This is a genomic window from Streptomyces sp. M92, from assembly GCF_028473745.1.
Taxonomy (GTDB): domain Bacteria; phylum Actinomycetota; class Actinomycetes; order Streptomycetales; family Streptomycetaceae; genus Streptomyces.
Genome location: NZ_CP101137.1, coordinates 6,192,963 through 6,248,218, shown reverse-complemented (window position 1 = coordinate 6,248,218; position 55,256 = coordinate 6,192,963). Strand labels below are relative to the sequence as shown.

At 73.1% G+C, this 55,256-nt stretch carries 50 protein-coding genes and 3 pseudogenes; 19 read left to right on the top strand and 34 right to left on the bottom strand.

Annotation, left to right across the window (positions count from 1 at the left end):
• Nucleotides 1-4: 4 nt before the first annotated feature.
• Entirely contained in the window at nt 5-370 is a 366-nt protein-coding gene (locus M6G08_RS28575; RefSeq protein ID WP_272589994.1) for a VOC family protein, read from the bottom strand.
• Between the two features lie 63 nt (nt 371-433).
• Here M6G08_RS28575 and M6G08_RS28570 point away from each other — a divergent pair, with 63 nt between their 5' ends.
• Nucleotides 434-1,303: a universal stress protein gene (locus M6G08_RS28570; RefSeq protein ID WP_272589993.1), complete on the top strand. Its 870-nt coding sequence runs from the start codon at nt 434-436 to the stop codon at nt 1,301-1,303.
• A 27-nt stretch (nt 1,304-1,330) separates the two neighbouring features.
• Here M6G08_RS28570 and M6G08_RS28565 read toward each other — a convergent pair whose 3' ends face one another.
• The 3 genes from M6G08_RS28565 to M6G08_RS28555 all read right to left on the bottom strand — a co-directional run bounded on the left by M6G08_RS28565 (nt 1,331) and on the right by M6G08_RS28555 (nt 4,039).
• Entirely contained in the window at nt 1,331-2,563 is a 1,233-nt protein-coding gene (locus M6G08_RS28565) for a DUF4032 domain-containing protein (RefSeq protein ID WP_272589992.1), read from the bottom strand.
• A gap of 9 nt (nt 2,564-2,572) precedes the next feature.
• Nucleotides 2,573-3,319 carry an MBL fold metallo-hydrolase gene (locus M6G08_RS28560; RefSeq protein ID WP_272589991.1) on the bottom strand — a complete coding sequence of 249 codons (747 nt, stop codon included), beginning with the start codon at nt 3,317-3,319 and terminating at the stop codon, nt 2,573-2,575.
• 90 nt (nt 3,320-3,409) lie between these two features.
• Nucleotides 3,410-4,039 (bottom strand): alpha-ketoglutarate-dependent dioxygenase AlkB, encoded by a 630-nt coding sequence (locus tag M6G08_RS28555; RefSeq protein WP_272589990.1) that lies wholly within the window; start codon nt 4,037-4,039, stop codon nt 3,410-3,412.
• Nucleotides 4,040-4,158: 119 nt separating this feature from the next.
• Here M6G08_RS28555 and M6G08_RS28550 point away from each other — a divergent pair, with 119 nt between their 5' ends.
• Both M6G08_RS28550 and M6G08_RS28545 read left to right on the top strand, forming a co-directional pair.
• Complete coding sequence (locus M6G08_RS28550; protein WP_272589989.1) at nt 4,159-4,782, top strand: TetR/AcrR family transcriptional regulator; 624 nt, start codon at nt 4,159-4,161, stop codon at nt 4,780-4,782.
• 23 nt (nt 4,783-4,805) lie between these two features.
• Nucleotides 4,806-6,479 carry an FAD-binding dehydrogenase gene (locus tag M6G08_RS28545; RefSeq protein WP_272591459.1) on the top strand — a complete coding sequence of 558 codons (1,674 nt, stop codon included), beginning with the start codon at nt 4,806-4,808 and terminating at the stop codon, nt 6,477-6,479.
• 36 nt (nt 6,480-6,515) lie between these two features.
• Here the strand turns inward: M6G08_RS28545 and M6G08_RS28540 are convergent, their stop codons facing one another.
• The gene (locus M6G08_RS28540; RefSeq protein ID WP_272589988.1) at nt 6,516-6,869 is read right to left on the bottom strand and encodes a DUF488 domain-containing protein; all 354 of its coding nucleotides are present in this window, start codon (nt 6,867-6,869) and stop codon (nt 6,516-6,518) included.
• Nucleotides 6,870-7,062: 193 nt separating this feature from the next.
• On the opposite strand from M6G08_RS28540, the pseudogene M6G08_RS28535 reads away from it, so the two are divergent.
• Nucleotides 7,063-7,469, top strand: a pseudogene (locus M6G08_RS28535) (DUF6098 family protein).
• 26 nt (nt 7,470-7,495) lie between these two features.
• Here the strand turns inward: M6G08_RS28535 and M6G08_RS28530 are convergent.
• Nucleotides 7,496-7,747: a WhiB family transcriptional regulator gene (locus M6G08_RS28530; protein ID WP_272589987.1), complete on the bottom strand. Its 252-nt coding sequence runs from the start codon at nt 7,745-7,747 to the stop codon at nt 7,496-7,498.
• A 111-nt stretch (nt 7,748-7,858) separates the two neighbouring features.
• Entirely contained in the window at nt 7,859-8,758 is a 900-nt protein-coding gene (locus M6G08_RS28525) for a LysR family transcriptional regulator ArgP (protein ID WP_272589986.1), read from the bottom strand.
• Nucleotides 8,759-8,841: 83 nt separating this feature from the next.
• Here M6G08_RS28525 and M6G08_RS28520 point away from each other — a divergent pair, with 83 nt between their 5' ends.
• A complete protein-coding gene (locus tag M6G08_RS28520) occupies nt 8,842-9,456 on the top strand; it encodes a LysE/ArgO family amino acid transporter (protein ID WP_272589985.1) in 615 nt (204 codons plus the stop codon).
• Between the two features lie 73 nt (nt 9,457-9,529).
• Nucleotides 9,530-10,954: an MFS transporter gene (locus tag M6G08_RS28515; RefSeq protein WP_272589984.1), complete on the top strand. Its 1,425-nt coding sequence runs from the start codon at nt 9,530-9,532 to the stop codon at nt 10,952-10,954.
• Between the two features lie 15 nt (nt 10,955-10,969).
• Here M6G08_RS28515 and M6G08_RS28510 read toward each other — a convergent pair whose 3' ends face one another.
• The 3 genes from M6G08_RS28510 to M6G08_RS28500 form a co-directional block, all read right to left on the bottom strand.
• Complete coding sequence (locus tag M6G08_RS28510; protein ID WP_272589983.1) at nt 10,970-11,425, bottom strand: cyclic nucleotide-binding domain-containing protein; 456 nt, start codon at nt 11,423-11,425, stop codon at nt 10,970-10,972.
• Nucleotides 11,426-11,765: 340 nt separating this feature from the next.
• A complete protein-coding gene (locus M6G08_RS28505) occupies nt 11,766-13,247 on the bottom strand; it encodes an aminotransferase class I/II-fold pyridoxal phosphate-dependent enzyme (protein ID WP_272589982.1) in 1,482 nt (493 codons plus the stop codon).
• A gap of 49 nt (nt 13,248-13,296) precedes the next feature.
• Nucleotides 13,297-13,512 carry a hypothetical protein gene (locus tag M6G08_RS28500; protein ID WP_073732110.1) on the bottom strand — a complete coding sequence of 72 codons (216 nt, stop codon included), beginning with the start codon at nt 13,510-13,512 and terminating at the stop codon, nt 13,297-13,299.
• Nucleotides 13,513-13,638: 126 nt separating this feature from the next.
• Here M6G08_RS28500 and M6G08_RS28495 point away from each other — a divergent pair, with 126 nt between their 5' ends.
• The 5 genes from M6G08_RS28495 (at nt 13,639) to M6G08_RS28475 (ending at nt 16,878) form a co-directional block, all read left to right on the top strand.
• Entirely contained in the window at nt 13,639-14,076 is a 438-nt protein-coding gene (locus tag M6G08_RS28495) for an ATP-binding protein (protein WP_272589981.1), read from the top strand.
• Between the two features lie 178 nt (nt 14,077-14,254).
• On the top strand, nt 14,255-15,127 hold the full coding sequence (locus M6G08_RS28490) for a SigB/SigF/SigG family RNA polymerase sigma factor (RefSeq protein WP_272589980.1): 873 nt from the start codon (nt 14,255-14,257) through the stop codon (nt 15,125-15,127).
• Nucleotides 15,128-15,158: 31 nt separating this feature from the next.
• Complete coding sequence (locus M6G08_RS28485) at nt 15,159-15,392, top strand: DUF5133 domain-containing protein (protein ID WP_272589979.1); 234 nt, start codon at nt 15,159-15,161, stop codon at nt 15,390-15,392.
• Between the two features lie 189 nt (nt 15,393-15,581).
• On the top strand, nt 15,582-16,415 hold the full coding sequence (locus tag M6G08_RS28480) for a DUF1206 domain-containing protein (RefSeq protein WP_272589978.1): 834 nt from the start codon (nt 15,582-15,584) through the stop codon (nt 16,413-16,415).
• A gap of 28 nt (nt 16,416-16,443) precedes the next feature.
• Nucleotides 16,444-16,878, top strand: a complete 435-nt coding sequence (locus tag M6G08_RS28475) for a hypothetical protein (protein ID WP_272589977.1) — start codon at nt 16,444-16,446, stop codon at nt 16,876-16,878.
• 3 nt (nt 16,879-16,881) lie between these two features.
• Here the strand turns inward: M6G08_RS28475 and M6G08_RS28470 are convergent, their stop codons facing one another.
• The 10 genes from M6G08_RS28470 to M6G08_RS28425 form a co-directional block, all read right to left on the bottom strand.
• Nucleotides 16,882-19,128, bottom strand: coding sequence for an FUSC family protein (locus tag M6G08_RS28470; protein ID WP_272589976.1), 2,247 nt, complete (start codon nt 19,126-19,128; stop codon nt 16,882-16,884).
• 102 nt (nt 19,129-19,230) lie between these two features.
• A complete protein-coding gene (locus tag M6G08_RS28465) occupies nt 19,231-20,607 on the bottom strand; it encodes an NAD(P)/FAD-dependent oxidoreductase (protein ID WP_272589975.1) in 1,377 nt (458 codons plus the stop codon).
• 247 nt (nt 20,608-20,854) lie between these two features.
• Nucleotides 20,855-22,594, bottom strand: a complete 1,740-nt coding sequence (locus M6G08_RS28460; protein WP_272589974.1) for a PP2C family protein-serine/threonine phosphatase — start codon at nt 22,592-22,594, stop codon at nt 20,855-20,857.
• On the bottom strand, nt 22,591-23,655 hold the full coding sequence (locus M6G08_RS28455; RefSeq protein WP_272589973.1) for an ATP-binding SpoIIE family protein phosphatase: 1,065 nt from the start codon (nt 23,653-23,655) through the stop codon (nt 22,591-22,593). Before M6G08_RS28455 ends, M6G08_RS28460 begins: the two co-directional genes overlap by 4 nt.
• Entirely contained in the window at nt 23,655-24,095 is a 441-nt protein-coding gene (locus M6G08_RS28450; RefSeq protein ID WP_272589972.1) for an anti-sigma regulatory factor, read from the bottom strand. The genes M6G08_RS28455 and M6G08_RS28450 overlap by 1 nt, the downstream gene beginning before the upstream one ends.
• Nucleotides 24,095-24,526, bottom strand: a complete 432-nt coding sequence (locus M6G08_RS28445; protein ID WP_272589971.1) for an STAS domain-containing protein — start codon at nt 24,524-24,526, stop codon at nt 24,095-24,097. The genes M6G08_RS28450 and M6G08_RS28445 overlap by 1 nt, the downstream gene beginning before the upstream one ends.
• Entirely contained in the window at nt 24,523-25,419 is an 897-nt protein-coding gene (locus tag M6G08_RS28440; protein WP_272589970.1) for an STAS domain-containing protein, read from the bottom strand. The genes M6G08_RS28445 and M6G08_RS28440 overlap by 4 nt, the downstream gene beginning before the upstream one ends.
• A gap of 155 nt (nt 25,420-25,574) precedes the next feature.
• Nucleotides 25,575-25,967, bottom strand: coding sequence for an STAS domain-containing protein (locus M6G08_RS28435; protein ID WP_217251597.1), 393 nt, complete (start codon nt 25,965-25,967; stop codon nt 25,575-25,577).
• A 116-nt stretch (nt 25,968-26,083) separates the two neighbouring features.
• The gene (locus M6G08_RS28430; protein ID WP_272589969.1) at nt 26,084-28,582 is read right to left on the bottom strand and encodes a SpoIIE family protein phosphatase; all 2,499 of its coding nucleotides are present in this window, start codon (nt 28,580-28,582) and stop codon (nt 26,084-26,086) included.
• 97 nt (nt 28,583-28,679) lie between these two features.
• On the bottom strand, nt 28,680-32,675 hold the full coding sequence (locus tag M6G08_RS28425; RefSeq protein WP_272589968.1) for a hybrid sensor histidine kinase/response regulator: 3,996 nt from the start codon (nt 32,673-32,675) through the stop codon (nt 28,680-28,682).
• 314 nt (nt 32,676-32,989) lie between these two features.
• Between M6G08_RS28425 and M6G08_RS28420 the strand changes: the two genes are divergently transcribed.
• Together M6G08_RS28420 and M6G08_RS28415 are read left to right on the top strand one after the other, a co-directional pair.
• The gene (locus M6G08_RS28420; protein WP_272589967.1) at nt 32,990-33,382 is read left to right on the top strand and encodes a PRC-barrel domain-containing protein; all 393 of its coding nucleotides are present in this window, start codon (nt 32,990-32,992) and stop codon (nt 33,380-33,382) included.
• Nucleotides 33,383-33,428: 46 nt separating this feature from the next.
• Nucleotides 33,429-33,881, top strand: coding sequence for an ATP-binding protein (locus tag M6G08_RS28415; protein WP_272589966.1), 453 nt, complete (start codon nt 33,429-33,431; stop codon nt 33,879-33,881).
• Nucleotides 33,882-33,897: 16 nt separating this feature from the next.
• On the opposite strand, the gene M6G08_RS28410 is transcribed toward M6G08_RS28415, so the two are convergent.
• On the bottom strand, nt 33,898-34,332 hold the full coding sequence (locus M6G08_RS28410; protein WP_272591458.1) for an ATP-binding protein: 435 nt from the start codon (nt 34,330-34,332) through the stop codon (nt 33,898-33,900).
• Nucleotides 34,333-34,465: 133 nt separating this feature from the next.
• Nucleotides 34,466-36,373, bottom strand: coding sequence for an AMP-dependent synthetase/ligase (locus tag M6G08_RS28405; RefSeq protein WP_272589965.1), 1,908 nt, complete (start codon nt 36,371-36,373; stop codon nt 34,466-34,468).
• A gap of 151 nt (nt 36,374-36,524) precedes the next feature.
• Between M6G08_RS28405 and M6G08_RS28400 the strand changes: the two genes are divergently transcribed.
• Nucleotides 36,525-36,758: a DUF6480 family protein gene (locus tag M6G08_RS28400; RefSeq protein WP_272589964.1), complete on the top strand. Its 234-nt coding sequence runs from the start codon at nt 36,525-36,527 to the stop codon at nt 36,756-36,758.
• A 55-nt stretch (nt 36,759-36,813) separates the two neighbouring features.
• Here the strand turns inward: M6G08_RS28400 and M6G08_RS28395 are convergent, their stop codons facing one another.
• The 6 genes from M6G08_RS28395 to M6G08_RS28370 all read right to left on the bottom strand — a co-directional run bounded on the left by M6G08_RS28395 (nt 36,814) and on the right by M6G08_RS28370 (nt 45,673).
• The gene (locus M6G08_RS28395; protein WP_272589963.1) at nt 36,814-37,905 is read right to left on the bottom strand and encodes a glutamate--cysteine ligase 2; all 1,092 of its coding nucleotides are present in this window, start codon (nt 37,903-37,905) and stop codon (nt 36,814-36,816) included.
• 111 nt (nt 37,906-38,016) lie between these two features.
• On the bottom strand, nt 38,017-40,239 hold the full coding sequence (glgB, locus tag M6G08_RS28390) for a 1,4-alpha-glucan branching enzyme (protein WP_272589962.1): 2,223 nt from the start codon (nt 40,237-40,239) through the stop codon (nt 38,017-38,019).
• Between the two features lie 3 nt (nt 40,240-40,242).
• Nucleotides 40,243-41,604, bottom strand: coding sequence for a maltokinase N-terminal cap-like domain-containing protein (locus M6G08_RS28385; RefSeq protein ID WP_272589961.1), 1,362 nt, complete (start codon nt 41,602-41,604; stop codon nt 40,243-40,245).
• A gap of 28 nt (nt 41,605-41,632) precedes the next feature.
• Nucleotides 41,633-43,351 (bottom strand): maltose alpha-D-glucosyltransferase, encoded by a 1,719-nt coding sequence (treS, locus tag M6G08_RS28380; protein WP_272589960.1) that lies wholly within the window; start codon nt 43,349-43,351, stop codon nt 41,633-41,635.
• Nucleotides 43,348-45,348 carry an alpha-1,4-glucan--maltose-1-phosphate maltosyltransferase gene (locus tag M6G08_RS28375; protein WP_272589959.1) on the bottom strand — a complete coding sequence of 667 codons (2,001 nt, stop codon included), beginning with the start codon at nt 45,346-45,348 and terminating at the stop codon, nt 43,348-43,350. Before M6G08_RS28375 ends, treS begins: the two co-directional genes overlap by 4 nt.
• Before the next feature lie 52 nt (nt 45,349-45,400).
• Entirely contained in the window at nt 45,401-45,673 is a 273-nt protein-coding gene (locus M6G08_RS28370) for a DUF5133 domain-containing protein (RefSeq protein WP_272589958.1), read from the bottom strand.
• A gap of 236 nt (nt 45,674-45,909) precedes the next feature.
• On the opposite strand from M6G08_RS28370, the gene M6G08_RS28365 reads away from it, so the two are divergent.
• Together M6G08_RS28365 and glgX are read left to right on the top strand one after the other, a co-directional pair.
• Complete coding sequence (locus M6G08_RS28365; RefSeq protein ID WP_272589957.1) at nt 45,910-46,425, top strand: pep a2; 516 nt, start codon at nt 45,910-45,912, stop codon at nt 46,423-46,425.
• Nucleotides 46,422-48,569: a glycogen debranching protein GlgX gene (gene glgX / locus M6G08_RS28360; RefSeq protein WP_272589956.1), complete on the top strand. Its 2,148-nt coding sequence runs from the start codon at nt 46,422-46,424 to the stop codon at nt 48,567-48,569. Before M6G08_RS28365 ends, glgX begins: the two co-directional genes overlap by 4 nt.
• Before the next feature lie 13 nt (nt 48,570-48,582).
• On the opposite strand, the gene M6G08_RS28355 is transcribed toward glgX, so the two are convergent.
• The gene (locus tag M6G08_RS28355) at nt 48,583-49,386 is read right to left on the bottom strand and encodes a VOC family protein (RefSeq protein ID WP_272589955.1); all 804 of its coding nucleotides are present in this window, start codon (nt 49,384-49,386) and stop codon (nt 48,583-48,585) included.
• Between the two features lie 227 nt (nt 49,387-49,613).
• On the opposite strand from M6G08_RS28355, the gene M6G08_RS28350 reads away from it, so the two are divergent.
• On the top strand, nt 49,614-49,937 hold the full coding sequence (locus tag M6G08_RS28350) for an ANTAR domain-containing protein (RefSeq protein WP_272589954.1): 324 nt from the start codon (nt 49,614-49,616) through the stop codon (nt 49,935-49,937).
• A gap of 3 nt (nt 49,938-49,940) precedes the next feature.
• Here the strand turns inward: M6G08_RS28350 and M6G08_RS28345 are convergent, their stop codons facing one another.
• Complete coding sequence (locus M6G08_RS28345) at nt 49,941-50,732, bottom strand: SigB/SigF/SigG family RNA polymerase sigma factor (protein WP_272591457.1); 792 nt, start codon at nt 50,730-50,732, stop codon at nt 49,941-49,943.
• Between the two features lie 301 nt (nt 50,733-51,033).
• On the opposite strand from M6G08_RS28345, the gene M6G08_RS28340 reads away from it, so the two are divergent.
• Nucleotides 51,034-51,558, top strand: a complete 525-nt coding sequence (locus M6G08_RS28340; RefSeq protein WP_272589953.1) for a hypothetical protein — start codon at nt 51,034-51,036, stop codon at nt 51,556-51,558.
• 19 nt (nt 51,559-51,577) lie between these two features.
• Here M6G08_RS28340 and hemC read toward each other — a convergent pair whose 3' ends face one another.
• The 4 genes and pseudogenes from hemC to M6G08_RS28320 form a co-directional block, all read right to left on the bottom strand.
• On the bottom strand, nt 51,578-52,513 hold the full coding sequence (gene hemC / locus M6G08_RS28335) for a hydroxymethylbilane synthase (RefSeq protein WP_272589952.1): 936 nt from the start codon (nt 52,511-52,513) through the stop codon (nt 51,578-51,580).
• A gap of 74 nt (nt 52,514-52,587) precedes the next feature.
• A complete protein-coding gene (locus M6G08_RS28330; protein ID WP_272589951.1) occupies nt 52,588-53,367 on the bottom strand; it encodes an NPP1 family protein in 780 nt (259 codons plus the stop codon).
• Between the two features lie 136 nt (nt 53,368-53,503).
• Nucleotides 53,504-54,484 carry a non-homologous end-joining DNA ligase gene (gene ligD, locus M6G08_RS28325; protein ID WP_272589950.1) on the bottom strand — a complete coding sequence of 327 codons (981 nt, stop codon included), beginning with the start codon at nt 54,482-54,484 and terminating at the stop codon, nt 53,504-53,506.
• Nucleotides 54,485-54,513: 29 nt separating this feature from the next.
• A pseudogene (locus M6G08_RS28320) lies at nt 54,514-54,890 on the bottom strand (hypothetical protein); the annotation flags it as partial.
• Between the two features lies 1 nt (nt 54,891).
• Between M6G08_RS28320 and M6G08_RS28315 the strand changes: the two are divergent.
• Nucleotides 54,892-55,128: pseudogene (locus tag M6G08_RS28315) on the top strand (TetR family transcriptional regulator); the annotation flags it as partial.
• Between the last annotated feature and the right edge of the window lie 128 nt (nt 55,129-55,256).

The window sequence follows — 55,256 nt, the reverse complement described above, 5'->3', positions numbered from 1 at the left end:
TCGTTCAGGCAGCGGGGCGGCCGCCGCGGGGGCCCAGCACGCAGAACTCGTTGCCCTCGGGGTCGGCCAGCACCACCCACGGCTGCTCGCCCTGCCCGACGTCGGCGCGGCGCGCGCCCATGCGCAGCAGCCGGGCCACCTCGGCCTCCTGGTCGTCGGGCCGGAAGTCGAGGTGCAGCCGGTTCTTCACGGTCTTGCCCTCCGGCACCGGCACGAAGAGCAGGCCGGGCAGCCGGTCCGGGGCGGGACGGATCTCGTACTCGTCGGGGGCGTCGTTCACCACGACCCAGCCGAGCGCCTCGGTCCACCAGCGGCCGAGCGCCACGGGATCGGCCGCGTCGACGTTCACCTGCTCCCACTCCAGAGTCATGGGGACAGCGTAGGGAACACTGGCCCCATGGACGACGTGACCGCGACACAGGGAGGGGCCCGGATGACGCGCCCGATCACGGCAGGGGTGGACGGTTCGGAGGAGAGCCTGGCCGCGCTGGACTGGGCGGCCAGGGAGGCGGTCCGGCGCGGGCTGCCGCTGCACGTCGTGCACGCCTGGCGGGTGCAGGCACTGGACGGCGCGGCGGACCGGGACGCGCAGGAGCGTTGGGTGCGCGACGCGGTCGCCGAGTCCGTCCGGGCCGTCACCGAACGGCACCCGGAGCTGACCGTGTCCACCGAGGTCCGCGAGGCCGACGACGCGGTCGCCGCGCTGCTCGCCGCCGGGGCCGGCGCCGAGGCGCTGGTGCTCGGCTCGCGCGGCCACGGGGCGGTCGTCGGGTTCCTGCTCGGCTCCGTCGGCCGGCAGGTGATCGCCGAGGCCGCCCGGCCGGTGGTCCTCGTACGGGCCGGGGACGGTGCCGCGGCCGAGGCTGCGGGCCGCGAGGTCGTCGTGGGCCAGCAGGGGGAGCCGGAGGACAGCGCCGACGTGATCGGGTTCGCCTTCGCCGCCGCCGCCGCGCGCGGCGCCACGGTGCGCGCCGTGCGGGCCTGGACGCTGCCGACGGTGTTCACCTACAGCCCGGGCTCGATGGCGCTCGCCGACGAGGCGGGTGGCCTGGAGCAGTACGAGCGCAAGGCGCTCGGCGAGGCGCTGGCACCGTGGCGCGAACGCTTCCCCGACGTGCCGGTTGTCGAGCACGTGGAGATGGGCAGCGCCGGTCAGGTGCTGCTGTCGGTGGCCGGCGGCGCCCAGCTGATGGTCGTCGGCCGCCGCGCCCGCCGTACGGCCGTCGGCGCCCGCGTCGGCTCGGTGGCGCACGGTGTGCTGCACCACGCCGAGTGCCCGGTGGCGGTGGTCCCGCACGCCTGAGGGCGCCAAAGGTGCGCGGTACGCCGCTCAGTCCGCCGTCGGCCGCAGCGTCTCGCGCGCCCTGGGCAGGATGTTGGCGATGTAGTCCGCGACGGCGGTGTCCAGCCCGATGTCGTGCTGGGCCCGCTCGGACAGGTACCAGCGGTGCTCCAGCAGCTCGTGGTAGATCTCCGCCGGGTCCATCGAGCCGCGCAGCTCCACCGGTACGGCGCGCACGGTGGGCCGGAACACCTCGCGCACCCAGCGGTGGGCGAGGACCTCCGGGCGGGCGCCCAGGGGGTCGCCCGGGGCGTAGTCGTCCTGGGTGGCCATCCAGCTCTCCAGGTCGTTCAGCAGCCGCCGGGCCTGGTTCTCCTCGGCGTCCAGGCCGGTCAGGCGCAGCAGTTGGCGCTGGTGGTGGCCGGCGTCGACGACCTTGGGCACGAAGGTGACCGTGTCGCCGTTGGAAGCGTGCTCGATCTGCATCTCGGCCACGTCGAAACCGAGGTCGTTGAGGCGCCGGATGCGGCGCTCGATGTAGTGGTACTTGCCCGCCGGGTAGACGGAGGTGCGCGTCAGCTCCTCCCACAGACTCCGGTAGCGGGCGCAGATCTCGGCGCCGAAGTCGATGGGGTCGACGGAGGGGTGCAGCGCTCCCGACGCCTCCAGGTCGAGCAGTTCCCCGCTGATGTTCACCCTGGCGAGGTCGAGGTCGTAGTCGCGCTGCCCGTCGCTGAGCCGGTGGTGCAGCTCCCCGGTCTCGGCGTCCACCAGGTACGCGGCGTAGGCGCCCGCGTCGCGGCGGAAGAGGGTGTTGGACAGCGAGCAGTCGCCCCAGGCGAACCCGGCGAGGTGCAGCCGGACGAGGAGTACCGCGAGGGCGTCCATCAGGCGGTGCATGGTCGCCGGGCGCAGCGTCGTCTCGAACATCGACCGGTACGGCATCGAGCCGCCCAGGTGCCGGGTGATCAGCACCGGTTCCAGTGGATCGCCCGAGGCGCCGGTGCGGCCGGTGACCACGGCCAGCGCGTCGACCGCGGGGATGGCGAGCCGGTCCAGGTCGCGCAGCAGCTGGTACTCGCGCAGCGCGGGGCGTTCGGCCAGCTCCTTGACGGCGACGACCTCGTCCCCGGCCCGGGCGTAGCGGACGACGTGCCGGGAGATGCCGCGCGGCAGCGGCACGAGGTACTCCTCGGGCCACTCCTCCAGCGGCGTCCGCCAGGGCAGTTCGAGCAGGAGCGCGGGGTGCTCCGGGTTGGTGGCGCTGATCTGCAAGGCCATGCCCCGACTCTAGAACGCCCGTTCCCGCGCCTGGCGCGCGGCTTCCTTCACCAGGCCCCGGTGGACCGGGCCGTGTCCGGGGAGCAGGACGTCGGCGTCCAGTTCCGCGATGACGTCGAGGGAGGCCAGGGTGCCCGCCCGGTCGTGGTGGAACATGCCGGGCAGCAGCTGGGGTCCGGAGATCCGGGAGGTGGCGTGCGCGCTCACCAGCGCGTCGCCGGAGATCACCACGCCGGCGCCCGGGAGGTGGTAGACGCAGTGCCCGTCCGTGTGTCCGGGCGTGTGCACCGGCACCGGCCGGCCGGGCAGGTCGAGGGCGCCGTCACCGGGGAAGGGCTCGGGCGAGGCGACGGGGTGCCGTTCGGTGCCGCCGGAGCGCAGGACGTGCGCCGTCCAGGGCAGCACCCCCGGCCGCCAGGCGTTGCGCAGCACGGCGGCGACGGACACCTGCTGGAGGAAGTCCCGGCGGGCGTGGGGCACCTCGGCCGGGTGGAGCAGGACCGGCGTGCCGTGCGCGGCGCGCAGGTACTCGGCCGAGCCGAGGTGGTCGTTGTGGGCGTGGGTGATCAGCACGGCCGCCACCGCCTCGGGTGAACTGCCCACGGCGGCCAGGGAGTCCAGCAGTGTCCGGCGGTCGCCGGGGTAGCCGGTGTCGACCAGGGTCGCCGCGTCGCCGTCGGTGAGGATCACCCAGTTGGTGTGGCCGCCGTGCACCAGATACGTGCCGTCGGCGACCTGCCGTACGTCCGGTCGCATGGTTCTCCCGCGTCGAGGTGGCTGCCCGTCGGGCGCCAGCCAACCAGACGCGGCGGCCGGGAAGGGCGCACGACGCTCGGCCGACGACCCTCAGCGCACGCCGTGCGGGCGGAACTGGACGCTGATGCGCGGTCCGGAGGCGCGGGTGCTCTTGGGCACGCAGTGCTCCCAGGTGCGCTGGCAGGAGCCGCCCATCACGATGAGGTCGCCATGGCCGAGCGGCCGGCGCACCGTGTCGCCGCCCCCGCCCGCCGGGCGCAGCAGGAGATCGCGGGGCGCGCCGACCGAGAGGATCGCGACCATCGTGTCCCGGCGTGCGCCCCTGCCGATCCGGTCCCCGTGCCAGGCGACGCTGTCCCGGCCGTCGCGGTAGTGGCAGAGTCCGGCCGTGGTGAAGGGCTCGCCCAGTTCCCCGGCGTAGTGGGCCGTCAGCGCCTCGCGCGCCTCGGTCAGCAGCGGGTGCGGGAGCCGGTCGCCCGCGCCGTAGAAGGCGAGCAGCCGGGGCACGTCCACCACCTGGTCGTACATGGCCCGCCGCTCGGCACGCCACGGGACCTCGGCGGCCAGGTGCTCGAAGAGCGCGTCGGCGCCGCTCAGCCAGCCCGGGAGCAGGTCGATCCAGGCGCCGGAGCCCAGCTCGGTGCGGCGCAGACCGGCGAGCCGGCCCAGCCGGGCCTCGTCGGTCTGGTCGAAGAGCGAACTCTGGAGGTGCGTGGTCATAGGACCAGCGTACTCCGTATTCGAAAGGATGTTCTACTCGCACGGGGTCCGCGTCGTACCCCTTTCGATACGGCGGTGTATCCGATACGTTCACGCATCGAACGGAGAAGGGAGAGGGCGTGGCGGTGGGGACGACGACGGGGCGGGTGACCAGGCGGCGCGAGCGCACCCGCGCGAACCTCCTGGACGCCGCGTTCGAGGTGTTCGCCGCCAAGGGGTTCGGGCGGGTGTCGATCGAGGAGGTGTGCGAGGCCGCCGGGTACAGCCGGGGCGCCTTCTACTCCAACTTCGACAGCCTCGACGAGCTGTTCTTCGCGCTCTACCGGCAACGCGCCGACCTGATCGCCGAGCAGGTGTCCGGTGCCCTCGCCTTTGACGGCCCCGACCTGGACGTGCCGGCCGCCGTGGACCGGGTCACCGAGGTGCTGCTCCTCGACCGGGACTGGCTGCTGGTCAAGACGGACTTCCTGGTGCACGCCGCCCGCGACCCCGACGTGGCCCGTGCCCTGCTGGAGTACCGGGCACGGCTGAGGCGGGCGATCGCTGACCGGCTCGCCCGCGCCCGCGGGCACACCCCGCTGCCCGCCGCGCTGGGGGACGCCGAGGGCGCCGCGCACGCCGTGGTCGCCGCGTACGACGGGGTCACCGCCCAACTGCTGCTGGACCGGGACGTCGAACACGCCCGGGTCTGGCTGGGGCAGCTGCTCACCGCACTGCTCACCGACGGCAGCACCGGTCAATGACGGAACAGGAAGGGACGGTCGCCATGGATGCCGACGTCATCGTGGTGGGAGCGGGGCTGGCGGGTCTGGTCGCGGCGCACGAGCTGACCAGCCGGGGCAGGAGGGTCGCCCTCGTCGACCAGGAGAACGCGGCCAACCTCGGCGGGCAGGCCTTCTGGTCCTTCGGCGGCCTCTTCCTCGTCGACTCCCCGGAGCAGCGCCGCCTCGGCGTCAAGGACTCCGTCGACCTCGCCTGGAGCGACTGGGAGGGCAGCGCCGGCTTCGACCGGACCGGGGACGAGGACTCCTGGGCGGTGCGCTGGGCGCGCGCGTACGTCGAGTGGGCGGCCGGGGAGAAGCGCTCCTGGCTCGCCGGACACGGCATCACCTTCCTGCCCACCGTCGGCTGGGCCGAGCGCGGTGACCTCAGGGCGGGCGGCCACGGCAACTCCGTGCCGCGCTTCCACATCGCCTGGGGCACCGGCACCGGAGTCGTCGAGCCGTTCGTGCGGTACGCGAAGCAGGCCGCCCGCGACGGGCTGCTCACCTTCCACCACCGCCACCGGGTCGACCACCTGGTGGTCGAGGACGGCACGGCCCGCGGCGTCCGGGGCACCGTCCTGGCCGAGGACCGCTCACCGCGCGGCGTCGCCTCCAACCGCGACGCGATCGGCGAGTTCGAACTCACCGCCCGCGCGGTGATCGTCACCTCCGGCGGCATCGGCGGCGACCACGACGTCGTCCGCCGCCACTGGCCCGAGCGCCTGGGCACCCCGCCCGCCGAGATGGTCACCGGCGTCCCCGCCTACGTCGACGGCCGGATGCTCGACATCAGCGCCGAGGCGGGCGCACGCCTGGTCAACCGCGACCGGATGTGGCACTACACCGAGGGCGTGCGCAACTGGGACCCCGTCTGGCCCGGACACGGCATCCGCATCCTCCCCGGCCCCTCCTCGATGTGGTTCGACGCCCTGGGCCGCCGGCTGCCCGAGCCCTGTCTGCCCGGCTACGACACCCTCGGCACCCTGCGCCACCTGCGCACCGCCGACGGCCTCGCGGACCACGGCCACTCCTGGTTCATCCTCACCCAGAAGATCATCGAGAAGGAGTTCGCGCTCTCCGGCTCCGAGCAGAACCCCGACATCACCGCGAAGGACCGTGCCGGGTTCCTGCGCGAGCGGGTCCTCGGCAAGGGCGCCCCCGGCCCGGTGGACGCCTTCCTGCGCGAGGGCGCCGACTTCGTGAGCGCGCCGAACCTGGAGCAGCTCGTGGACCGGATGAACGGGCTCACCGACAAGCCGCTCCTGGACGCCGCCTCCATCCGGCGCCAGATAGAGGCCCGCGACCTCCAGATGGCCAACCCCTACGCGAAGGACGCCCAGGTCCAGGGCATCCGCAACGCCCGCCGCTACATCGGCGACCGCATCGGCCGGGTCGCCGCCCCGCACCGCATCCTCGACCCGGCGGCAGGCCCGCTGATCGGCGTCAAACTGCACGTCCTCACCCGCAAGACCCTCGGCGGCATCCAGACCGACCTCGACTCCCGCGCCCTCGGCGCCGACGGCACGCCCGTCGAGGGCCTGTACGCGGCCGGTGAGGTGGCCGGCTTCGGCGGGGGAGGGGTGCACGGGTACAACGCTCTGGAGGGCACCTTCCTCGGCGGCTGCCTGTTCTCCGGACGTGCGGCGGGCCGGGCCGCGGCACGGCAGACGGCCTGAGCGGACAGCTCGCGTCTCAGCGGCCGCTCCGGCTCCTCACGCCCCGTCGAGGAGCCGGAGCAGCACGGACGCGTGGCTCTCCGCAGGCGACTTGGACGCCGTCAGCAGTGTCACGTCGCCCTCGCCCGCCAGCTCCCGCACGTGATCGAGGAGCTCGGCCGCCTCGGGCGCGGCCAGCTCGGCCTCGTACCGCTCGGCGAACTCCTCGTACGAGCCCTCGCCCGCGTGGTACCAGCGGCGCAACTCGGTCGACGGGGTGAGCCCCTTGGGCCACTCGTCCACGTGTGCCTCGTTCTTCGCCACGCCCCGCGGCCACAGCCGGTCGACCAGGACCCGTACGCCGTCGTCCGGCTCGGGCGGATCGTAGACGCGGCGCACCCGCACGCTCATGGCCACTCCCCTCTCGACGGCAGTGCTGCCGCGAGCGTACGTCCGGCGTCCACGGGGCGCCGGGGACGGGTGCGCCGTTCGGGGACGGGCCGATTCCCCGCCGTGCCTCGCGGGTACTCCGTCGCCGCGACGGCACGACGAGGGAGGTCGGCGTATGCGCGCATCGGACGGGCTGCCGTCGTGACCGGAGGAACTGACGGGCGTGGTCCGCCGGCACCGGGGCCTGTACGTGCGCCGGTCGCGCGGGCCCGGCGCCGACCTCGCCGACGTCTCCAGCGCCGACGAACTCACCGGCGTGCCCAAGCCGGGCCCGCCCGCCGGCCCCCTCGACGTGCAGGCCTGGTGGGCGGCCCGGCCCGTGCGGGTGGGGGCGGCCCGGAGGCTGCACGACTACGCGCACCTGCCGCACGACAAGGGGCCCCGGCGTCCGCCCCCGGGTGCTCACCGGCCGGGAGGCGGGCCGCGGCCCGGACAACGAGCCGCTGGTGGCCGACGCCCGCCCGCTGTGCTGGATCGACCCGGACGTCATCGACGAGGCCCGGGCCGAGGTGGAACGCCAGGAGCAGCCGTGGGGAACCGCTGCGCCGCACCGGCCGCTGAAGAAGCCGCCGGACCGGGTCCGGACTTCAGCCGGTCCGCCTGCGCACCGCCTCGCGGCGCTTGAGCGCCCGGCGCTCCAGCTCACTGGTCCCGCCCCACACGCCGATGGACTGCCCGGTGTCGAGCGCCCATCGCAGGCACTGCTCCCGCACCGGACAGGTCCGGCAGACCGCCTTCGCCTGCTCGGTCTGCAGAGCGGCCGGGCCGGTGGTGCCGATCGGGAAGAACAGATCGGGGTCCTCCGTGCGGCATGCGGCGTGCTCTCGCCAGTCGTCCATCAATGTCACCTGCGATCGGTATCGTTGGCGCCCTCGTGATTGCCTTGCTCCGTTCCGGGTGGCCTGTCGAAACGCGGTGAAACCGGCGCCGCGCCTTCGATCGCGCCCCGCCTAGGGTCGCAGCGCCTCCTCCGCCGCCGACGCCACCGCTTCGGCCAGCGCGGCCAGTGCGGGGGAGTCGAGCCTCCACTGCTGCCAGTACAGCGGGGTGTCCACCGGCAGTTCGGGGGCGAACTCCACCAGCCGGCCGGTGCGCAGCAGTGGCAGTGCCTGCGGCTCGGGCACCATGCCCCAGCCCAGCCCCGCGGCGACCGCCTCGACGAACCCCTCCGAGGTCGGCACGTGGTGCCGCGCGGCACTCGCGCCGCCGTGACCGAGCCGCCGGGCGAAGCCGTCCTGGAAGTCGTCCCGCCGGTCGAACACCATCACCGGCGCCTCGGCGATCCGCTCGCGCACCGGCCCGTCCAGGTGCCGGGCGGCGAAGTCCGGGGCGGCGCAGGGGAGATACCGCATCCGGCCCAGGTACCGGACGGTGCAGCCGGGGACCGGGTCGGCCGACGAGGTCACCGCGGCCATGACCACGCCCTCCCGCAGCAGGGTCGCCGTGTGGTCCTCGTCCTCGCGGCGCAGCTCGAAGCAGAGCCGGGGCTCTTGGGGGACCCGCGTCAGCGCGCCCAGGAACCAGGTCGCGAGCGAGTCGGCGTTCACGGCCACCGGGATACGGGTCGGCTCCCCGGCCACGCTCAGCCCGAGTTCGGCGTACGCGTCCCGCTCCAGCCGGGCCACCTGGCGGGCCAGGCGCACCAGCACCGCCCCGGACTCCGTCGGCCGCACCGGCTTGGTGCGCAGCAGCAGCACCCGGCCGGTGCGCTGCTCCAGTGCCTTCACCCGCTGGCTGACCGCGGACGGCGTCACGTGCAGCGCCGCCGCGGCCGCGTCGAAGGTGCCCTCGTCCACCACGGCCAGCAGGGTGCGCACCTGGTCCAGGGGAAGGTCCGCGAAAGCCGGCATGCTCGGTCCCGTCATCACAATCGCTAAGGATACGTAAGAATCTTTAGCTGTACGTCCTGTGATCGTCCGCATAGCGTCGGAGCATGACCAACGCCCTCACCGCCGCGGCCGCCGGCTTCGGCACCGGCCTCTCGCTCATCGTCGCCATCGGCGCCCAGAACGCCTTCGTCCTGCGCCAGGGGGTCCGCCGCGACGCGGTCCTCGCCGTGGTCGGCATCTGCGCGCTGTCCGACGCGCTGCTCATCGCCCTGGGTGTGGGCGGGGTCGGCGCGGTGGTGGTGGCCTGGCCGGACGCCCTGACCGTGGTCGGCTGGGTCGGCGGCGCCTTCCTGCTCTGCTACGGCGCCCTGGCCGCCCGGCGCGTGTTCCGGCCGGCCGGCGCGCTGCGGGCGGAGGGCGACGCGGCCGGCTCGCGCCGCCGGGCGGTCCTCACCTGCCTGGCGCTGACGTGGCTCAACCCGCACGTGTACTTGGACACGGTGTTCCTGCTGGGTTCGGTCGCCGCCGACCAGGGGCCGCTGCGCTGGACCTTCGGCATGGGCGCCGCGGTCGCCAGTCTGTGCTGGTTCGCCGCGCTGGGCTTCGGCGCCCGCCATCTGGGCCGCTTCCTGGTCCGCCCCGCGGCCTGGCGGGTGCTCGACGGGCTGGTCGCCGTCACCATGATCGTCCTCGGCGTCACTCTCGTCGCCGGGGCCTGAACGCGCCCGGAGCGGCCCACGCGGGGTTCGGGCACTCGAACGGATCTGCGACAGTAAGCCCGCAGCCTGAAAGATGTATCGAGCATGTAGGAAGCGCGTGGACACCAGCCGGAGCAGTGGCGAGAGCGGTACCGAACCCGGGAAGGAGGGCCCGGGGGCGAAGGGGGCCGGGACGGAGAAGGCCGGGACGGAGAAGGCCGGGACGGAGGGGGTCGGGACGGAGGGGGCCGGGGACAAGGGCCCGGCCCCCGGCGAGGCCCAGCGGCGCGGCCTGCGCCGCTGGGCCATGGACACCCGGCCGCTGCGCCGCCCGGCCTACCGCAGGCTGTGGTCGTCGACCGTCGTCACGGCGGTCGGCAGCCAGCTCACCGCCGTCGCCGTGCCCAAGCAGATCTACGACATCACCGGCTCCTCGGCCTGGGTCGGCGCCGCGAGCCTCGCGGGCCTGCTGCCGCTGGTCGTGTTCGCGCTGTGGGGCGGCGCGGTCGCCGACACCATGGACCGCCGCAAGCTGCTGCTGATCACCAACAGCGGTATCGCCGTGACCTCGGTGCTGTTCTGGCTCCAGGCGGTCACCGGCCTGGCGTCGGTGGCCGTCCTCATGCTGCTGCTCGCGCTCCAGCAGGCCTTCTGGGGCCTGAACGCCCCGGCCCGCACCGCCTCCATCGCCCGCCTGGTCCCCGAGGACGAACTCCCCGCCGCCAACGCGCTCGGCTCGACCGTCATGCAGACCGGGCAGGTCGTCGGCCCGCTCCTCGCCGGCGTCCTCATCCCGGTGATCGGGCTGCCCGAGCTGTACCTGATCGACGCCCTGGCCCTGTGCGTCACGGTGTGGGCGGTCCACAAGCTGCCCGCCCTGCCGCCGCTCAGGGGCACGGCCGTCCGGCGCGCGGGCGTGCGGGAGGTGGTGGCGGGCTTCCGGTACATCGCCGGGCACAAGGTGCTGCTGCTGTCCTTCCTGGCCGACATCGTCGCCATGGTCCTGGGCATGCCCCGCGCGCTGTTCCCGCAGCTCGCCTCCGAGACGTACGCCGGACACGGCGAGGGGTTCGCCCTCGGCCTGCTGTTCGCGGCGATCCCCGTCGGCGCGGTGGCCGGCGGACTGTTCTCCGGCACCTTCTCCCGGGCTCGCCGGCACGGCTGGATGGTGATCGGCTCGGTCGTGGTCTGGGGCGCCGCCATCACCGGTTTCGGGCTGAGCTCGAGCCTGTGGCTCGCGGTGGCGTTCCTGGCGGTGGCCGGCGTCGCCGACATGGTCTCCATGGTGTTTCGCGGGGCGATCCTGCTGTCCGCCGCGACCGACGAGATGCGCGGGCGCATGCAGGGCGTCTTCACCGTGGTCGTGGCGGGTGGTCCCCGCCTGGCGGACGTGCTGCACGGCGGCGCGGGCTCCGCCGTCGGCGCGCGGGAAGCGGTGGCCGGCGGCGGACTGCTCGTCGTCGTGGTGATGCTGGCCCTGGCCGCCGCGATGCCGGCGCTGCGCCGCTACCGGGTCTGACGGCGCCTCACCGCCTCACAGGGAGCCCCGCCCGTGCAGCGCGTAGTGTTCCATGAGCCGGCCCCTGGTGGTCTCCAGCCGGTGCGCGAGGATCTCGGCGACCGACCGCACCAGCACGACACCCAGCTGCGGGTCCTCCTCGCACAGGCGGAGCACCGCGGCGGCGTCGAACTCGTAGGCGCGCACCGGGCTGAAGGCCTCGGCGCCGAAGTCCCACTCGTAGGGCGGGAACAGCCAGGACCAGCCGAGCAGGTCGCCCGCGCCGAGACTGGCGACCGTGACCCGCTGCACGGGGGTCACCTCCTGGGTCAGGGAGACCGCGCCGGAGCGGATGACCCAGAAGCGGTCGGCCCGGCCGCCCGCCTCGAAGATCCGGGCGTCCTCCGCGAAGGAGACCTCCCGGGCGAGCTCCGTGAGGCGTGCGCGCTGCGGCTGGGGGAGTGCGGTCAGCAGTTTGATCGCTTTGGTCATGGCACGGGGCTCCTCGCCGGCGATTCGGTTCCGGGGCTTTCCCTATGCCCATTTCAGACGCTGTCGGCTCCCCGGGCACCTCGGCGGACGGCGGGATCCCGTACCGATTCCGTGCCGGATCCGGGTACGGGTGCGGCAGGGCATGAAAAAGCCCTGGCCGGACGGGGGAGGCCGGCCAGGGCCGTAAGCGGTGACGTACGAAGGACATTTCCGTCGACTCCGTCGCCACGTATGGATGAACGCTAAACCATCTCTGGAGGTTCCGCGAACCCGGAACCGGGACACGTGACCGGTTTCACTCGCGGCGACACACGCGACGTCCGTCGCCCGACCCGCCGCCTCACCCGTCGCCCCCGGCGGCGACCACCCTGACCGTCTCCAGGGCCGGGTCGCTGGGGTCCGGGAGGTACATGCCGGCGTCCAGACCGCCGCGCAAGTACCGCAGGACCGGTTCGGCCAGCCGCTCGCCGGGCAGGACGGCCGGGATGCCGGGCGGGTACGGCGTGATCATCTCCGCGGCGACCCGGCCGGCCGCCCGGGCGAGCGGCACGTCCTCGGTCGGCCCGAAGAACGCGTCCCGGGGGAGTACCGCCTGCGGCATCCGCAACCCGGACGGAGAGGGCACCTCGACCCGCGGTGCGGGACCGAGATCCGGAGCGGCACGCGCGAGGTCCTTCAGCGCGGCGAGCAGTTCCCCGGCGGTCTCCCGGTCGTCGCCGTGGGTGATCTGCATGTTGACCCGGCGGTGGTCAGCCAGGTGCGCCACCACGCTCCGCCGCTCGCGCAGCCAGTCCGCCGCCTGGAAGCCCGAGACACCGAGCCCGCCGAGGTCGATCACGACGGGCAGCGGATCGAAGCCGTGGGCCAGCCCCGGGCCGCAGAAGTCGTCCCGGCCCTCGACGTGCATGCCGTCGATCTCCTCGACGGCCGCCCGCACCTCGGCCGCCAGCTCCAGCGCCCCGCCCATCAGCTCCCGGCCGCGCAGCACCATCTGCCGCCGCCAGCCGTCCAGCCCGGCGAAGATCAGCGCCGACGGGCTGGTGGTGCCCAGCAGGTCCGCCCGCATGCCGAGCAGCTTCGGCGGCACGAGGTCGCCGCGCAGGTGGAACACGGAACCCTGCTCCAGACCGCTGCCCATCTTGTGGATGCTGGTCACGCAGATGTCGGCACCCGCGTCCATCGCCCAGGAGGGCAGATCCGGGTGGAAGGGCAGGTGCGCGCCCCACGCCTCGTCCACGATCAGGGGCGCCGACCGCCGGTGGCACACCTCGGCGACGGCCCGCAGGTCGGCGCTCGCGCCGTACGGCGTCGGGCTGGTGATCAGCGCTCCCTTGGCGTCGGGGTGGGCGGCGAAGGCCCGCTCGAACTCCTCGGCCGACGGCGGATGGGCCAGGTGCCGCTCCGCGTCCCAGCGCGGTTCCACCCAGACCGGCTCGATGCCGGAGAGGATCAGCCCCGACACCACGGACTTGTGGGCGTCCCGGCCGATCAGCAGCTTCTCGTGCGGGCCCGCGACCGCCAGCATCGCCGCCTTCACCGACAGGGAACTCCCGCACGTCGAGAAGAACGTGTGCTCGGCGTGGACCGCGTCGGCCATCAGCTCCTGAGCCCGCTGGAGCACCCGCGACCGGGTGAGCCGGTCGTCCAGTCCACCGGTCGCCAGCACGTCGCCGTAGAAGACCGCGTCGCCCAGCACCTCGCGGACCTCCGGGTCGGCCCCGCGCGCCTGCTTGTGCCCCGGCGGCGTGAACGAGAGCCGGCCCTCGCGGCGGTAGTCGACGAGGGCTTCGAGCACGGGCGCGCGGGTGTGGTCGGCTGTCATGCCGACCCGGTTTCCCGGCCCCACCGTCGCCAATCCGTCCCGCGGCCGGTCAGCGGGGACCGCGCCCCGGGGTCAGCACCTCGTCCAGCACCCGCAGGACGGCCTCGTACGCCATCGTCCGTACCGCGGCGTCCCGGGAGCCGTCCGGATCGGTCGGCCGCAGCTCCTCGCTCCGGGCCCGCCAGGTCCGCTCCTGCTCCACCGCACAGGCCCTCGCCCGGTGCATGCGGCGCAGCAGTTCGTCCGAGTCCACAACATCCGTCATGTCCTCCGCGTACCCCCGACGGCCGCCCGGATGGCCCCTGAGCCGTAAGGGGGGCCGGAGGTTTGGGGGTACCGGCAGAGGTCAGCCGGAAGTGACGGGTAGTCCCACCGACCAGGGAGCTGACGGATGAGTGAAAGGCACCCGACCCGACCCGCCGCCGCCCCGCCCGGCGCCGGCCTGCACCGGCCGTGCAAACCCGCCGAGGCACGGCAGACCGTCGAACGCGTCGTCACCGAGTGCTGCGGAAGCAAAGACCACGCGTCCTGCGACGCGGACGCCCTGTCGGACGCCGTGCTGGTCGCCTCGGAACTGACCACCAACGCGATCCTCCACGGCGGCGGCATCACCGACTTCCGGGTCGACGTCGTCGGACCCGGCGTCGAGCTGTCGGTGTGCGACCGCAGCCACGACCTTCCGGTGGCCGTACCGCGGACCGACCCCCAGGGACGCAGCCGCGTCGGCGGCCGGGGCTGGCCGATCGTCTGCCGGCTGGCCCGTGACGTACGCGTGGCAGACCTTCCGACGGGAGGCAAGTGCATCACCGTGGTCGTTCCGCTGTCCTGAGTACATTTGCGAAAGCGGAGTTTGTTCCACCGGGGTGAGGGCAGTCGCAAGTTCGTGCTTCGGACCGGAGGCGCAGCAGCGGGAGCGGTATGGCTGCTCGGGTCCTCCGGGCGAGTGACCCGGCCGGCACCGTTCCCGCGGAAAGTCCCCCTGAGACCACCGTTCAGGAGCGATCCGCATGCTCACAGAAACACCCACCGTCCGTCCCGGAACGTCCGAGTCCGACGAAACCACCACCGCCGCCCCCGCCCGCCGCCGGCACGACGACGCCCCCGACACCATGGCCCTCTTCGGCCGGCTGGCCGGTCTCGAGGAGGGACCCGAGCGGGACGCGCTCCGCGACGAACTCGTCGCCGCCTGGCTGCCCATGGCCCACCGGATCGCCGGCCGTTTCCGCGACCGCGGCGAGTCCATCGAGGACCTGCGCCAGGTCGCCGCGCTGGGCCTGGTCAAGGCCGTCGACCGCTTCGACCCGGAGCGCGGCGCCTTCGAGAGCTACGCCGTGCCCACCATCACCGGTGAGGTCAAGCGCCACTTCCGCGACCGGATGTGGGCCCTGCGGGTGCCCCGCCGGGTCCAGGAACTGCGCAACAAGGTGCGGGTGGCGCGGCGCGAGCTCACCCAGAACCCCGGCAGCCCCGAACCGTCGGTGGCCGACATCGCCGCCCACACCGGGCTGACCGAGGACGAGGTCGGTGCCGGGATGGAGGCGCTGGAGAGCTTCAGCACCCTGTCGCTGGACGCCGAACTCTCGGCCGGCGACGACGGCTACAGCCTCGCGGACACCCTCGGCGCGGCCGACGCCTCGTACGACACCGTGATCGACAGGGAGTCCGCCAAGGAAGGGCTGCGCCGGCTGCCCGAGCGTGAGCGGGCCATCCTCTACATGCGCTTCTTCGAGGACATGACCCAGAGCCGGATAGCCGACCACCTGGGCATCTCGCAGATGCACGTCTCGCGGCTCATCAGCCGCAGCTGCGCCCGGGTGCGCGACGAGGCGATGGGACAGCGCACGGGCCACCGGGGCACCGGCCGGCCGGTGCGGACCTGACGGGCCGGGCGACGGAGGAGGAACGAGACGAATGCTGATGCCCCACCCCGCGGTGCTGCGCGGGCTCCTCGACGAGTACGAGGCGGCGGCCCTGCACGAACCCGGCGACGACCTGGGCGGACCCGGTCCCCGGACGCGTGACCTGGCGTACACGCTGTGCGTGTCGACCGGCACGCGCGACGTGCGGCAGGCCCTCGAGGCCGCCCGGCGGCAACTCGCGGCCCCTCCGGTCCCGGCCCCCGAGCCCGCGGTCGCGGCGGACTGACCCCGAGGACGGCTGGTGGGCCGGCTGCCCGCACACCCCCTGCGGCGTGCGGGCAGCCGGCGTGTCCGCGGGCGTACGGAGGAGGGCGGAAGCCGGATTCGTACGCCCGCGGCCGGTGACGACCGGGAGCCGAGCCGGGTGTGCGGCCGGGAAGCCGGGGCATCCGCTGTCCCGGAGGGGAGGCTCACGATGAACGCTCGTGTTCTCGCACATTCCGGCCGTGGCCGGGCCCGCCGGGCCGCGAACGGCTCGGCCGCCGAGGGGGCCGCCCGGGCGGGACTCACCGCCCGCGGCGTCATCTACCTGCTGGTCGGCCTCCTGGCGCTGCGGATCGCCTTCGGCACCGGGAACCGGCAGGCCGACCGGGGCGGCGCCCTGGCCGAGCTGGCGGACAAGCCGTTCGGCGCCGGGCTGCTGTGGGCGCTGGGCGCCGGACTCGTCGGCATGGCCCTGTGGCGGCTGTCCGAAGCGGTCTTCGGCGCCACGGGCAAGGACGGCCACACGGCCAGGAAGCGCCTCCCGGCCGCCGCCCGCTGCGTGTTCTACGCCGTCGTCGCCTACTCCGTCCTCGCCTTCGCGGCCGGCTCCAAAGGCAGCGGCTCCAGCGACCGGCAGTCCCGGGACGTCACCGCCGAGGTCCTGGAGATGCCCGCCGGACGCTGGATCGTGGGCGCGGCAGGCGCCGCGATCGCCGTCGCCGGCGTCGTCATCGCCGTACAGGCGCTGCGCCGCAGCTACCACAAGAAGCTGAAACTCGGCGCGCTGAGCCCCCGGGCCCGGCGGCTGGTCGACGTGACCGGCGTCGGTGGCGGAACGGCCCGCGGGCTCGTCTTCGCCGCGGCGGGCGCCTTCGCCGTACGGGCCGCCGTCGACTACGACCCCGACAGGGCCAAGGGCCTCGACGACACCCTGCGCTCCTTCGCCGACACCCTGCTCGGCCCCTGGCTGCTGGTCTGCGTCGCCGCGGGCCTCGTGCTGTTCGGCGTGTTCTCCTTCGCCCTCGCACGCTGGCGCCGGGTCTGAGCCGCGCGGAGGGGGGAACACGGGGCGAATGAACGAACACGAGATTCCTCCGCCGGACGGACGTCCCGTGGACGTCTACCTCGACCTCCTGCGCGTACGCATGGAGAACGACGACTACCAGCTCCTGCTCAGCGTGGTCGAACCGGTCCTCCAGGCCATCGACGAGCACCAGATGCCCACCATCGACTTCTCCCTGGACGGGGACAGCGCCGAGGCGCTGCCCCAGGAGATCAGGGACGAGGCCGCGCTGGTCATCGCCACCGCGGTCACCGGCCGCCTGGACAACGAGGTCGTGGAAATCAGCACCGACGAGACCGGCCCGGTCCGGGTCGTCACCGACGCGGCCACCGCCTCAGACCCCGAGCGCCTCGGCGAGATCGCCGACTACCTCAAGGAACGCCACAAGCAGAACGAGGAACTGCGCGGCATAGCCGAGGCCAGCGGTCTGCCCAGCGACTTCTGACCCTCAGCGCTTCGGCGTCGCCACCGGTACGCCGAGCGGCCGGGCCAGGCCGACCACGGCCTCGTCCAGACGCTCCAGGTGCCGCAGTACCCGCCCGGTGATCCGGCCGTACCGCGGCACCCCGCCCGCCTCGAACTGCAGCAGCGAGGCGATGCTGGGCCCGGTCTCCACCCCGGTGTCCGCGTCCTCGTCGGCGACGCGCGCGGCGATCGCCTCGATGTTGCGCACCGTGCGCCGCACCGCGCCGCGCAGCCGCGGGTCCGCCGCGATCGACGGGTGCGTGGGCAGCAGCTCGGCCGTCGCCGCCAGCGACCGCGCGTGGTAGGCGCACGTCTCCAGCAGCGCCACCACGTACTGGGCGGTGTCGCGGCGGGCCCGCAGCGGCGTGATCGGATGCGTCAGCGGCGAGGTGGCGGCCCGCAGGTCGCCCAGCGCCTGGTCCAGCTCCCGCGCCTGGTCCAGCAGATCGGCCGCCGGCCCGCCGCTGAGCTGGTCCACGGCACCCTCGGTGACGTCGGTGAGCCGCTCCAGCACCGTGCCGAGCAGTTCGTTCGTACGGCGGTCGGTGCGTATCGGCAGCACCAGCGCCGCCGCGACGATCCCGCAGGCCGCGCCGAGCGCCGTCTCCTCGACGCGCAGCAGCAGCACCGACAGGCTGTAGGTGTGCAGCAGGGTGTACAGCAGCCCCAGCATCGCCGTCACGAAGAACGACATCAGCGTGTACGACAGCGGAGCCGTGTAGAACATCGCGAAGATGAGCAGCAGCACCAGCCCGAACGCGACCCAGGTGTGGTCGCCGACCAGGCCGGCCAGCACGATGCCGGCCACCACCCCGAACAGGGTGCCCAGCACCCTGCGGTAGCCCTTGACGAGGATCTCCCCGGTGGACGCCGTGTTCAGGAAGACGATCCAGCACGCGAGCACCGCCCAGTACCAGCGCTGCGAGGACAGGAACTCACCGCCGACGATGGCCAGCGAGGACCCCACCGAGACCTGCACCGCGGCCCGCGTGGTGGGCCGCCGCAGCCCGGTCGGCTCCTCCTCCTTCGCCTCCTCCTCGCCGGCGTCGATCGCGGCGTCCTCGGCGTCCAGCTCCTCCCGGGACCTGGTCGTCGCCGGGGTGTCGTCCGACTCGTCCTGCGGTCCGTCCAGGGCGATCCTGAGGCCCATGACCGCCCTCGCGGCCTCACCGATGCCGCGGAACACGTCCTGGACGGCCGGGATCGCCTCCGGCAGGTTCTCCTCGTCGCGGTAACCGAGCAGCCGGTTGCGCAGGTGGGACAGCGCGGTGCCGCGCGCCTCGGCGGGCGGCCGCAGCACCAGCGTGCGCAGCGCACCCAGGTCCCGGCGCAGTACCTCCGTGGCCTCGCCGGGCGCCGGCGAACTGCCCACCGACGGCGCCGGCGCACCCGGCAGGTGCAGGGTCAGGGTGTCCGCCCGCTCGGCGCTGCGCGCGGTCAGCAGCAGCAGGCCCAGCCGCTCGGCCGCGATCTCGGCGTCCGCGACGCGCCGCTGCACCAGACGCGCGGTGGACGCGTCCGGGGTGCCGTCCTCCAGCCGGGACTGGATCATCAGGGCCGTCTCGTGCAGGCGCGCGGTGCCGTCCCGCAGGTGTTCCAGCGCCCGGTCGATCCCGTCCGGCCCGGCGTCCAGCAGCTCGATCTGCGTGGCGATCAGCTGGGCCAGCCGCGCGCGGAAGGCCTGCCGCAGCCGCTGGAGGATGCCCGCCGGTGTCGCCGGGACCACGGCGAAACGCACCACCGCGCTGCACGCGAACGCCACCGCGATGGCACCCAGCAGCCCGGGCAGCACCGACGGGTCGCCGCCGACGAACAGGGAGACGAAGTAGACCTGGAAGCCGATCAGACCGAGCGCCGTACCGCGGTCGCCGAACCGCCTCACGAAGACGGCGAAGAAGATCAGGACGACGAAGAAGGCGTCGCCGATGACCACCCGTGAGGTGAGCAGCGAGCTGACCGACACCGAGGCCAGGGCGACGGGCAGTCCCAGCGCCAGGGTGACCGCCTGCGCGCCGAGCTCCTTCTCGCGGATGGCGAAGGTGGCGACCATAGCCGCCATTGCGCCCGCGACCAGATGGGTGACGTCCGCGCCGAACGCGGCGAGCACACCCAGGACCAGAGCGATGGCGCCGACCGTCCGCAGGCCCGCCGTCAGCCGCAGCAGCCCCGGGTCGGACGCGGCGATCCGGTCCCGCAGCCGTGTCCGCACCGAGCGCCCCGCTGCCTTCACGCCGCCGTACACTCTCCCGACTCACACGCCCGACTCCCGGCCGGTTGACGCCGAGATCCACTTCTCAGGATGTCATGCCGCGCGCCCGTCCCCGCGACGGGGTCACAGCCGTGCCCGGCCCGCCTCCGCGACGCGCTCCTGCACCTGTTCCGGCGTCAGGTAGGCGTCCGTGTACTCGAAGTCCCGCAGCTTGGCCGGCTTGCGGGCCTGGAAGCCGGTGCGCACGAAATCGTCGCCCGCCACCGCGTTGAGCGCCCAGTTGGTCGCCACCCGCGCCTTGGCCACACCCGTGCGCAGCGCCGACCAGTGGTAGCCGCGGGCCACCGCCTGGGCGGGAAGGCCCTTCAGCTCGACACCGAGCGGCTTGGAGACCGCGTCGGCGCCGCCGAGGTCGACGACGAGACCGAGGTCCTTGTGGACGTAGGGCCGCATCGGCTGGTTGCGCAGGGTCGCGATGATGTTCTCGGCGACGTGCCGGCCCTGCCGCATGGCGTGCTGGGCGGTGGGCGGGCAGACGGCGCCCTCCTGTCCCTTGGCGAGGTCGGGCACGGCCGCGGAGTCGCCGAGCGCGAACACCCCGTCGTGGTCGGGCAGGCACATCTCGGCGGTCACCGCGAGCCGTCCCTTGACCGTCTCCGCGCCGAGCGTGGCGATCAGCGGGCTCGCCACCACACCGGCGGTCCAGATCAGCGTGCGGGTGGGCACCACCCGGCCGTTGGTGAAGGTGACCTCCTCCGGTCCGGCCTTCTCGATGGAGACGCCGAGCGAGATCTCGATGCCGCGCCGGGTGAGCACCTCCTGCGCGTCGCGCCCGAGCTTCTCGCCGAGCTCCGGCATCAGCTTCGGCGCGATGTCGATCAGGTGCCACTTGATCAGGCCCGGGTCGAGCCGGTTGTAGCGCTTGACCGCCGCGTGCGTCAGCCGCTGCAGACAGGCAGCGGTCTCGGTGCCCGCGTAGCCGCCGCCGACCACCACGAACTGCAGCCGCGAGGCGCGCTCCACCGGGTCCTGGCTGGCGTCGGCGAGGTCGAGTTGCGCGATGACGTGGTCGCGGATGTACGCGGCCTCCGCCAGCGTCTTCATGCCGAACGCGTGGTCGGTCAGCCCCGGGATGTCGAAGGTCCGGGTGATGCTTCCGGGCGCCAGCACGATGTAGTCGTAGGGCTCGTCGACGATCTGGTCGGTGATGGTGCGCACCACGCACACCTTCGCCTTGAGGTCCACACCGATGGCGCCGCCCGGGATGATCCGGGTGCGGTACTTGCTGCTGCGGCGCAGGGACAACGCGATCGACTGGGGGGTCAGCACACCGGAGGCCACCTGGGGCAGCAGCGGCAGATAGAGCTGGTAGGAGAAGGGCGTCACCAGGGTGATCTCGGCCTCGCCGGGGGAGAGCCTGCGCTCCAGACGGCGGACGCACTCCACGCCGGCGAAACCTGCGCCGACCACCAGGATCCTGGGTCGTGTCACGGTGTTCATCCCTTTCTGCGGCTCCAGGCGGTCTGCCGCGAACGCCGTTCGCGTGCCCCCGGATCGCTGTTTCGCACCTCGTCGATCCCATCGCGCCCGCCCGGATCCGGCCAGCCGGGCGCGGCAGGCAGGCGACACCTCCTGATCACCACCATGCCCCGCCCCGGCCCGGAGCGCATCGGGCGGGAGTGAACGGACGGGAACTTTCCGGTGCGCGAGCGGTGCCCGCGGCCGGCCCGCCGGCCGGCGGGCGAGGTCAGCGGGTGCCGCGGAGGTGGCAGAGCAGCAGACAGACGTCGTCGTCCCGCTCCGAGTCGCTGAGCAGCGGACTCAGGATGCCGTCCGCCGAGCCCTCCAGGTCCGCCTCCAGCGCCGCCGGGCCGAAGGAGCCCAGCGCCTCGGCCAGCCGCGCGATGCCCGGGTCTATGCCCCGGGCGCGCCGCTCCACCAGGCCGTCCGTGTACAGGGCGAGCGTCGAGCCCGGCGCCAGCGGCACCGTGTGGTCGGCGATCTCCTGCTTGAGCGGAATGCCCAGCATCGCGCCCGGTTTGGCGTCCAGGGTCCGGACCCGCCCGTCCGGGGTACGCAGCACCGGCGGCGGATGGCCGGCGGCGGCCCACGTGAGGGTGGGCTCGTCGGGGTGGAAGCGGGCGATGACGGCCGTGGCGAACAGATCGGGCTGGAGGTGGTGCAGGAACGTGTGCAGCCGGGTCAGGAGTCGGCCGGGGCTGCCGCCGTCGACGGCGTAGGCCCGCAGCGCCGTACGCAGCTGGCTCATCATCACCGCCGCGCGCAGCCCGTGCCCGGTCACGTCGCCGACCACGGCGATGACTCCGCCGTCCGGCTGCCGGAACGCGTCGTACCAGTCACCGCCGATGTTCAGGCCGTGGGTGGCCGGGAGATAGCGCGCCGCCATCGCGAGCCCCGGCGGGGCGGGCAGTTCCGTGAGCAGGGCCCGCTGGAGCGTCTCCGCGATGTCGCGGTTGTGCTGGTAGCGCTGGGCGTGGTCGATCGCGGTACTGGCCCGCCGGGTCAGCTCGATCAGCATCACCGCGTCGTCCGGGTCCCAGCGTTCCCCGGGCGGGGACAGGGTCAGCACGCCCAGGGGCGCCTGCCGGGTCGGCAGCGGGATGCACAGCAGGGGGCGGTCCGGAGCCAGCGCCGAAGGCGGCTGGTCGTCGACGCCCGGCAGTCCGCCCGGATGCGGGGCGGCGTACTGCGGCCGGCCGGTGCGGGCGGCGACCACGGCGGCCGCCGGGTGGGCGGGGCCCGGCCGGTCGCCGTCCTGGTCGAACAGCCAGACGTCGACGGAGGCGGCGTACTCGGGCACCAGCAGCTCCGGCAGCCGGCGCACGATCTCGTGGTGGTCCAGCGACGCGGTCAGCACGGCGCTCGCGTCCGCCAGGAAGGTCAGCCGGCGCCGGGCGTTCTCCGCCTCCGTGCGCGCCTTGCGCTCGGCGGCGAACGCCTCCCGCTGGGCCCGCCCGGCGGCGTCCAGCTCGGCGTGCAGCGCCACCACGCCCTGGTTGGTCTGCTGCAGCTCCTCGCGGTGGAAGTCGACCAGGTTCTCCTGCTCGGTGAGCCGGTCCAGGACCAGCGAGGTGTCCTCGTCGGCCCCGAGCAGGGCCTCGGCCAGCGCGGCCGGGTCGTCCACCGCGACGTCCGCCTCGGCGGCCGGCACCGCCTCCGGGCAGGGCACCGTCACCCGCCACGGCGGCTGACCGGCGGCCGCGGCGTCGCGCGACGGTGTCACCACCGCGTGCAGCACACCCCGGCCGGCCTCCGCCTCCGCGGTGGCGGGCGAGGCCGTGCCCGACTCCAGCGTGAGCCGCCACGTACCGCCCTTGGCCAGGCACAGCCGCAGCTGCGCGCCGAGCGAGGCCAGCAGCCGGGTGCGCTCCAACGGCGGCACACCGTAGGCCGCGGCCAGGCGCGCGGTGGCGATGCGTGCCCGCGCCGCGTCGGTGATGTCGGTGATGTGCCAGGTACGGGTCATGGGCCGTCCGGCGGGGTCGAGGCCAGCACGGCCACGGCGGTGTCGTCCCGCACCGGCCGGGCCGGACTGCTGGCGTCCCGGACCGTCACGGCCGCCGCGACCGCCGGATCGACCGCCGTACGGCAGGTGTCGTCCGTCGGCGTCCAGCGGCTCGGCAGGCCGTCGCTGTGCAGGACCAGCACCCGGTCGTCCGCCCAAGCCGTCTCCTCCTCGCGCAGGGTGGTGGGCCGGTGGCTGCCGACGATGCCCGGCCGGGAGACCAGGTGCCGCCAGGTGCCCTCCTCGCACAGCCGCGCCCCGACGTTGCCGACGCCCGCGAAGCGGAGCACCGAGGCACCGGCGTCGACCTGGGCCACCGCGACGGCCGCCCCGCGGGTCCCGGACAGCGCGGTGTCCAGCCGCCGCAGCGCCTCGGCCGGCGGCAGATGCGCCGCGCCGCGCAGCGCCTCCACGGCCGCGGTGGAGGCACGGGCGGCCTCCGGGCCGTGGCCCAGCCCGTCGGCCAGCATCAGCGTCACCCGGTCCCCGGAGCGGACCCACGCCCAGGCGTCGCCCGAGTACTCCCCACCGCCGAACGGCACGTTCACGGCCCCGGCCCGCACTCGGGCCGCCGGGCTCCGGTCGTGGGCCGTGACGCCGAGCACGCGTCCGATCCGGGCGACCACCACCGTGCCCCGGCCGGGGACGCTGTGCAGGTCGAAGTCGTCGGACAGCCGGGCGCAGGTGCCGAGACCGGCGCCCAGGGAGCCCGTGGTGGTGAAGCCGTCGCTCAGCGCGGCGGACACGTCGCCGATCCCGGGACCGTGGTCGACCGTCGCGACCTGCACGAGCAGGTTCCGCTCCCGGCCGGACGCGAGGACCGCGGGAGCGACGACGTCGATGAGCACCTGGCCGCCCCCGGCGTGCTTGAGCAGATTGGTCGCCAGCTCCGTCGCCACCAGCGCCGCCGTCGCGGTGCGCTGCTCGTCCAGCCCGGCCACGGCCGCCGCGTGCTCCGCGGCCACCCGGGCGTCGCGCACCCGGGTGGAGTCGTGCACCGGTACGTCCCACACGCGCGGCATCAGGCCTCCTCACGCGGGCGGGGAGCCCGGCCCACCCAGGAGGTGACCCGCACGGTCGTGCCCGCCCCCGGATCGCTCTCGATCGCGAAGTCGTGCACCAGCCGCCGCGCTCCGCCCAGCCCCATGCCCAGCCCGCCGCCCGAGGTGAAACCGTCGCTGAGCGCCTGCTCCAGGTCCGCGATGCCAGGCCCCTCGTCGCTGAAGGTCAGCCGGAGACCCTGTACGCCGCCCTCGGTGACCGGCTCGGTCTCCATCGTCCCGCCACCGCCGTACACCAGCGTGTTGCGGGCCAGTTCGCTGGCCGCCGTGACCAGCTTGGTCTGGTCCACCAGGCCGAAACCGAGCTGCGCGGCCGCCTGCCGCACGTGCTGTCGTACCCACACCAGATCCATGTCCGAACGGATCGGCAGGCGGGCCTGGGCGCCCGCGGTGGTGGGCATCACAAACTCTCCCGGCGCAGGCCGCCGAAGCGCGACGACGGCGCGTGCCCCGCGAGCAGTTCCATGGCCACTTCGGTACTGAGCGCGGTGTGCACCCCCGGCAGCGTCAGGCCCAGCTCCACCAGGGTGATGGCGACCGCGGGCCGCATGCCGACGACCACGGTCCGCGCGGCGAGCAGCTCCGTCTGCCCGGCGATCTCGGCCAGCACCCGGCCGAGGAAGGAGTCGACGATCTCCACCCCGGAGATGTCGATGACCACGCCCCGCGCCCCGCTGCGGGAGATCGTCTCGGCGAGGTCCTGCTGGAGCTGCTGGGCCGTGCTGTCGTGCAGGTCCCCCTGAAGGGTGACCAGCAGCACCTCGCCGAGCCGCAGCACCGGGACATGACCTGTCACGGGACCCCCGTGGGGCCCCGGGAACGCCCCGCTCACCGCGTGACCGTGCCGTTCGCCCCGGGGGTCACGATCCCGACCCCGAGCTGGTGCAGCACGTAACCCAGCGCGTCGGCGAGGCTCGACCGGGTCACCACGGTGCCCAGGTCCAGGCCGAGGTGGACCATCGTCTGCGCGATGGCGGGCCGGATGCCGGAGACGATGCACTCGGCGCCCATCAGCCGGGCCGCCGCGACCGTCTTCATCAGGTGCTGGGCCACCAGCGAGTCGACGGTCGGGACCCCGGTGATGTCCAGGATCGCGTACCGCGCCTGCTGCTCGACGATGGACTCCAGCAGCGTCTCCATCACGACCTGGCTGCGGGCGCTGTCCAGCGTGCCGATCAGCGGGACGGCCACGATGCCGTCCCACAGCTTGATCACCGGAGTGGCCACCTCCAGCAACTGCAGCCGCTGGCGGTCGATCAGCGCCTGTCCCTCGCTGAGCGCCGTCTGCATGACCACGACCCGCAGGGTGCCCATCAGCACGCTCAGCGTGGTGACGCAGTCCCGGGCGTGCTCGGGCGACGCGTCCTGGAGTTCGGACAGGAGCAGGTTCTCGACCGGCGGACGCAGGGTGGCCAGCTCACTCGACACCTGGGCGGTGCTCAGCCCCGCCCGGGAACGGGCCGCGCCCATCCGCGCCAACTGCTCGCGCACCGCCGTGAACCCGGCGGCGTCCGGGTCCTCGACCCGGTCCCCGTCCGCGACTTGGGCCAGGGCGTCGACCACGGTCTTGCCCGCCTCGACCGCCTCGTCGCGCGAGACGGTGAACACGGCCCGGAACAAGGGCTCGTCCGCCCATCGCTGGGCGATCTGCTCACGGCGGCGCCGCAGAAAGTCCCTGACCTCGTGCGTCGGCGATCCCGCCGTTCCCTCCGCCTGATCCGGCACTTGCCCCACTCCTCATCCGCGTTGCGCCGCAGCACCCAGGAAGCTGCGTGGCGGCGACGTGTCTCTGCCGGGCGTCAACTGTAACCACCCGCCGACCTCGCACGACACCTGCTCCCGCACGAACGGTCCGGATGAGCGTCGGGCAGGACAGGAACTCAGGCCTCCGGTATCTGCGGGCCCTCCGGTTGTGCGTCGACACGGGAGAGCGCCTCGTCGACGCTCTCGGAGACCGGCACCGTGATGCTCACCCCTGTGAGATCCAGCACCCGTCGCACCGCCGCGGTGGGGGCGATGATGTGCACGCTGCCCGGCAGCTCGCGGGCCTCCTGGTAGACGCGCAGAATGATGTTCATGCCGGAGGAGTCCATGAACGGGACCTCCGACAGATCCAGCAGGAAGTGCCGCCGCCCGTGGTGCAGTTGGTTGGCCAGGTGGTGCTGGAACTCGGTCGCGGTGTCGACGTCCAGATATCCCGCCACCTTGAGCAGCGCGACCTCCTCCCGCTCCAGCGTCACCTCGACGGACAGCGGGTTCTGGGCTATGGGCACGTGTACCTCCAACAATGCGGCCGGGCGGTGGAGTGTGATGTCCCACCGCGCACGGCGGTTACCCGCGAATCCGTCCCTCACACCCCACCGCCCGGACCGGACGTGCATGCCCCGCGTCACCCGACCCGGATGCCCACCAGGCACGTGTCGTCGTCCGTGTCCGACCTGCTGTAGGTGAGCAGCCGGTCCAGGTGCTGGTCCAGGGAGTCCGGCGCCGGACGGACCGTGCTCAGCAGCTGGGCCAGCGCCTCCTCCACCGAGCGGTCGCGGCGCTCGATGAGGCCGTCCGTGTACATCAGCAGCGTGTCCTCGGCGGCCAGCTGCACCTCGTCCTCCTCGTACGACGCCTCGGCCACCGCGCCCAGCAGCATCCCCTTGACCAGCGGCAGCGGCCCTGCCTCGGCGCCCCGGACCAGCACCGGCGGCAGATGGCCCGCGCGGGCCCAGCGCAGCGTGCGCCGGGCCGGGTCGTACAGCCCGCACACCGCTGTGGCGGTGATACCGCCGGTCAGATGGTGCGCCACGATGTTGAGCCACGACAGCAGCTGGCCCGGACCGGCACCGGTCACCGCCAGGCCGCGCAGCGCGTTGCGCAGCACCACCATGCTCGTCGCCGCCTCTATGCCGTGGCCGGAGACGTCGCCCACGCACAGCAGCACCAGTCCGTTCGGCAGCCGCACCGCGTCGTACCAGTCGCCGCCCACCAGCTGCTCGGTCTCCGCGGGCCGGTAGCGGACGGCCACCCGGAGGTCGGGCATCTTGAGCGGGGTCTGGGCCGGCGGCATGATCGCGTGCTGGAGCTGCAGGGTCAGCCGGGCGCGTTCGATGGCCTGCTGCTCGGTGTGCGCCAGCTGGTCGCGGGTGGCGGCGAGCGCCACCTCGGTCCAGTGCTGGGCCGAGATGTCCTGGTAGGCGCCGCGTACGAGGAGCAGCCGGTCGTCGGTGTCCAGGACCGGTTCGGCGACCACCCGTACGTGCCGGGTCACCCCGTCGGGCCGCTGCAGCCGGAACGCCGCCGACGCCGGCCGCCGGTGGTGCAGCAGCGTGCGCAGGAACCGGCCGATGGTGACGGCGTCGTCCGGGTGGGCGTGGGCGGTCAGCTCCTCCAGGGGCACCGGGGCGCTCGACCGCGGGCGCCCGTAGAGGTCGAACAGCTGCCCGTTCCAGGTGATCTCGCCGGTGAGCAGGTTCTCCTCGAAACCGCCGATGCGGCCGAGCCGCTGGGCGTGCTGGAGCAGGCTGGCCAGCCGGGCCGTCTCGTCCTCGATGCGCCAGATGAGCAGGACGGCGTTGCCGTGCCGGCTGACACTGATGTCCGCGACCGCCGAGAGCGGAACCTGGTCCACCAGCGCGGTCAGGTTGATGCGCCGTGCCCGGAACGGCTCGCCGGTGGCGTACACCCGCTCCACGTTCTGGAACAGCTCGCTGTCCCCGGCGGCCATCGGGTAGGCCTCCAGCAGCAGCGCGCCCCCCACGACGGCACGCGGCCGGCCCGCCGGGTCCAGGAAACTCTCGTTCACGTGCTGGATGCGGAAGTCCGCCAGATGCCCGTCGGCGTCCAGATGCGGCACCAGGACCAGCGCGGGGTCGTACAGCCCGTCCGCCAGGTCCATCAGCTCCACCGCGTCCGGCATGAGCCGGGGCTCCCGCCCGGCGCCGTGCGGCGGCACGTACGACTCCAGGGTGTGCGCGCACAGCTCCGCCAGGGCCTCCACCTGGCGCACCACCTGAGGCGGCTGCGGGGCCAGCGGCGCCGGCCAGACGATCTCCAGCACGCCGTGGATGCGGCCCCCGGTGCCGGCGGGCACGGCGACCCTGCCGCCGTCCGGGTACTGGTGCCGGCCCACGCTGGGCAGCCCGGTCTCGGCCAGGGACGTGAACCACTGGCCCGCCCGCTCGGCCAGCCCGCACCGGGCCACCGTCGTCACGTCCGGCGGCACGTAGTGCCAGCGGGTGGCCTCGGCCGCGGAGAAGCCCGCGCTGCCGGCCAGCGTCAGCGACCCGTCGTACCCGGCCGCCCAGATGGCCACGGCGGCCGCGCCCAGCGGACGCAGCGCCTGCTTCAGCAGGGCGTCGGCGACGGCCTGGGTGTCGCTCGCGGCCAGCGCGCCGCTCTCGGCCGCCCGCAGGCGCACGGCGGCCGACTCCGCGCCCGCCTCCCCGGTGTCCGCGGCGTCGTCGGCGTCCGCACCGCGCACCGCGGCGGTGGCCGTGAGGAACGCGTCCGTCACCTCCGACACCCGGTCCCGGGCGGCCTGGTTGATCACGTCGACCGCGAACTCCAGGGGCGTCACCCGGGACTGCTCGGCCAGCTCGGCCAGCTGCCGGGCGGCCTGCGCCGGACCGCAGCCCAGCCGGGCGACCAGGACGCCCTTGGCCAGCTCGATCAGGGCCCGGCCCTCCGCCTCGGCCTGGGCGGCCCGCACCTCGCGGCTGAGCCGTTCCACCGTGGCCGCCAGCCGGCCCACGGGCGACAGCGGCGTGATGCCGCGCGGCGGGGCCGCCGGGCCGTCCACCGCGCAGGAGTGCGGCGGCCCGGACGCCGGGGGCGGCACGGCGGACGCGTCCCGGGGCGCGGCGCCGCCCGGCTCGCGGGGCTTTTCGGGCATGCTCACGTGTGCGACTCTCCTCGGCTGGAGACCGCCGCGGCGCGCGACGACGGCCGCCGCGCACCGCCCGGCCCACCGGAGTAGGGGACGGGGGCCGGCGCGCTCATGCGGGCAGCCACCGTCGGACGCAGGCGATGAGGTCCTGGGTGTCGACCGGCTTGGTCACGTAGTCGCTGGCGCCCGAGGCGAGGCTCTTCTCCCGGTCGCCCGGCATGGCCTTCGCCGTGACCGCGATGATCGGCAGCTCGGCGTACCGGGGCATCCGGCGGATCTCCTCCGTCGCCGCGTAGCCGTCCATCTCCGGCATCATCACGTCCATCAGCACCAGCGCGACCTCCGGGTGGTCCACCAGCGTCTCGATGCCCCGGCGCCCGTTCTCCGCGTGCAGGACCCGGAAGCCGTGGAGTTCCAGGATGCCGCTGAGCGCGAAGAGGTTGCGCGCGTCGTCGTCGACGACGAGGACGGTGCGCCCGCCGGGCGCGTCGTCCACCGTGTGCGGGGCCAGGCGCCGCGGCTCCTCGGGCCGGACCAGCGAGAGCACGTCCCCGGGCTCCTCGGCGGCCAGGTGCAGGGCGATGCGCTCACGCAGCTCGTCGAGGCTGGACAGGAACTCCAGCGCCCCGCCCCCGGGGCCGGAGCGCAGATCCTCCTCCAGGGCGGCGTCCGCGCGGTGACCGCTGTGTACCAGCACCGGCACGCTCGCCAGCGCCGAGTCGCCCCGCAGGGCCCGCAGGAAGCGGGACGCCTCGGCGTCCGGCATGCCCAGCTCCAGGACGACGCAGTGGCACGGCTCGGCGGCCAGCGCGCCGGCGGCCTCCTGCGCGCCCACCGCCGTGATCACGTCGAGCGGTGGCCTCTCGCCCGTTTCGTCCCGCCCGTGCGTCAGGTCGGCGATCACGCTCTCCGCGACGAGGGTGAGCAGGCCCCGGGGGCGCTCCTCCACGACGAGCAGCCGCCGGGGGCGCTGCCGGTGGCCGCCGGTGAGTTCGGCCACCGGTGCCGGGCGGGCCGGCGAGTCGGCCGGCGACTCGGCGTCGGGCTGCTCCGGTCCGTGGGCCAGCAGCTCCTCGAAGTCGGGCCGGGCCACGGGCAGGAACAGCGTGAAGGTGCTGCCCCGGTCCGGCGTGCTGTCCACGGTGACGGCGCCGCCCAGGAGCTGGGCGATCTCCCGGGTGATGGACAGACCGAGCCCGGTGCCGCCGTACTTGCGGCTCGTCGTGCCGTCCGCCTGCTGGAAGGCGCCGAAGACCGACTCCAGGTTCTGCTCGGGAATACCGATGCCCGTGTCCTTCACCCGGAAGGCCACCACCGCCCCGCCCCGGACCACACCCGCCGGCACCTCGTCGTCAGGCGCCGGTTCGACGGCCAGCTCCACGCCGCCCCGCTCGGTGAACTTCACCGCGTTGGACAACAGGTTGCGCAGCACCTGGCGCAGCCGCGAGTCGTCGGTCAGCAGGTCCGCCGGCGCTCCGGTGGCCGTCGAGACCGTGAACTCCAGGCCCTTCTGCGTCGTCATCGGCCGGAAGGTGGCCTCGACGTACTCGATGAGCTGGCGCAGCGTCACCCGCTCGGGGGAGACGTCCATCTTCCCGGCCTCGACCTTCGACAGGTCCAGGATGTCGTTGATCAGCTGGAGCAGGTCCGAGCCCGCGGAGTGGATGATGCCCGCGTACTCGACCTGCTTCGGCGTGAGGTTGCGCGACGGGTTCTGCGCGAGCAGCTGGGCCAGGATCAGCAGGCTGTTGAGCGGCGTGCGCAGTTCGTGGCTCATGTTGGCCAGGAACTCCGACTTGTACTTCGAGGCCAGCGACAGCTGCTGGGCCCGGGCCTCCAGCTCCTGCCGCGCCTGCTCGATCTGCAGGTTCTTCGCCTCGATGTCCCGGTTCTGCGCCGCCAGCAGGGATGCCTTCTCCTCCAGCTCGGCGTTGGAGCGCTGCAGCTCCTCCTGCTGCACCTGGAGCTCCGCCGAGCGGGCCTGCAGCTCGGCGGTCAGCCGCTGCGACTCGGCGAGCAGCTCGTCGGTGCGGGCGTTGGCCACGATCGTGTTGACGTTGGCGCCGATGGACTCCATCAGCAGTTCCAGGAAGTCCCGGTTGATCTGCGTGAACGGTGCCACGGACGCCAGCTCGATGACACCGAGGACCTGGCCCTCGACCACGATGGGCACCAGCACCAGGGCGGACGGCACCACCTCGCCGAGACCGGAGGAGATGGTCACGTAACCGGACGGGACCTCGTCCACCACGATGGTGCGCCGGCTGCGCGCGGCCTGCCCGACCAGGGTGCGGCCGAAGGCGATGCGGGTGGGTCTGGCGGAGTCCTCGGGGTAGCCGTAGGAGCCGACGAGCCGCAGCTCGGGACCGGCCTCGCCGTCCTCCGCCAGGTAGAAGGCGCCGTACTGGGCCGACACCAGCGGCACCAGCTCGTCCATGATCAGCTCGGCGACCACGGGCAGGTCCCGGTGCCCCTGCATCAGCCCGGAGATGCGGGCCAGGTTGGTCTTGAGCCAGTCCTGCTCCTGGTTGGCCCGCGTCGTCTCGCGCAGCGACTCCACCATGGAGTTGATGTTGTCCTTGAGCTCGGCGACCTCGCCGGACGCCTCCACGTTGACGGAGCGGGTCAGGTCCCCCTCGGCGACGGCGGAGGTCACCTCGGCGATCGCGCGGACCTGGCGGGTGAGGTTGCCGGCCAGCTCGTTGACGTTCTCCGTGAGCCGCTTCCAGGTGCCGGAGACGCCCTCGACCTCGGCCTGGCCGCCGAGGCGGCCCTCGGTGCCGACCTCGCGGGCGACGCGGGTGACCTCGTCGGCGAAGGCGGACAGCTGGTCGACCATCGTGTTGATGGTCGTCTTCAGCTCCAGGATCTCGCCGCGGGCGTCGACGTCGATCTTCTTCGACAGGTCGCCCCGGGCCACCGCGGTCGTCACCAGCGCGATGTTGCGCACCTGGCCGGTGAGGTTGTTGGCCATGGAGTTGACGTTGTCGGTGAGGTCCTTCCAGGTGCCCGCGACGTTCGGCACGTGCGCCTGGCCGCCGAGGCGCCCCTCGGTGCCGACCTCGCGGGCCACCCGGGTGACCTCGTCGGCGAACGCGGACAGCGTGTCGACCATCGTGTTGATCACGTCGGCCAGCGCCGCGACCTCGCCCTTGGCCTCGACGGTGATCCGCTGGGAGAGGTCACCCTTGGCCACGGCGGTGGCGACCTGCGTGATGGAGCGGACCTGGCCGGTGAGGTTGTTGGCCATGGAGTTGACGTTGTCGGTGAGGTCCTTCCAGGTGCCCGACACCCCGCGCACCTGGGCCCGCCCGCCCAGGTTGCCCTCGGTGCCGACCTCGCGGGCGACGCGGGTGACCTCGTCGGCGAAGGCGGAGAGCTGGTCGACCATCGTGTTGATGGTGTTCTTGAGTTCCAGGATCTCGCCGCGGGCGTCCACGGTGATCTTCTGCGACAGGTCGCCCTTGGCCACCGCGGTCGCCACCTGGGCGACGTTGCGGACCTGGCCGGTCAGGTTGCCCGCCATGAAGTTCACCGAGTCGGTGAGGTCGCGCCACGTGCCCTTGACGCCCTGCACGTCGGCCTGGCCGCCGAGACGTCCGTCTGTGCCGACCTCGCGGGCGACGCGGGTGACCTCGTCGGCGAAGGCGGAGAGCTGGTCGACCATCGTGTTGATGGTGTTCTTGAGTTCCAGGATCTCGCCGCGGGCGTCCACGTCGATCTTCTGCGACAGATCGCCCTTGGCCACCGCCGTGGCCACCTGCGCGATGTCGCGCACCTGGGTGGTCAGGTTCCCCGCCATCGCGTTGACCGAGTCCGTCAGGTCGGCCCAGGTGCCGGACACCCCGGGCACCCGCGCCTGGCCGCCGAGGGTGCCCTCGGTGCCGACCTCGCGGGCCACCCGGGTGACTTCCGAGGTGAACACGGACAACTGGTCCACCATGCCGTTGAAGACCTTGGCGATGTCGCCCATCAGGCCGTCCGCCTCGTCCGGCAGACGGGTGCCGAAGTCACCGTCCCGGACGGCCGTCAGGCCCGCCAGGAGGCGGCGCAGCTCCTGATCGCCCGGACCCGAATCGACGGTTCCGGTGCTGTCGCTGGTCATGCGCACCCTCGTTCCGCTCCCCAGGAGCCCTCGGTACGAGGACTCGACAACCCCCTCCGGACCCGATGGCGCGGTCCGGCGACCTGTACGTGCGTTCCCGCAGTTCACGGACCTGCTCAAGGATCCGCTCAGGAGAAAAATAGCCCAGAGGCCGCCCCAGGTCGCGGGCGCCGGCGAAAGCGGGCCGTCACCCGATGGAGCGGCCTGATCGTACGCGGGCCGAATGCGGCGGGCCCGGCCGGGTATCTGCTGCTGTGGAGCCGGTGCGGCCCGCGGCGTCGCCCGGCCCCGCAGTCGTCGTCACGGTCGGATCGATGCGGGAGGGAAGGGACGGCGTGCCGATGGAGAGCATCTGGTCGTACGCGGCGGAAAGCGGTCACGTGGAGGGACAGGACCTCACCGGCTGCACCGTCGTCGCCACCGACGGCACCATCGGGCACGTGGACCGGCAGGCCGAGTACTTCGGCATGCGGCATCTGGTCGTGGACACCGGAGTCTGGGTCTTCGGCCGCAGCGTGCTGGTGCCGGTCGGCATGGTCAGGGGCATCGACCCCGGGGCGCGCACGGTCACGGTCGCCTGCACCAGGGCCCAGGTCAAGGCCGCGCCCCGGTTCCGCACCGACAGCGAGACGATGGACCGGGAGTATCTGGCGTCCGTCGGCGACTACTACCATCGGCTGCCGCCGCGGGAGACCTCCGCGGACTGACCCGGCGCCGGACGACAGCACGGCGAACACCAGGGACACCACTGACATGGAACCAAGCGACGGGATCACCACGGCCTCGGCCGGCGTCACGACGCCCGACGGGCCGGCCTCCACAGCCGTGACCAGCGCGGCGACGGCACGCGCGTACGCGGAGTCGGTGGCGCGTGCGCAGTGGGGAGCGGGCCGCGGGGTGCGCGAGGAGGACGTCGTCGACCTGCTGCTCGTCGTCTCGGAGCTGGTGACCAACGCGATCCGCCACGGCGAGGGACTGGCCGGCTTCGAGGCCCGGCCCACGGACGACGGAATGTGGATCGCCGTCCACGACCACAGCGAGGTCGTGCCGCGTGCCGCGCACGCCTTCCCCACCCGGCACCGCGGGAGCGGCTACGGCTGGCCGCTGGTGGCCCGCCTGGCCCGTGACATCGCCGTGGACCGCCGGCCGGCGGGCGGCAAGACGATCAGCGTGCTGGTTCCGCTGCGCGACGCCGACGCTCCCTGACGGAGCCGGCCGCCGCTCACCACGGCAGGAAGACGTGGATGTCCTTGCCCCGCTCACCGGTGACGACGCTCACCTGGTCGGAGAGGGTGTGGATCAGATGCCAGCCGATGCCCCCGCCGCCGCTGCTCGGATGGAAGGGGCGCGGCGCGGGCTCCGTCGTGCTGGTGTCGTGCATCACCACGTGCACGCCGTCGAAGGTGCGGCGCAGCCGCAGCTGGAAAGGCCCGGGGGCGTACTGCACCGCGTTCGCCGCCAGCTCCGTGACGACGAGCAGGATGTCGTCCCAGTGTTCGGGCTGTGCGGGCGGTGCCGCACGGGCAAGGTCGTAGAGGAAGTCCTCCGCGACCAGGCGCGCACCGGTCACATTGTGCAGCTCCCCGGTGAAGCTGGCGGTGCGGTTCGTGATCTCCTCGGAAGCCAGTGTCCTGTCCCAACGCGACTCGGCTGCCATCTCGCCTTCCCGGCCCGGCACCAGCCGGACGTCGTCCCTTCTTCGCATTCCCTTCGTCTGTAGTTCCCGTGCCGATCGAGGCTACGCGCCTCGATCGGCACGGTCCGGGCAGGGTGGCGGGTGGCACCCGCCGTCACCGGAAGAACACGCTGTCGGAGTCCTCCCAGCCGGCCGGCTCCTCGGGCACCGTCCTGGGACGCCGGTGCGGCCGGGCCTCGTACATCGCGTCGATCTCGAAGGCGTAGGTCCGAACGATCTCGTCGCGCCGCAGCTTCATCGACGGGGTCAGCAGCCCGTTGGACACGTCGAAGGGCTCGGGCAGGACGCGGAAGACCCGGATGGACTCCGAACGCGACACGGCGCTGTTGGCCGCGGCCACCGCCCGTGCCACCTCCTCGCGCAGCGCGTTCTCCTCCCGCGCCTCGCGGGCCGGGACGTCGCCCTGCAGCGCCAGACCCGCCCGCCAGTGGGTCAGGAACTCGGGGTCGAGCGTGATCAGGGCGCCGACGCAGGGCCGGTTGTCGCCCACCACCACCGCCTGATGGACGAGCGGGTGCATGCGCAGCCGCTGCTCCAGGGCGGCCGGGGCCACGCTCTTGCCGCCGCTGGTGATGATGATGTCCTTCTTGCGTCCCGTGATCGCCAGGTAGTTCTCCCCGTCCAGGTGACCGAGGTCCCCGGTGGCCAGCCACCCGCCGCGCAGCACCTCGCGGGTGGCCGCCTCGTCGCCGAGGTACCCCTGGAACAGCGACGGCCCGCGCACCAGGATCTCCCCGTCGTCGGCCAGGCGGATCTCCATGCCGGGCAGCGGCTGACCGACGGTCCCGGACTTCTCCCGCCCCAGCGGCTGCATGGTCAGCCCGCCGCTGGTCTCGGTCAGCCCGTAGCCGTCGTGGACGTAGACGCCGATGCCCTCGTAGAACAGGGACAGCTCACGGCTGAGCGGTGAACCGCCGCACGTCGCGCGGCGCACCCTGCCGCCCAGCGCGCTGCGCAGCCGGCGGTAGACCGTCCGCTCGAACAAGGAGTGCTGGAGCCGCAGGTCGAAGCCGGGCCCGGCCCCCTGGCCCAGCCGCCGGCGCTCCAGCGCGGCGGCGAAGTCCCGCGCCGTGGCGGCGGCTCGCTCGAACAGCGCTCCGCGGCCCGCCTGCTGCGCGGTGCGCAGGAAATTCTTGTAGAGCTTCTCCAGCACGGACGGGACCGCGTAGAAGTACGTCGGGCGGAAGGAGCGCAGGGCCGAGGCGAGCGCCTCCTGGGTCGTCGTCGGTTCGTGCGCCATGAGCAGGCCGCCCCGGACACACAAATTCTGGATCATCAGCCCGTACACGTGCGAGAAGGGCAGGAAGGCGAGGACCGCGCCCTGCTCGCCGGGCGGCGCCACCGTGTGGCCCCAGCCCTCGATCAGGGTGTCGCACGGACTGGCCAGCCCGCGGTGGCTCAGCGCGCAGCCCATGGCGCGGCCCGAGGTGCCCGAGGTGTAGGCGACGACCGCCGTGGCGTTCGGCAGCACGATGCGGCGCATGGAGTCGACCGTGGCGTACGGGATGAACTCGCCGCGCGCCACGAGCGTGTCCAGCGCGCCCGCGTCCAGCTGCCAGACGTGGCGGAGCGCGGGCAGCGACGCGCACACCGAGCCGACCGTCATCACGCTCTGCTCGTCCTCGACCACCACGGCCACGCAGCCCGCGTCCCGCAGGATCCACTCGACCTGGTCGCGCGAGGAGGTCGGATAGATCGGCACCACCTCGGCGCCCACCGTCCACAGCGCGTAGCTGAAGACCGTCCACTCGTAGCGGGTGCGGGCCAGGATCGCGACCCGGTCGCCCGGCGAGATGCCGCACGCGATCAGGCCCTTGGCCAGGTCGACGACCTCGTCGCGGAACTCGACGGCCGTCACCTCCTGCCAGACCGGGGAGTCCGGCGCGGGACGGCGGGCCAGCATCGGCAGGGCCGGTGTGCGGGCGGCCGTCTCGAAGAGGCTGTCGGCGAGCCCGCCGGTCAGGGGCCCGGCGACCCGGGGAGCGAGAGCGGGGTCGAGCATGCGCTGGCTCCTGACATGTACGGACGGTGACACCACCGACGAGCACCGTCAACGGCGGTGCTGAATCTAGCCGAGGCGGTGGTCACGGGGGGCCGGGACGACAGAAGTGTTCCCGCCCGGTGATCTCGGCGGATCGGGGGACCCGGAGGGCATGACCCACACGAATCCGGACCCCGAACCCGAACGCAGCACCGGACTGGAGCCTGGCGGCGGTGTACCGCCGGGCGAGACCCCGCCGGGGGAGAGCAGCATGTCCGAGGCGGGCCCGTGGGAGGGGAACAACCCCTCCAAGGGCTGGGCCGTGGCGCCCCTGACGGTGATCCTCGTCCTCGTCGCGCTCGTCGCGGCGGGCTTCTTGGGATACGCCCTGGTCCTGATGCTCTGACGCCCCGGTGCTCCGAGACACGGCGCGGAGCACCGGCCCCACCGCCGGGGACGTCTCAGACCGCCTGCGTGCGCCGTACGCACTCGGTGACGACGTCCCGCAGGCTGCCCGTGCGCTCCAGAAGTTCACGCTGCACCCGCGCTCCGTTGCCGTGCCGCAGCAGACCGGCGACGCCGTCCCGCACCAGATCCAGGTCGCCGCAGACGGCGAGCGCCTCCCCGACGTGCTCCAGCAGCGCCCGTACGACCGTCTCCGCCGGCATCCGCCGCATCGTCGCCGGATGCAGCAGCTCCTCCGTCAGCCCCGACCGGGCGGCCCGCCAGGCCGCCAGGCGCAGCAGGCTCACACTGGGCTCGGCCGGCGCGACGCCCTCGCGCCACTCCCGCGCGGCCGTCTCCACCAGCGCACGGGCCAGGGCCGCGACGACGACGGCCGTCGAGGCGTCCAGGCAGACGTCCGCGACACGGAACTCGACCGTGGGGTACCGCTGGGACAGCCGGACGTCGAAGTAGATCATCCCCTCGTCGAGGATCGTGCCGGTCGCGACCATGTCGGCGACCCGGCGGTGGTAGGTCTCCGCCGACCCGAACAGCTCCGTGGGACCGGCCGACGGCCAGCGCTGCCAGACCCGGCTGCGGTAGCTGCTGTACGCGGAGTCCTTGCCCTGCCAGAACGGGGAGTTCGCGCTCAGCGCGGCCAGTACCGACAGCCACGGCCGCACCCGGTCGATGACCGCGACGCCCTCCTCGTCGGAGTCCACCGAGACGTGCACGTGGCAGCCCAGGACCAGCTGCTCGTGGACCACCACGCCGTACTGCTCGGCCATCCACCGGTAGCGGCGGTTCATGCCGACGGCCGGGCTGACCGGCAGCGGCGAGGTGGCGAGCGCGGCGACGGCACAGCCGATGCCCCCGGCGTGCCGCCCGGCCTCCTCGCGGCAGCGGACGATCTCCGCGTGCAGCCGCCCCATGTCCGCCTGCGGATGCGTGGCGAACTCGAGCATCTGCTCGTGCAGCTCCTTCTCGAACACGGCCTGCTCGGCGTCGTCCAGCGAGGCCCGGGCGAGCACGGCGGCGGACAGCGCCCGCGGCTCACCCGACTCCGGGTCGACCAGGAGGAGCTCCTCCTCCACTCCGACGGTGCGCACGTGATGCCGCCTTTCTGCGGGCCCGGTCGCGGCGACGGCGGGACTGTCCCGTCCGTAGGACCACCGGATGCCCCGCCTGGGCGGCCGGACACCTGGTCGCGCCGCCGGGCCTCACACGGCGTACGGCACCAGCCACACCGTCGCCAGCGGGGGCAGCGTGATCCGGAGGCTCCCGTCCTCCGGCTTCACCGGGTCCGGGTTGCCCACGCCGCCGCCGCCGAAGCCCTCGGCGTCCGTGTTGAGGACCTCCTGCCAGGCGGTGGTGTCGTCGCCGACGTGGAGCGCGTACTCGTGCCGGACCACCGGGGAGAAGTTCGACACCGCGAGCAGCGGGGCGCCGTCGGCGCCGAACCGCAGGAACGCGAAGACGTTGTCCTCCGCCGCGTCCACGGCCACCCACCGGAAACCGGCCGGGTCGGTGTCGCGCTGCCACAGGGCCGGCGTCCGCGCGTAGCGGGTGTTCAGCTCGCGCACCAGGTCCTGGACGCCGCGGTGGTCGCCCGCCGAGTGGTAGCCCTCGTCCAGCAGCCACCACTCCGGGCCCTGCTTCTCCGACCACTCCGCGCCCTGCGCGAACTCCTGCCCCATGAAGAGCAGCTGCTTGCCCGGGTGCGCCCACATGAAGCCCAGGTACGCCCGCACGTTCGCCCGCCGCTGCCACCAGTCGCCCGGCATCTTCGACACCAGCGCCTGCTTGCCGTGCACCACCTCGTCGTGGGAGATCGGCAGGCAGTAGTTCTCGCTGTAGGCGTACACCATCGAGAACGTCATCTCGTGGTGGTGGTACTTGCGGTGCACCGGCTCGTGCGCGACGTACTCCAGCGAGTCGTGCATCCAGCCCATGTTCCACTTCAGGCCGAAGCCCAGCCCGCCGGTGTCCGTCGGCCGGGTCACCCCGCCCCACGCGGTCGACTCCTCGGCGATGGTCACCACGCCGGGGCAGCGCCGGTACACGGTCGCGTTCATCTCCTGGAGGAACGCCATGGCCGCCAGGTCCTCCCGGCCGCCGTACTGGTTGGGCTCCCACTGGCCGGAGTCGCGCGAGTAGTCCAGGTAGAGCATCGAGGCGACCGCGTCGACCCGCAGCCCGTCGATGTGGAACTCCTCGCACCAGTACACGGCGTTGGCGACCAGGAAGTTGCGCACCTCGGTCCGCGCGAAGTCGAAGGTGTACGTCCCCCAGTCCGGGTGGGTCGCGCGCCGCTCGTCCCCGGGCTCGTACAGCGGGTCCCCGTCGAAGCGGGCCAGCGCCCAGTCGTCCTTCGGGAAGTGCGCCGGCACCCAGTCCATGATCACGCCGATCCCGGCCCGGTGCAGCGCGTCGACCAGGTACCGGAAGTCGTCCGGCGAACCGAGCCGCGCGGTCGGCGCGTAGAACCCGGTGACCTGGTAGCCCCAGGAGGGCCCGTAGGGGTGCTCGGCGACCGGCATCAGCTCGACGTGGGTGAAGCCGAGGTCCTTCACGTACGCGGGCAGCACGTCGGCCAGCTCACGGTAGGTGAGCCCCGGCCGCCAGGAGGGCAGGTGGACCTCGTACACCGAGAACGGCGCCTCGTGCACCGGTGTGCCGGCGCGGGTGCGCATCCACTCGGCGTCGCCCCACTCGTACGCCGAGGCGGTCACCACGGAAGCGGTGTTCGGCGGTTCCTCCGCCGCGCGGGCCATCGGGTCGGCCTTGAGGAACCGGTGCCCGTACCGGGAGTGGATCTCGAACTTGTAGCGGGTGCCCTCACCGACGCCCGGCAGGAACAGCTCCCACACGCCGGACGAACCGAGCGAACGCATCGGGAAGGCCGTGCCGTCCCAGTGGGTGAAGTCCGCGGCGAGGCGCACCCCCTGCGCGTTGGGCGCCCACACGGTGAACCGGGTGCCGGTGACACCCTCGTGCGTCATCGGGTGCGCGCCGAGGGCCTGCCACAGCTGCTCGTGCCGGCCCTCGCCGATCAGGTGCAGGTCCAGCTCGCCGAGGGCGGGCAGGAAGCCGTACGGGTCGTGCGTCTCCTGCTCGCCGGCCTCGTACGCCACCACGAGGGTGTAGGCGGGGATCTCCGCCAGCGGCAGCACACCGGAGAAGAGGCCGTCCTCCTCCGACACGAGGGCGTGGCGCTCGCCGTCGACGACCACGCTCACCTCGCGGGCGAACGGACGCAGCGCCCGGAAGGCGACGCCACCGGGGACGGGGTGGGCGCCGAGCAGGGCGTGCGGGTCGTGGTGGGCGCCCGCCAGCAGGCGCCCCCGGTCGACCGGGTCGAGGGGCGGAGCGGTACCGCACGCACCGGACGCGGGCGGGACGGGACCGGACGGCTCGGGGATCGAGGTGTCGCGGAGGGCCACGGGTCAGTCTCCTCTCACGGCGAGTCGTTCGATCGCCGCCATGGGTACGGGAAGCCAGTCGGGACGGTGCCGGGCCTCGTACAGCACCTCGTACACGGCGCGGTCCGTCTCATAGGCGCGCAGCAGGCCGTGCTTCTTGCGGGGGTCCCACCCGGCGCGGGCGGCGTAGCCGGCGCAGAACGCCTCCCGGCAGCGGCGCGCCCACTCGGGGCGCCACGGGCGGCGCTGCCGGGCGGCGTAGTCGAAGGAGCGCAGCATGCCCGCGATGTCGCGGACCGGGGAGTGGGCGCTGCGCCGTTCGGACAGCGGACGGGACGGCTCGCCCTCGAAGTCGATGACGAACCAGTCCCGGCCCGCCCGCAGCACCTGCCCCAGGTGCAGGTCGCCGTGGATGCGCTGGGCGGGCGGCCCCGAGTCGCAGGTGGACAGGGCCGCGAAGGCCGCCCGCAGCCCGGGGACGAAGGGCTGGAGCGCCGGTACGCAGTGCGCGGCGGCGGTCAGCCGCTCGGTCATCGCCGCCGCCGTCCGTCCGTTCTCCCCGGGGGCGCCGGACGGGAAGGCCTCGGCGAGCGCCAGGTGGACGTCCGCCATGGCCCGCCCCAGCTCGCGGGCCTGCACGGTGAAGTCGTCCCCGGCGGCCAGCGCGTTCAGGGACAGGGTCCAGCCGTCCGAGGCGTCGTTGAGGAACGGCTGGAGCACGCCGAGCGTCGCCCCGTACGGATGGGTGGTCCGCATCCACGCCACCGGCGCGGGGACCCGGCCGCAGCCCTGCCGGGCCAGCGCGTCCGGCACCTCCAGGTCCGGGTTGACACCGGGCTGGACGCGCCGGAACAGCTTGAGGATGAACTCGTCCCCGTAGATCAGCGACGAGTTGGACTGCTCGGCGTCCAGCAGCCGCGGCGCCAGTCCGCCGGGCACCGGCCGCGAGGGGTCGGCCTCGAAGCGCAGGGGCCCCGCCTTGCCGGGGTGGCGCAGGCGCTCCAGGAGCAGCTGGGCCGTGCGGGGGTCGTGCAGGGCGTCGTAGACCGTCCGGCCGGCCAGCGGACCCTCCTGCACCTGGCCGATGACGGCCCGGCCCAGGCGCGGCGACGGATGTTCGCGCACGCCGAGCAGCAGCTGGTAGCAGTCGCCGGCCGGGGGAGCGCCGCCCGGGGCGGGCACCGGCCCGTGCCCGGTGTGCACCAGGAGGTGCAGACAGCCCGGGAAGAGCTCGGTCATGGACAGCAGACCGAGCTCGGCCACGGGCCGGTCCTTGCCCGCGAACCAGCGCTGGCGCGGCAGCCACTCGCGCAGCAGCCCGCCGAGCGACGCCATGGGCTCGGCGAGACGGGTACGTCTCGGGCGCAGGGGTGCGGTCTTCGGCATGGTGACGCGTCCTTTCCTCGGCCCGCGCTCAAACGCGGCGGCCGATGCGGGATGCGACTCGAGTGAGCCGGAACCAGTAGAAGCCGTGGCCCCCGAGGGTCAGCAGGTACGGCAGCTCGCCGATCGCCGGGAAGCGGACCTCGCCGAACAGCTCCACCGGATGGCGTCCGGCGAACTCGCGCAGGTCCAGTTCGGTCGGCTGGGCGAACCGCGCGAAGTTGTGGACGCACAGCACCAGGTCGTCCTCGTACTCCCGCAGGAAGGCGAGTACGGCGGGGTTGGAGGAGGGCAGTTCGGTGTAGGTGCCGAGGCCGAAGGCGGGGTTCTGCTTGCGGATCTCGATCATGCGCCGGGTCCAGTGCAGCAGGGAGGACGGCGAGGCCATGGACGCCTCGACGTTCGTCACCTGGTAGCCGTAGACCGGGTCCATGATCGTGGGCAGGAACAGGCGCCCCGGGTCACAGGTCGAGAAGCCGGCGTTGCGGTCCGGGGTCCACTGCATCGGGGTGCGTACGGCATCCCGGTCGCCGAGCCAGATGTTGTCGCCCATGCCGATCTCGTCGCCGTAGTAGAGGATCGGCGAGCCCGGCAGGGACAGCAGCAGTGCGGTGAACAGCTCGATCTGGTCGCGGTCGTTGTCCAGCAGGGTGGCGAGCCGGCGCCGGATGCCGATGTTGGCGCGCATGCGCGGGTCCTTGGCGTACTCCGCGTACATGTAGTCGCGCTCTTCGTCGGTGACCATCTCGAGGGTCAGCTCGTCGTGGTTGCGCAGGAAGATGCCCCACTGGCAGCCGGACGGGATGGCGGGGGTCTTGGCGAGGATCTCCGAGACGGGGTAGCGGGACTCGCGGCGGACGGCCATGAAGATGCGGGGCATGACCGGGAAGTGGAAGGCCATGTGGCACTCGTCGCCGCCGGAGGCGAAGTCGCCGAAGTAGTCGACGACGTCCTCCGGCCACTGGTTGGCCTCCGCCAGCAGCACGGTGTCGGGATAGTGCGCGTCGATCTCCGCGCGGACCCGCTTGAGGAAGGCGTGGCTGGCGGGCAGGTTCTCGCAGTTGGTGCCCTCTTCGGCGTACAGGTAGGGCACGGCGTCGAGCCGGTAGCCGTCCACCCCGAGGTCCAGCCAGAACTTCAGCGCGGCCAGCATCTCCTCCTGCACGGCCGGGTTCTCGTAGTTGAGGTCGGGCTGGTGGGAGAAGAAGCGGTGCCAGTAGTACTGGCCGCGGACCGGGTCGTAGGTCCAGTTGGAGGCCTCGGTGTCGACGAAGATGATGCGGGCGTCGGCGTACCGGGTGTCGTCGTCGGCCCAGACGTAGTAGTCGCCGTAGGGGCCGTCGGGGTTCTTGCGGGACTCCTGGAACCACGGGTGCTGGTCGCTGGTGTGGTTCATGACGAAGTCGATGATCACGCGCATGCCGCGCTGGTGGGCCGCGTCGATGAACTCGACGAAGTCGGCGAGATCGCCGAACTCGGGCAGTACGGCGGTGTAGTCGGAGACGTCGTAGCCGCCGTCACGCAGCGGTGACTTGAAGAAGGGCGGCAGCCACAGGCAGTCCACGCCCAGCCATTGCAGGTAGTCCAGCTTGGCGGTCAGTCCCTTGAGGTCGCCGATGCCGTCGCCGTTGCTGTCCTGGAAGGAGCGGACGAGGACCTCGTAGAAGACGGCTCGTTTGAACCAGTCCGGGTCGCGGTCCTTGGCCGGGGTGTCCTCGAACTTGTCCGGGACGGGCTCGTTCACGGTCATGAGGCTGCGGACCCTTCGTTCCCGGGCGCGGCGGCGGACGGCCGGCGGAGGTGGAAGACGTGGGCGGGGGCCCGGCCGGGCTCCAGCCGCACGTAGTTCGTGCGGCCCCAGTGGTAGGTCTCGTCCGTGAGTTCGTCGTGGACCGGCACCGACGCGTGCCAGTCCAGGCCGAGCTGCGGCATGTCGAGCGAGATCGTGGCCTCCTGGGTGTGGTGGGGGTCGAGGTTCACGACCACCAGCACGACGTCGGACCCCTCGCGTTTGCTGTACGCGATCAGGGCGTCGTTGTCGGTGTGGTGGAAGCGGAGGTTCCGGAGCCGGTGCAGCGCGGGGTGGGCCCGGCGGATGGTGTTGAGGCGGGTGATGAGGGGGGCGATGGTGGTGCCCTCGCGGGCGGCGCGGGCCCAGTCGCGGGGTTTGAGCTGGTACTTCTCGCTGTCGAGGTATTCCTCGCCGCCCTCGCGCAGGGGGGTGTTCTCGCACAGTTCGTAGCCGCTGTAGATGCCCCAGGTGGGGGAGAGGGTGGCGGCCAGGACGGCGCGGGCCTCGAAGGCGGGGCGGCCGCCGTGCTGGAGGTAGGCGTGCAGGATGTCGGGGGTGTTGGCGAAGAAGTTGGGCCGCATGTAGGAGGCGGCGTCCCCCGTCAGTTCGGTGAGGTACTCCGTGAGTTCCTGCTTGGTGTTGCGCCAGGTGAAGTAGGTGTAGGACTGCTGGAAGCCGATCCGGGCCAGGGTGTGCATCATCGCCGGGCGGGTGAAGGCCTCGGCGAGGAAGATGACGTCGGGGTCGTGGCGGTTGATCTCGCCGATGACCTTCTCCCAGAACACGACGGGTTTGGTGTGGGGGTTGTCGACGCGGAAGATCCGCACGCCGTGGCCCATCCAGAAGCGCAGGACGCGGACGGTCTCGGTGACCAGGCCCGCCATGTCGGCGTCGAAGGCGACGGGGTAGATGTCCTGGTACTTCTTGGGCGGGTTCTCGGCGTGGGCGATGGTGCCGTCGGGGCGGTGGTGGAACCACTCGGGGTGTTTGTGGACCCAGGGGTGGTCGGGGGAGCACTGGAGGGCGAAGTCGAGGGCGATCTCCAGGCCGTGGCAGGCGGCCTGGCCGACGAACCAGGTGAAGTCCTCCAGGGTGCCGAGGTCTGGGTGGACCGTGTCGTGGCCGCCTTCGGGGGAGCCGATGGCCCAGGGGACGCCGACGTCGTCGGGGGTGGCGGAGAGGGTGTTGTTGCGGCCCTTGCGGTGGGTGGTGCCGATGGGGTGGATCGGGGGGAGGTAGACGACGTCGAAGCCCATCGCGGCGATCTCGGGCAGGCGGCGGGCGGCGGTGCGGAAGGTGCCGTGGGGCTGGGCGGGGGTGCCCTCGGAGCGGGGGAAGAACTCGTACCAGGCGCCGTACAGGGCGCGTTCGCGCTCCACGAGCAGGGGCAGCGGGTCGGAGGTGGTGACCAGCTCCCGCAGCGGGTGCCGGGCCAGCACCCCGTCCACCTCCGGCGTCAAAGCCGCCGCCAGCCGGGTGGCCACCGGGAGCGTGTCGTCGAGCAGCGTCTCGGCCGCGGCCCGCACCACGGCACGCCCCGCGTCCTTCGGTACTCCGGCGGCGGCCCGCCGGAACAGCTCGGCGCCCTCCTCCAGGACCAGCCCGGTGTCGATGCCCGCCGGCACCTTGATCCGGGCGTGTCGCCGCCAGGTGGAGACGGGGTCGCTCCAGGCCTCCACCCGGTAGGTCCAGTTGCCCGGGGCGCCAGGGGTGACCTCCGCGCCCCAGCGGTCGCTGCCCGGGGCCAGCTCCCGCATCGGGGTCCACGGACCCGGCCGGCCCTCGGGGTCCTTCAGAACGACGTTGGCGGCCACCGCGTCGTGCCCCTCGCGGAACACGGACGCGGTGACCTCGAACGTCTCTCCTGCCACCGCCTTCGCCGGGCGCCTGCCGTGATCCACCACCGGCTGGACGTCCCGTACCGGGATACGCCCGATCTCCACGGTCGTGCTCATCCGTTCTCACCTCCGCCGTGCTCGGGGCCGGGCGCCGGCCCGGCCGATTGGGTCAAGCCGCGCCGGAGGGGGTCTTCCGCCCCGACGGGGAGAGCAGGTCCGGCTGCTCCTGCCCACAGGTGACCAGGTTCGTCCGCAGGTACCGCTCGGCCGCCTCCGCGGCCTCGCGGGCGCACCGCTTTCCCATCAGGACGCAGAGGGTGTAGCCGGAGTCCTCGAAGGTCGCCCGGACGCCGACGTCCGAGGGGGACGCCAGCATCGAACGTTCCCAGGCGCGGTAGAGCCTCAGCTGCCGGGCGACCTCTGACTTGGCAGGGAGCAGCATGGCCGGTCACCTTCCGGACGGTCCGGTACGGACGATCGAGTTCTTCACACATGGTGCACGCACGGTGACTCGCCGTCTTGTTGGATCTTCAACCGCTTCCTCGTGTTGCACGAATGGACTACGGATCCCACTCTGGAGTGACTCAGAAGCGATCAGCGCTCACGCTTCGTGTTCGGGGAGCCCGTCCCCCAAGGGACGAGGAGGAGCGGGAGCCTTCGCGGTGAGGAGCCACGACGATGAAGACCGCAGTGCCCTGCTACTACCACCTCGACGTGGAAGTGAGCCCGGAACGGGTCGGACAGGTCAGGCGCATCCTGGCCGCCCACCTCCGGTTCTGGGACCTGGAGAACCTCGTCGAACCCGTCTGCACCGGAGCTGAGATGCTGCTCCGGGCGATCGACGAGCACGCGAGCGACAAACACACGTCGATCGAGATGTGGTGGAACCGCCAGCACCTCATCACGGCCGTGGGGGGCAACGACCACGCGCTCCGCCCCGACCAGGACCTGCGCACCTGCCTGCAGCACCTCGCCGCGACCAGCGACGGCTGGGGCTGCTGCGCGGCGGACACGGGGGCCAAAGTCATCTGGTTCTCGCAGCGGGCCCGGGCCGGCGAGCGCGTGCCGCTGGTCGCGAAGGGGCCGGAACCGATCACCCAGGAGGGGCTGGAAGTGCCGCGAGAGATCATGCCGATGGCCCGGCTGGGCCGTCCCGCCGACATCGTGCACGGCGTTCTGGAGGAGGCCCGGTGACCCGCTCCCGGCCGAACTGGAAGGGGGCGCCCGTGTGGAGCGGGCTCCCCTATCCCCTGGGAGCCGTGTACGACGGGCAGGGCACCAACTTCGCGCTGTTCAGCGAGGTCGCCGAACGCGTCGACCTCGTCCTCGTCGACGACGACGGCACCCACAGCACGATCCCGCTGCCCGACGTCGACGGCTTCGTCTGGCACTGCTACCTGCCCGGCGTCGGCCCGGGGCAGCGCTACGGCTACCGGGTCCACGGCCCGTGGGCCCCCTCCGTGGGCCACCGCTGCAACCCGAGGAAGCTGCTCCTCGACCCGTACACCCGCGCGGTGGACGGGATGGTGGACAACGACGCCTCCCTCTTCGAGCGGGCCAGGGGCAAGGCCGACCCGGGCGACAGCGCCGGGCACACCATGCTCGGCGTGGTCACCGACCCCTTCTTCGACTGGGGCGACGACCGCCCGCCCCGGCGCCCGTACTCCGAGACCGTGATCTACGAGGCGCACGTGCGCGGCCTCAGCCGTACCCACCCCGGCGTGCCCGAGGAACTGCGCGGCACCTACGCCGGGCTGGCGCACCCCGCGATCGTGGACCACCTCACGTCCCTCGGCGTGACCGCCGTGGAGCTGATGCCGGTGCACCAGTTCGTCCACGACGGCCACCTCCAGGACCGGGGCCTGTCCAACTACTGGGGCTACAACACCATCGGCTTCTTCGCGCCGCACAACGGCTACGCGGCCCTCGGCACCCGCGGCCAGCAGGTCACCGAGTTCAAGTCCATGGTGAAGACCCTGCACGAAGCCGGCCTCGAAGTGATCCTCGACGTGGTCTACAACCACACCGCCGAGGGCAACGAGAAGGGCCCCACCCTCTCCTTCCGGGGCATCGACAACGCCTCCTACTACCGCCTGGTGGACGGCGACTGGCAGCACTACTACGACACCACCGGCACCGGCAACAGCCTGCTGATGCGCCACCCCTACGTCCTCCAGCTCATCATGGACTCGCTGCGCTACTGGGTCACCGAGATGCACGTCGACGGCTTCCGCTTCGACCTCGCGGCCACGCTGGCCCGGCAGTTCCACGAGGTGGACCGGCTCTCCGCGTTCTTCGACCTCATCCAGCAGGACCCGGTGATCAGCCGCGTCAAGCTGATCGCGGAGCCCTGGGACGTCGGCGAGGGCGGCTACCAGGTCGGCAACTTCCCGCAGCTGTGGTCGGAGTGGAACGGCATGTACCGGGACGCGGTGCGGGACTTCTGGCGCGGCGAGGACCACACCCTCGGCGAGTTCGCCTCCCGGCTGACCGGCTCCTCCGACCTCTACCAGCACAGCCGGCGCCGCCCCCGGGCCAGCGTCAACTTCGTCACCGCGCACGACGGGTTCACCCTGCGCGACCTCGTCTCGTACAACGACAAGCACAACGAGGCCAACGGCGAGGGCAACCGGGACGGCGAGAGCCACAACCGCTCCTGGAACTGCGGTGCGGAGGGCGAGACGAAGAACCCGGCCGTCCGGGAACTGCGCGGCCGCCAGCAGCGCAACCTCCTCGCCACCCTGCTGCTCTCGCAGGGCATCCCGATGCTCTGCCACGGCGACGAACTCGGCCGCACCCAGCGCGGCAACAACAACGCCTACTGCCAGGACAACGAGATCTCCTGGATCGACTGGCGGCTGGACGACGAACAGCGCGCGCTGCTGGACTTCGTCCGGCGCCTCATCGCGCTGCGCGCCGAACACCCCGTGCTGCGCCGCCGCCGCTACTTCCGCGGTGAGACCGTCACCCACGCGGACCAGCCGCTGCCCGACCTCGTGTGGCTGCGGCCGGACGCGCGGGAGATGACCGACGACGACTGGCGGCGCGGTGACGCCCACACCGTCGGCGTCTTCCTCAACGGCGACGCCATCGCCGAACCGGACGCCCGCGGCCGGCCCGTGACCGACGACTCCTTCGTCCTGCTGCTCAACAGCCACTGGGAGCCCGGCGACTTCCGGCTGCCCGGCGCCGCCTACGGCGAGCGCTGGACGACCCTGATCGACACCGCGGACCCGGAGGGCGTCCCCGACGAGGCGGAACACAAGGCGGGCACCCTGGTCCACGTCGAGCAGCGCAGCCTGGTGCTGCTCTCCCGGCCGTCCCGCGGCGGCCGGTGAGCGGCCCGTGAGGTCAGCCGCCGAAGCGGCGCGCGGTCACCGTGAACTGCGCGCCGTCGGTGTCCCGCAGCACGGCCTCGTCCTCGTCCAGCGACAGCACGCTGCCGCCGTGCCGTTCCGCGGTGCGGGCGCAGGCCGCGACGTCCTCGACGGCGAAGTGCACCTGCCAGTGCGGCCGGATGGCCGGATCGGGCGCCGCTTCCAGCGCGCCCGACTCGATGCGTGCCACCACGTCCCCCTGGCTGCGCAGGACCACCTCGTCGCCCTCGTACTCGACCTCGCAGCAGCCGCCGGGCTCCGCCCAGTCGAAGACCCCGCCGTAGAACATGGCGGCGTCGAAGGCGTCGCGGGTGTGCAGCCGGATGAAGGCGGGGCGCGAGGCGCGCCAGGTCTCCCAGTCGCTGAACAGCTCTCCCTCCCAGATGCCGAAGGTCGCGCCGTCCCGGTCGGCCAGCAGGGCCGCCCGCCCGGGCGGCAGGGAGATCGGCCCGACCGCGGCCGTGCCGCCGCGCTCGGCCGCCCGGGACACCGCCTCGTCCGCGCTGCGCACGGCGAAGTACGGCGTCCACGCCACCGCCATCTGCCACATTCCGGCGACCGCGGCGATCCCGGCCACGGGCACCCCGGCGGCCAGCGCGATACGGAACGGTTCGCCCAGCTTGGCGGGCCGCCACTGCCAGCCCAGCACGGCGGAGTAGAACTCCTCGGTGACCTTCAGATCACGGCTGGTCAGGCTCACCCAGCAGGGAGCCCCGTACACGGAGTGCGTGGACAGGAGGCTCTCCCCGCCGGCGGGGAAGGGCATGTCGTGTTTCATGGCAGTCGCGTCCTGGTCTCGTCCACCGGCAGCCACCGGCTCGACACCAGTGTCCGGCCGGGAGTGCGGCGGGCGCCTGCCGAGTACCCCGGGCGCGGCGCCGAAACGGTGGTGGGGCGGCCCCGGACGGCCCAGTGGCGCGGGCCGGCACATGTGGCGACGATGGACGCGTCGGAGCCGTACCGCTCGGCGCAGGCGGCGGTGACCCGCCGGACCCGGAGGTGAGCATGCCCGCGGACCTTGGCTCGGACCAGATCTTCCAGCTGCAGGAACAGGTCAGGCAGCTGAAGGAGGCGGTCGTCTCGCACGCCGTCGTCGACCAGGCGATCGGAATGATCGTGGTCCTCGGCCGCGTCACCCCGGACCAGGGGTGGATCGTACTGAAGGAAGTTTCCCAGCATACGAACATCAAACTGCGCAACGTGGCAGAAATGATACTCATCTGGGGGCGCGCCGGGGTGATGCCGCCGGAGATACGGGCCGCTCTCGAAGACGCCCTGGACCGGCACGCCCCGACCCAGGTCCCCGGCTCCCCGCCGCAGGCCGGCTGACGGTCAGCGGGCCTCCGCGAGGATCTCCTCCCGGATGCGGTCGAAGCACCCGCTGAGCAGCCGCGAGACGTGCATCTGGGAGATGCCGAGCTGCTGCGCGATGCGGCTCTGCGTCATCCCGCCGAAGAACCGCAGGTAGAGAATGGTGCGCTCGCGCTCGGGCAGCGCCTCCAGGCACGGCCGCACCGCCACCCGGTCCACCACCGCGTCGAAGGCCGGGTCCGGGGCGCCGAGCGCGTCCCCGAGGGCGTACCCGTCGGTGCCGGGCATCTCGGCCTCCAGGGAGAGCGCCGAGAAGCACTCCAGGGCCTCCATGCCGGTCCGCACCTCGACCGTGGTCAGCTGCGCGTGCTCGGCGATCTCCTCGACCGTGGGCGCGCGTCCCGGCGTGGTCTGCGCCAGCTCCTTCGCGGATCTGCGGACCCGGTTGCGCAGGTCCTGGATGCGGCGCGGCACGTGCAGGGTCCACATGTGGTCGCGGAAGTGCCGCTTGATCTCGCCGGTCACGGTCGGGACGGCGTACGCCTCGAAGGCGTGGCCGCGTGCCGGGTCGTAGTGGTCGACGGCCTTGACCAGGCCCAGGGCCGCCACCTGGTAGAGATCCTCCAGGTTCTCGCCGCGGCCCCGGAAGCGGACCGCGATCCGCTCCGACATGGGCAGCCAGACCCGGATCAGTTCGTCCCGCAGGGCCTGTCGCTCGGGGCCCTCGGGGAGCCCGGCGAGCCGGTCGAACGCCGCCGCCGTGTCGGGGGCGTCGTCGTGGGGGTGGGGCTTGGTTCTGCCGGCGCTGTGCATCAGGCGCACCTCCCTCAGCAGGGGTGCTGGCAAGTCCTCATATATATGGATACTGAGCGCGAAAGTCCCGGGCTGCCACCCGAACGGCTGCGGACCGGTGACCGGGACGCCGGCGCCGCCGGACGTGATGTGCGGCACGCCGCCGGTGATCGCCCCGTACCGGCGTCGGCGGATCGTTGCTGGGCAGCGCTTGATCACCGAGCAAAAGGGGTGAACCCCCTGGCCACAGCGCATTCCGCTCATTTGACAGTGCACTGAGCGCACAGATAGGAAGCAGCGTCGAGAGGTCGAGAGGGGCACCGTGTACGAGCCGAACGTGGTCGGGGACTGGCAGGAGTACGACGGGCACGCCGGGCTGCGGGTCCGCGTCCACCGTCTCGAGCCGGCCGAGCCGCCGCGTGGACGCGACGACGCCGCCGAGGGGCTGACGTACTTCCGCGTCCGGGTGACCGTGGAGAACCGGGGCGGCCGGCAGGTCGGCATCCACCTCGAGGACGGCCAGGTCGACGTGCGGATCGGTCCCGACGGGGAGAGCGCCTTCCTCGACTGGCGCAACTCCCAGTTCATCGAGGGCTTCGACGTCTACCCCCTGCGCCGGGCCACCGCCGTGCTCTACGCGGCCGGGCCCGAGGCGAGCCTCGGCCAGATCGACGTCCAGGTGCAGTTGCGGGTGGACGAGGAGTGGGCCGACCGCCGGCTGTGGACCGGCGGACTGGGGCTGCCCGACGGGGAGGGCGGAGCGCTCCCCGGTACGGTGCGCGAGGACGGGCTGGCGCACCAGGTGAGCGCCTTCCTGCGCGGCCAGGCGGAGGAGGGTACCGCCTGACCTCCCGGGCGCGCGGCGTTCAGTGCGCGATGCCGTCGATGATCTCGCGGGCGCCCTGCCGCAGCAGCGCCACGGCCACCGAGGTGCCCAGCGTCGCCGGATCGAGCCGGCCGGCCCACTCGTGGGCGTTCAGCCGGGTCTTGCCGTCGGGGGTGAACACGCAGGCCCGCAGGGAGAGTTCCCCGCCGCGGTCCACCCGGGCGAACCCGGCGATCGGGCTGTTGCAGTGTCCCTGGAGGACGTGCAGGAACATGCGCTCCGCCGTCGCCTCCCGGTGCGTGTCCGGGTCGCCGAGGCCGCTCACCGCGTCGATCAGCTCGTCGTCGCCCTCCCGGCACTGGAGGGCGAGGACGCCCGCGCCGATCGGCGGCATCATCGTCTCGGGGGAGAGGACCTCGCTGATCACGTCCCGGCGGCCGATGCGCTCCAGGCCGGAGACCGCGAGCAGCAGGGCGTCCGCCTCACCGGCCGCGAGCTTGGCCAGCCGCCGGTTGGCGTTGCCGCGGAACGGCACGCACCGCAGGTGCGGGTGGGTGGCGGCCAGCTGGGCGACGCGGCGCACCGAGGAGGTGCCGATCCGGGTGCCGGCCGGCAACTCGTCCAGGGTGAGCCCGTCCGGGTGGATCAGGGCGTCCCGGATGTCGTCCCGCTCCAGGAACGCGGCGAACACCGTGCCCGCCGGCAGCGGCCGGTCGGCGGGCACGTCCTTCACGCAGTGCACCGCGAGGTCCGCCTCGCCCGACAGCAGCGCGGCGTCGACCTCCTTGGTGAACGCGCCCTTGCCCTCCACCTGCGACAGGTCGCCGAGCCACTTGTCGCCCGTGGTCCTCACCGGTACGACCTCGGTGCGCACGCCGGGGTGCAGGGCCGCCAACCCGGCCCGGACACGCTCGACCTGAGCCAGCGCCATGGGGGAGTCACGGGAGACGATGCGGATCAGTTCGGGGACTGCCATGCGGACACCATAGTGCTCCCGGGGTCGATCCGGTCTCGTCCCTCGCTCGATCGGCCCTGGGGCGTCCGGCCGTCTCAGGCGTTCGGGTCGAAGGGAACGCCGGCGGGCCTGGCGGCGGCCAGGTGGGAGGCGAAGCTGCCGTCCTTCAGGCCGAAGTTGGCGCTGCCGAAGTCGTAAGAGGCCAGCTTCTCGCGCACTCCGGCGGGATAGCCGTTCCAGCCGACCAGGGCCGGGTACCGCCACGTGCCCGCGTGGTTCTCCGGCGGCTCGTCGCCGGAGGTCGCCAGGCGGAAGCAGTGGGTGCTGATGCCGTCCTTGTGGTAGACGATCTTCGGATGGGTGCCGTCGAACCGGACCGCCGACCGCGCGTGGACGCTGAACGAGCCGTGGTTGGAGGTGGAGACGTACTCGACGGCACCGCCGCGCACCCACACCACGACGTGCTCCCAGTCGTGCCGGTGGCCGCCCAGGCCGGTGCCGGGCAGCGCCTGGTCCTTCTCGAAGTAGAGGCCGTACAGGTAGGCGCACCACTCGCCGTCGCACTTGGCGCGCGAGTAGCCGTTGGTGTTGTCCAGGTCCGCGGCGTCCCGGCAGTTCCCGTTGAGGGCGCCGGTCGGCTTGAGCCCGCCGTTGACCGTCCCGTCGGCGCCGATCGCCGGTGTCGGGTAGCAGCCGTCGGTGTCGAAGTCGTAGGCCGGCTGGTACGTCCGCTCCAGGCTGTCGGCGTTGCCGGGCAGTCCCGGGGGCGGGGCGGCGAAGGCGGTGGCGGGGAAGGCCACCACGAGGGCGAGGGCACCGAGCGGGGCGGTGAGCCATCTCCCGCGGCGGGCGGTTGCGGCGGCACGCGACGGCATCGCGTCCTCCTCTGGGTCCGGGCGCAGCCCAACGGCTGTGGGGGGAAGGGGAGTTCAGAGTCCCGTCTTTTCACTTCCGTGCCAAGGGCGCATGGGCGTCCCCATGGTGAAGCCCGGCCCAACACTTGATCGCGCCTCACACCATGTCGTCGGGGAGATCGGCGGCCGATTCCTCGGGGGCCAGGTCCGGGCGGAGCCTGAGCCAGGAGGGCTGGCGCAGCATGCCCTCGCGCGTGCGGGTGCTGTAGCGGACCTCGCCGACCAGCCGGGGCACGACCCAGTGCGCCCCGGGCACCGGCGGCACGGGGTCGAAGGGACAGGTGTCCGTCGCGGCGGCCCGCAGCAGCGCCGCCAGTTCGGCGCGCTCGGCCGCGCTCCAGCCGGTGCCGACCCCGCCGACGTAACGCAGGCGGCCCGCGGCGCGCTGGCCGACCAGGACGGCGCCCGGGAGCCCGGTGAGCCGCCCCTTGCCCGGCAGCCAGCCGCCGACCACGACGTCCTCGCTGCGCATGTTGCGGATCTTGATCCAGGCCCGGGAGCGGACCCCCGGCTCGTACACCGAGTCCAGCCGCTTGCACACCAGGCCCTCCAGACCGTGCTCCCGGGTGGCCCGCAGGGCCTGCTCTCCGTGGCCGACGAGTGCCGCCGGGGTCGACCAGGACGGGCCGGCCAGGCCGAGGTCCGTGAGCCGTTCGCGGCGGCGGGTGTAGGGGAGGCGGAGCAGGGACTCGCCCGCCAGGTGCAGGGCGTCGAAGAGCACCAGGTGGACGGGGGCCTTCGCCGCCCGGTGCGCGGCCCGGCCGGGGGCGTGGGACAGGCCCATGCGGGACTGCAGCAACTGGAAGTCGGCGCGGCCCTGTTCGTCCAGGGCCAGTACTTCCCCGTCCAGTACGGCGGGGGTGGCGCCGAGCGCGGTGGCCAGCGGCCTCAGTTCCGGGTAGGCGGCCGTGATGTCCTGGCCGGAGCGGGCCCGCAGCAGCACGCCGCCGTCGCCGGGCAGGTAGACGATCACCCGCTGGCCGTCCTGCTTGGTCTCGTAGGCCCAGCGGGCGTCCCGCGCGGCGGACGGCAGGGTGCCGGGGACGGCGAGCATCGGAGGAATCAGCGGGAGTGCCACGGGTCAGTTCTCGACGGGCCCGGGTACCGTCACGCGCGTCGCCCGCCAGGTTCGCCTGAACGGCGCCGGTCCCGCCGCCGTCGCCGCCAGCGGACGGAGGCGGCCGTCGCACCGGTCCCGGTGGCCGACGCGGGACGGGCCGCGCTCCCGGCGCCGGGCCGGGGCCGGGGGATGAAGGACGCGAGCAGGAAGGCGAGCAGCGCCGCGCCGGCCCCGATGCCCATGACCACCCTGAAGGCGTTCTCGGACGGCAGGGCGAAGCCGCCGAGGCCGAGGGTCAGCTGGGCCGGCACCACGCCCGCGAGCGCGCTGGCGAGGGACTGCCGATGGAGCGCATGAGGATGTTGAGGCTGTTCGCGGCGGCCGTCTCGCTCGCCGGCACCGCCCCCATGATCAGAGCCGGCATCTCCGCCTCGCTGCGGGGGATCGTCGCGGGGCGCAACCGGTGCATGCCGGCGCTGCCCGACGAGGTCCGGGCCGAGCGGGGCGACATGACCCGCCACCCGATCGTGCACACGGCGGCCGAACGGGAGCGCGCCCTTGCCGAGGGGCGGCCCACCCCTCGCGCCGGCTGGCAGGAGGCGGCGGACTCGCTCGTCGACGCGATCGTGGGCATGTGGCTGGCGCCCCCGGGGGGCGTGTGACCGGCGCGCGGTGACCGCGGACGAGTCCGGCTGCCGCGGGGAGGGACGGGGCTCCCGGGGAAAGTCCGGACAGCCGGGCCACCCGGCCCTACCGTCGAGTAATATCGCGCGCCTGCCCCCTGAGGAGG

What these genes read in the sequence shown, in the direction of transcription:
- M6G08_RS28565 (WP_272589992.1), bottom strand. Translation starts at nt 2,563, where the DNA reads ATGGCCTTGCAGATCAGCGCCACCAACCCGGAGCACCCCGCGCTCCTG.
- M6G08_RS28515 (WP_272589984.1), top strand. Translation starts at nt 9,530, where the DNA reads ATGTATCGAGCATGTAGGAAGCGCGTGGACACCAGCCGGAGCAGTGGC.
- M6G08_RS28425 (WP_272589968.1), bottom strand. Translation starts at nt 32,675, where the DNA reads ATGACCAGCGACAGCACCGGAACCGTCGATTCGGGTCCGGGCGATCAG.
- M6G08_RS28475 (WP_272589977.1), top strand. Translation starts at nt 16,444, where the DNA reads ATGAACGAACACGAGATTCCTCCGCCGGACGGACGTCCCGTGGACGTC.
- M6G08_RS28525 (WP_272589986.1), bottom strand. Translation starts at nt 8,758, where the DNA reads ATGCCGGCTTTCGCGGACCTTCCCCTGGACCAGGTGCGCACCCTGCTG.
- M6G08_RS28480 (WP_272589978.1), top strand. Translation starts at nt 15,582, where the DNA reads ATGAACGCTCGTGTTCTCGCACATTCCGGCCGTGGCCGGGCCCGCCGG.
- M6G08_RS28415 (WP_272589966.1), top strand. Translation starts at nt 33,429, where the DNA reads ATGGAACCAAGCGACGGGATCACCACGGCCTCGGCCGGCGTCACGACG.
- M6G08_RS28505 (WP_272589982.1), bottom strand. Translation starts at nt 13,247, where the DNA reads ATGACAGCCGACCACACCCGCGCGCCCGTGCTCGAAGCCCTCGTCGAC.
- treS (WP_272589960.1), bottom strand. Translation starts at nt 43,351, where the DNA reads ATGACCGTGAACGAGCCCGTCCCGGACAAGTTCGAGGACACCCCGGCC.
- M6G08_RS28500 (WP_073732110.1), bottom strand. Translation starts at nt 13,512, where the DNA reads ATGACGGATGTTGTGGACTCGGACGAACTGCTGCGCCGCATGCACCGG.
- M6G08_RS28405 (WP_272589965.1), bottom strand. Translation starts at nt 36,373, where the DNA reads ATGCTCGACCCCGCTCTCGCTCCCCGGGTCGCCGGGCCCCTGACCGGC.
- M6G08_RS28365 (WP_272589957.1), top strand. Translation starts at nt 45,910, where the DNA reads ATGAAGACCGCAGTGCCCTGCTACTACCACCTCGACGTGGAAGTGAGC.
- M6G08_RS28420 (WP_272589967.1), top strand. Translation starts at nt 32,990, where the DNA reads ATGCGGGAGGGAAGGGACGGCGTGCCGATGGAGAGCATCTGGTCGTAC.
- M6G08_RS28485 (WP_272589979.1), top strand. Translation starts at nt 15,159, where the DNA reads ATGCTGATGCCCCACCCCGCGGTGCTGCGCGGGCTCCTCGACGAGTAC.
- M6G08_RS28465 (WP_272589975.1), bottom strand. Translation starts at nt 20,607, where the DNA reads ATGAACACCGTGACACGACCCAGGATCCTGGTGGTCGGCGCAGGTTTC.
- M6G08_RS28355 (WP_272589955.1), bottom strand. Translation starts at nt 49,386, where the DNA reads ATGAAACACGACATGCCCTTCCCCGCCGGCGGGGAGAGCCTCCTGTCC.
- M6G08_RS28455 (WP_272589973.1), bottom strand. Translation starts at nt 23,655, where the DNA reads ATGCCGCGCGTGTGGGACGTACCGGTGCACGACTCCACCCGGGTGCGC.
- M6G08_RS28370 (WP_272589958.1), bottom strand. Translation starts at nt 45,673, where the DNA reads ATGCTGCTCCCTGCCAAGTCAGAGGTCGCCCGGCAGCTGAGGCTCTAC.
- M6G08_RS28495 (WP_272589981.1), top strand. Translation starts at nt 13,639, where the DNA reads ATGAGTGAAAGGCACCCGACCCGACCCGCCGCCGCCCCGCCCGGCGCC.
- M6G08_RS28570 (WP_272589993.1), top strand. Translation starts at nt 434, where the DNA reads ATGACGCGCCCGATCACGGCAGGGGTGGACGGTTCGGAGGAGAGCCTG.
- M6G08_RS28345 (WP_272591457.1), bottom strand. Translation starts at nt 50,732, where the DNA reads ATGCACAGCGCCGGCAGAACCAAGCCCCACCCCCACGACGACGCCCCC.
- M6G08_RS28330 (WP_272589951.1), bottom strand. Translation starts at nt 53,367, where the DNA reads ATGCCGTCGCGTGCCGCCGCAACCGCCCGCCGCGGGAGATGGCTCACC.
- M6G08_RS28375 (WP_272589959.1), bottom strand. Translation starts at nt 45,348, where the DNA reads ATGAGCACGACCGTGGAGATCGGGCGTATCCCGGTACGGGACGTCCAG.
- M6G08_RS28540 (WP_272589988.1), bottom strand. Translation starts at nt 6,869, where the DNA reads ATGAGCGTGCGGGTGCGCCGCGTCTACGATCCGCCCGAGCCGGACGAC.
- M6G08_RS28385 (WP_272589961.1), bottom strand. Translation starts at nt 41,604, where the DNA reads ATGCCGAAGACCGCACCCCTGCGCCCGAGACGTACCCGTCTCGCCGAG.
- M6G08_RS28350 (WP_272589954.1), top strand. Translation starts at nt 49,614, where the DNA reads ATGCCCGCGGACCTTGGCTCGGACCAGATCTTCCAGCTGCAGGAACAG.
- M6G08_RS28530 (WP_272589987.1), bottom strand. Translation starts at nt 7,747, where the DNA reads ATGGACGACTGGCGAGAGCACGCCGCATGCCGCACGGAGGACCCCGAT.
- hemC (WP_272589952.1), bottom strand. Translation starts at nt 52,513, where the DNA reads ATGGCAGTCCCCGAACTGATCCGCATCGTCTCCCGTGACTCCCCCATG.
- M6G08_RS28545 (WP_272591459.1), top strand. Translation starts at nt 4,806, where the DNA reads ATGGATGCCGACGTCATCGTGGTGGGAGCGGGGCTGGCGGGTCTGGTC.
- M6G08_RS28555 (WP_272589990.1), bottom strand. Translation starts at nt 4,039, where the DNA reads ATGACCACGCACCTCCAGAGTTCGCTCTTCGACCAGACCGACGAGGCC.
- M6G08_RS28400 (WP_272589964.1), top strand. Translation starts at nt 36,525, where the DNA reads ATGACCCACACGAATCCGGACCCCGAACCCGAACGCAGCACCGGACTG.
- M6G08_RS28575 (WP_272589994.1), bottom strand. Translation starts at nt 370, where the DNA reads ATGACTCTGGAGTGGGAGCAGGTGAACGTCGACGCGGCCGATCCCGTG.
- M6G08_RS28450 (WP_272589972.1), bottom strand. Translation starts at nt 24,095, where the DNA reads ATGCCCACCACCGCGGGCGCCCAGGCCCGCCTGCCGATCCGTTCGGAC.
- M6G08_RS28560 (WP_272589991.1), bottom strand. Translation starts at nt 3,319, where the DNA reads ATGCGACCGGACGTACGGCAGGTCGCCGACGGCACGTATCTGGTGCAC.
- M6G08_RS28510 (WP_272589983.1), bottom strand. Translation starts at nt 11,425, where the DNA reads ATGACCAAAGCGATCAAACTGCTGACCGCACTCCCCCAGCCGCAGCGC.
- M6G08_RS28490 (WP_272589980.1), top strand. Translation starts at nt 14,255, where the DNA reads ATGCTCACAGAAACACCCACCGTCCGTCCCGGAACGTCCGAGTCCGAC.
- M6G08_RS28410 (WP_272591458.1), bottom strand. Translation starts at nt 34,332, where the DNA reads ATGGCAGCCGAGTCGCGTTGGGACAGGACACTGGCTTCCGAGGAGATC.
- M6G08_RS28460 (WP_272589974.1), bottom strand. Translation starts at nt 22,594, where the DNA reads ATGACCCGTACCTGGCACATCACCGACATCACCGACGCGGCGCGGGCA.
- M6G08_RS28520 (WP_272589985.1), top strand. Translation starts at nt 8,842, where the DNA reads ATGACCAACGCCCTCACCGCCGCGGCCGCCGGCTTCGGCACCGGCCTC.